This window comes from Albidovulum denitrificans, assembly GCF_002973535.1.
Taxonomy (GTDB): domain Bacteria; phylum Pseudomonadota; class Alphaproteobacteria; order Rhodobacterales; family Rhodobacteraceae; genus Albidovulum; species Albidovulum denitrificans.
Map to the genome: position 1 here is coordinate 54,009 of NZ_PVEP01000005.1, position 54,026 is coordinate 108,034.

Below are 54,026 nucleotides of genomic sequence, written 5' to 3' on the forward strand. Positions count from 1 at the left end.
CTGACGGTCGAGGATACGGGTGAGGGCCGCGTCATCACCCTGACCGGCCAGCCGGAGCTGCGCCCGCAGGTGGTGGCGGTGCCGCGCGATCCGTCCTCGGCCGCGTTTCCGGTCTGTGCGGCGCTGATCGTCGAAGGGTCGGACATCCTCGTCCCCGGCGTCAGCCAGAACCCGACGCGGAACGGGCTTTATACCACGCTGGTGGAGATGGGCGCCGACATCGAATTCCAGAACCCGCGCGAAGAGGGGGGGGAACCGGTCGCCGACCTCCGGGTCCGCGCCTCCACCCTGAACGGTATCGAGGTGCCGGAGGAGCGCGCGGCCAGCATGATCGACGAATATCCGATCCTGTCGGTGGTGGCGGCCTTTGCCGAGGGGACGACCGTCATGCGGGGCGTGAAGGAGCTGCGCGTGAAGGAAAGCGACCGGATCGACGCGATGGCGCGCGGGCTTGAGGCCTGTGGCGTGCGGGTCGAGGAGGAAGAGGATGTGCTGATCGTTCACGGCATGGGGCAGGGCGGTGTGCCGGGCGGTGCGACCTGCGCGACCCATATCGACCACCGGATCGCGATGTCCTTCCTTGTGGCCGGGCTTGCGGCGAAGCGGCCGGTCAGCGTCGATGACGGATCGCCCATCGCGACCTCTTTCCCGGCGTTCGAGGGGCTGATGGCGGGGCTGGGCGCGCAGATCCGGCGCGACAATCGCTGATCCCTACTCTGCTGCAATGCGCGGGGCGGTGCGGGCCATCGCCTCTTCCGGCAATTGCTCTGCCCCCCAGTAGTCCGCGACGGTCGGCCCTTTGCGCGCCGGTTTCAGGATCGCGTCCGTGATCTCGCGAAGCCAGACGCGGCGTCCCATCGCGGTGTACCAGCGCTGCGCGTGGCGCATGTCGCGGTCCGGCTGAAGATAGGCACGCCAGAGCGCCCTGGGCCGCAGTTGCAGCGTGGCCTCGATCAGCTTGACCCAGAGGAAGACGCGCCAGGCCGGGACATGGGGCGTTTCGATCACCTGATGCTTGTAATCCCAGAGCCGGAGATCGGTGCGGATCACCCTGCGGTGGGCGGACTGGCCGTGGAAGGGCGTCCAGCGATGGGGCGTGGCGTAGATCGACATGACCTGATCGGGGTCATAGGCCAGAAGCTGCCGGAGCAGGCGCCAGTAATCGCGGTCGGTCTCCTCCTCGAACCCCACGGCGAAGGTGCAAAGGCCGATCATGCCGTTATCGCGCAGGAGGCGGATTGCCTCGCGGTCCTTGGCGCGGGTGCCGCCCTTTTTGACGGTGGCCAGCGTCGCCTCATCCGTTCCCTCGATCCCGAGAAGGAAGCGCAGGCAGCCGGCCTTCTTGTAAAGCGGCAGAAGGTCGGCGTCGCGGACGATGTCATCGGCGCGGGTGGAGCCGACGATGGTCACCTTGACCTCTTCGGCGATCAGCGCCTCAAGAAACGCCTTCCAGGCGCGCCGGGAGGAGGTGGGGTTTTCATCGGCGAGGTTGATGAGTTCAACGCCCTTCTCGCGCACCAGCCAGGCGATTTCGCGCGCCAGCCTGACCGGATCGCGGTGGCGCCAGCGGGTCCAGAAGCCGCGCTGCCCGCAATAGGTGCAAAGATGCGGGCAGCCGCGCGAGAATTGCACGATCACGGCGCGTTTGCCGCCCCAGTAGCTGTGTCTGGTAAAGTCGATCAGCTCCCACCCGATCCGGTGGGCGTCGAGGTCGCGGATCATCGGCGCGGGCGGGGTGGCATGGGGCAGACCGTCCTTGCGGTAGGCGAGGCCGGGGATGGCTGCAAGGTCGATCCCGGCCTCAAGCGCGCCCATCAGCGCGGTCACGGTTTCCTCCCCCTCGCCGCGCAGGATGACGTCGATGTCGGCGGTGCCGGACAGGATTTGGTGCCAGTGATAGGTCGGGTGGACACCGCCATAGACGATGGTCAGGTCCGGGTGCCAGGCTTTCAGCGCGGTGGCGATCTTCAGGACGGTCGGATGGGCGGAGGTCGACCCGGAATGGCCGATCAGGACCGCGTCGGGACGGTGGCTGAGGACCTCTCTCCGGATCGTGCGGAGGGGCATGGGGCCAAGGTCGGCATTGACCAGCCGGACGTCGTGGCCCGCGTCGATCAGCGGGCCGCCGATGCAGAGCAAGCCGAAGGGCGGCAGATTTTCCCTTGGAACGCGGCTGCCGATGGCGGTATGGGGCGGGTGGAGAAGGACGATACGCATGGGCTTCCTCTTTGTCATTTCGCCTTGCGTAGACGTCGCGATGTGCAGGACCCGCGCAGAAGAGGCGCGGCCCGCGTGCAGGAGGACAGGCCAGTGATCTTCACGGTTGCCATCGACGGCCCGGCGGCGGCGGGGAAGGGGACGATTTCCCGCGCCGTGGCGGCGCATTTCGGGTTTGCGCATCTCGACACCGGGCTGCTTTATCGTGCCGTCGGCGCCAAGGGTGGCGATCCGGTCGCGGCGGCGGAAGGCCTGACCGAAGATGACCTGACCCGCGACGATCTGCGTACGCTGGCCGCCGGGCAGGCGGCATCGAAGGTCGCGGTCATCCCCGAGGTGCGCGCCGCGCTGGTCGTGTTTCAGCGCCAGTTCGCCCGGCGTGCGGGCGGCGCGGTGCTGGACGGGCGCGACATCGGCACGGTGATCTGCCCCGAGGCCGAGGTGAAGCTTTACGTCACCGCCAGCGCCGAGGTCCGCGCCCACCGCCGCTGGCTTGAGGTGGGGGGGGATGAGGGGCAGGTGCTGGCCGAGGTGATCGAACGGGACAAGAGGGATGCCGAGCGGGCGACGGCGCCGTTACGGCCGGCGGCGGATGCGCTCTTGCTTGATACATCAGAGATGACCGTCACGGAGGCGGTGGACCGGGCGATAAAGGCGGTACTCGCCGTGCGGGGATGAAGGGTCGGAGGCGGGTAGCTTTCGAATGCGAGGTGCCTGCACGTCCGGCGGGTGGAGAGTTCCGATGGCAAGGGTGAGGCGGAAAGGTCGCGGCATGGGTCAGATCAACAGGGAAACCCTTATTGGAGTCGGCGCGATTGCCGCTTTTCTCTTCGCCTTCGCGCTGGGTGTTGTGGGGTCGATGCTGTCCTTGTTCTATCCGGGATACTTTGCGCAATACCTCTCTCTGCCAGTGGTGCCAACGCTGGTCTTCCTTGTCGTAGTGCACTGGCTGCCTTTGGCGCTGCTTATTACGACGTTTATAAAGGGCGAGCGGTTCCGCGATGGTGGAGTGTGCTTTACGTTCTCGCATCGCTTCCGCCCCTCTATGTCGGTTGGGATGGCCTGGTCGTACGAAGGGATTTCGGTGACACCCTCCTGTGGCTTCCATACCTTTTGACCGGATTGGTTATGGCGATTGTTGGACTGGCGATTGCCTTTGGGCGCTTGGATGGCAATCCGATGTGAGTTGAGATCGCGACGGCAGGTGTCGGCCGGTGATCGGGGCAAGCTTCACGGTGCTGCCTTCGCCCTTGCAATCATGGGCCACAGGGCCTATACGCCACCCCGTCAAACGGGCCGCGAGAGTCCGGGGCATGCGAGGATGCGCAGGGTCGGGGAATACCGGCCCTTTCGTGTTTTCGGACGCCTCGACGCCTCGTGGGCAGACCAAAGACCGGCGGAGCCAACCGCATGGCCAGAAACATCGTGAAAAGGAAACTGAAAACGCATGTGCGCTAAAGCCACGATGGAGGAATTCGAAGCCCTCCTCAAAGAAAGCTTCGAGATCGACACGCCCGAAGAGGGTTCGGTCGTCAAGGGCAAGGTCATCGCCATCGAGGCGGGCCAGGCCATCATCGACGTCGGCTACAAGATGGAAGGCCGCGTCGACCTCAAGGAATTCGCAAGCCCCGGTGAACAGCCCGATCTGAGCATCGGCGACGAGGTCGAGGTCTATCTCGACCGCGTTGAGAACGTCCGGGGTGAGGCCGTCCTGTCGCGCGAGAAAGCGCGCCGGGAAGAGGCCTGGGATCGTCTCGAACAGGCCTATGCCAAGGAAGAGCGCGTCGATGGCGCCATCTTCGGCCGCGTCAAGGGTGGTTTCACCGTGGATCTGGGCGGCGCGGTCGCGTTCCTGCCCGGCAGCCAGGTCGATGTCCGTCCGGTGCGCGATGCCGGCCCGCTGATGGGCATGAAGCAGCCGTTCCAGATCCTCAAGATGGACCGTCGCCGGGGCAACATCGTCGTGTCCCGCCGCGCGATCCTGGAAGAAAGCCGCGCCGAACAGCGCGCCGAGGTCATCAGCAACCTGTCCGAAGGTCAGGTCGTGGATGGCGTGGTCAAGAACATCACCGAATACGGTGCGTTCGTTGACCTTGGCGGTGTCGACGGCCTGCTGCACGTCACCGACATGGCGTGGCGCCGCGTGAACCACCCGAACGAGATCCTGAACATCGGCGAGACCGTGAAGGTCCAGGTGATCAAGATCAACAAGGAAACCCACCGCATCTCGCTTGGCATGAAGCAGCTTCAGTCCGATCCGTGGGATACGGTCGAGGAGAAGTTCCCGCTGGGTTCGGTCCACAAGGGCCGCGTGACCAACATCACCGACTACGGCGCATTCGTCGAGCTGGAAGCCGGTGTCGAGGGTCTGGTCCACGTCTCCGAAATGTCCTGGACCAAGAAGAACGTCCATCCGGGCAAGATCGTCTCCACCTCGCAGGAAGTGGACGTCATGGTGCTTGAGATCGACACCGCGAAGCGTCGCGTGTCGCTTGGCCTCAAGCAGACGATGCGCAACCCGTGGGAAGTCTTCGCGGAAACCCATCCGGTCGGCTCGCAGATCGAGGGCGAGGTCAAGAACATCACCGAATTCGGTCTGTTCGTCGGTCTCGACAACGACATCGACGGGATGGTTCACCTCTCCGACCTCAGCTGGGACCAGCGCGGCGAGGATGCGATCCAGAACTACCGCAAGGGCGACGTGGTTCAGGCCGCCGTCACCGAAGTCGATGTCGAGAAGGAGCGTATCTCCCTTTCGATCAAGGCGCTTGGCGACGATACGTTCTCGGACGCGGTCGATGGCGTGAAGCGCGGTTCGGTCATCACGGTCACCGTCACGGCGATCGAGGATGGCGGGATCGAGGTCGAGTATAACGGCATGAAATCCTTCATCCGTCGTTCGGACCTGTCGCGTGACCGTGCCGACCAGCGCCCCGAGCGCTTCCAGGTCGGTGACCACGTCGACGTGCGCGTGACCAATGTCGACAGCAAGACCCGCCGTCTGGGCCTGTCGATCAAGGCGCGCGAGATCGCCGAAGAGAAGGAAGCCGTGGAACAGTACGGTTCGTCCGACTCCGGCGCCTCGCTTGGCGACATTCTCGGCGCGGCCCTGAAGGGTTCGTCCGACAAGTAATCGGCTTCGTTACCGAAGCAGGAACGGCCCCGCCCGACCGGCGGGGCCGTTTTGCTTTGCGAATCGGGGGGGTAGGTTCGAAGGCCCCCTGTATCGCGCCGCCCCCTATTGCTGCGATGCAGCAGGGGTAATCGGCCCGAAATCGCCCGCCATTTTCTGTGACGCAGCGGGAAAATGCCGTTATTCCAATGGCTTTCCTGTTTCGTGATCGAATGTTTGCGCCTATAGTCCGGTTTGAAGAACAGAAAACGGCCCGGAAAATCGGTCTGCAAGGGGGGTTAGTCCATGATCAGGTCTGAACTGATCCAGAAGATTTCGGAAGAGAATCCGCACCTCTTCCAGCGTGACGTCGAGCGGATCGTGAATACCATCTTCGATGAGATTATCGAGGCCATGGCGCGCGGTGACCGGGTCGAACTGCGCGGCTTTGGCGCCTTCTCGGTGAAAAAGCGCGATGCGCGCACCGGGCGAAACCCGCGCACCGGGGAATCCGTGCCGGTCGAGGAAAAGCATGTTCCTTTCTTCAAGACCGGAAAGCTCTTGCGCGACCGGCTGAACGGGGGCTAATCCTCCTCCATGCTGCGCTTTCTTCGTATCCTGTTCCTTGCCCTTCTTGGTATCGTGCTTCTGGCCGTCGCCTCGGCGAACCTTGCGCCGGTGACGCTTCATGCGCTGCCAAAGGACATGGCCGCCGTTCTGGGCCTCGATTACCAGATCGAGCTGCCGCTGTTCGTCGTGATCTTCGCGGGTATCCTTGCCGGTCTTGGCATCGGGTTCATCTGGGAATGGTTCCGCGAGGCCAAGCATCGCGCGGCGCTTGCCGATCACAAGCGTGAGGCGGGGCAGTTGCGGCGTGAGGTCAGCAAGCTGCGCACCGAAAGCCGCAAGCCGAACGATGAGGTTCTGGCGCTGCTTGAGGGCGACGGCGCCACGCGCTAAACCGGCGCGATGGACGTCCGGGTCAAGATCTGTGGATTGCGCGAGACGGCGCATGTCGCCGCGGCGGTCGAGGCCGGGGCGCGCTATGTCGGCTTTGTGTTCTTCGCGAAATCGCCCCGGAATGTGACGGTCGGGACAGCCGCCCGGCTTGCGGCCACGGTGCCGCCGGGGGTTGCCAAGGTGGCGCTGGTCGTCGATGCCACGGATGCGGAGCTGGACGCCATCGTCGCGGCCGTGCCGCTCGACATGCTTCAGCTTCATGGGAACGAAAGCCCCGACAGGGTGGCGGGGATCCGGGCGCGCTTTGGGCTGCCGGTGATGAAGGCGGTCGGGATTGCCGGGCCTGAGGATGTGGAAAAGATCGCCCTTTACGGCAAGGTCGCCGATCAGATCCTCGTCGATGCCAAGGCGCCGAAGGGCGCGGCTGTTCCCGGTGGCAACGGGCTTGCCTTCGACTGGACGCTGATCGCGCGGAAATACTGGCCCTGCCCCTGGATGCTGGCCGGTGGGCTGACGCCCGACAATGTCGCCGAGGCCATCCGCCTGACCGGCGCGCGGCAGGTGGATGTGTCCTCGGGGGTTGAGCTTGCGCCGGGCGTGAAGGATGCGGGGCTGATCCGCGCCTTCGTCGCGGCGGCGCAGGCGGCCGCATGATCCGCTTTCGCGAGGCAACGCGCGCCGATGTCGCGGCGGTGGTCGCGCTCTTGTCCGATGACGCGCTGGGCGCGCGGCGTGAGGGGACGGAGCTTGACGCCTATCTGGCGGCCTTCGACAGGATGCAGGACGAGGGTGCGAATAGGCTGATCGTGGGCGAGGTCGGCGGGCGGATCGTCGCCACCTATCAACTGACCTTCATCTCCGGCCTGTCATTGCGCGCCAGCCGCCGGGCGCAGGTAGAATCGGTGCGTGTCGCCTCGGACCGGCGCGGGCAGGGGCTTGGCGCCGCGATGTTCGCCGATGCCGAGGCCCGCGCCCGCGCGGCGGGGTGTCGGCTGATGCAGTTGACGATGAACGCGACCCGCACCGATGCGAGGCGGTTTTACGAACGGCTCGGCTTTACCGCGTCGCATATAGGCTTTAAACGCGATCTGTCCTGAGAGGAGGCGATCATGGCCGACGACCTGTTCAACAGCTTCATGAACGGACCCGACGAACGCGGCCGCTTCGGCGATTTCGGCGGGCGCTTCGTGTCGGAAACGCTGATGCCGCTGATCCTCGACCTTGAGGCGGAATATGAGAAGGCCAAGACGGATGACACCTTCTGGGCCGAGATGGACTGGCTCTGGAAGCATTATGTCGGCCGCCCCTCGCCGCTTTACTTCGCGGAACGGCTGACCGATCACCTTGGCGGCGCCAAGATCTACATGAAGCGGGATGAGCTGAACCATACCGGCGCGCACAAGATCAACAACGTGCTGGGCCAGATCATCCTGGCCCGCCGCATGGGCAAGACCCGGATCATCGCCGAAACCGGCGCCGGCCAGCATGGCGTGGCGACGGCGACGGTCTGCGCCAAGTTCGGGTTGAAGTGCATCGTCTACATGGGCGCGCATGATGTGGAACGGCAGGCGCCGAACGTCTTCCGCATGCGCCTTCTGGGGGCCGAGGTGGTGCCGGTGACGTCGGGGCGCGGCACGCTGAAGGACGCGATGAACGACGCGCTGCGCGACTGGGTCACCAATGTGCGTGACACGTTCTATTGCATCGGGACGGTCGCGGGGCCGCATCCCTATCCGGCGATGGTCCGCGATTTCCAGTCGATCATCGGCAAGGAAGTGCGCTGGCAACTGGCCGAGCAGGAGGGCGAGGGCCGCCTGCCGGATACGGTGATTGCCGCGATCGGCGGCGGGTCGAACGCGATGGGGCTGTTCTTCCCGTTCCTTGATGATCCGTCGGTTCGGATCATCGGCGTGGAGGCCGGCGGCAAGGGCGTGGATGAGAAGATGGAGCATTGCGCCTCTCTCACCGGCGGGCGTCCGGGTGTGCTGCATGGCAACCGGACCTATCTCTTGCAGGACGATGACGGGCAGATCCTTGAAGGGTTCTCGATCTCGGCGGGGCTCGACTATCCCGGTATCGGCCCGGAACATGCCTGGCTGCATGAGACGGGGCGTGCTGAGTATGTCGCGATCACAGACAAGGAGGCGCTTGGGGCGTTCCAGCTGTCCTGTGCGCTGGAAGGCATCATCCCGGCGCTGGAGCCGTCCCATGCGCTGGCCCATGTGATGAAGATCGCGCCGGAATTGCCGCGCGACCATATCATCGTGATGAACATGTGCGGCCGGGGCGACAAGGATATCTTCGCCGTCGCCAAGCATCTGGGCTTCGATATTCGCACCTGACCTCCGCGCGCTGGCGGTGACCGGCCCGATTCGGTGTCTGGCACCGAAAGTTGCCTGCGCATGGAAAAATGCGTGCGGCGCGGGTGTTGGTGCGGCCGTGAAGTGCCGATGTGTAAACAATCTTGGCGAAAGGTCGGGCTGACGGCCCCATTGGTGCCGCAGCGTCGCCAGTAAGTTGCCTCATAAACCCCGGTTTATGGCACTGTTCCTTCGGTTTATGGCGCCCGGAAGCGTTTGGATTTCAGCTTGTTAGGCGACGGGGACCACTCCCCCTGTCCAACCGACCGGACACAAGCAACCGAGGACACGACCATGTTCCATACTGCCAAGGCTTTCGAGACGGGCGCCCCCGCCATCACCGTCACCGCGACACCGGAGCGGCTGGGTGCCATCGTGCATGAGCAGATGCAGGCCATTTCGGCCGAAGGGTTCTCTGACTTCGACGTGAGGTGGAACGGCTTCGCCCTGACGATCGAGGCGCGCAACGACGAGAAGATCCTGCGGCGCGATTTCTCTGCCGCCGGGAGCCTGTCGCTTGAGAGGATCACCGAGTCGGGAATCACGGTGGAGCGCTTCTTCGGCGCCGACGGGATTGAGCCTTTGCGCGAAAATATCTTCGCGAATTCCGACGATCGTTGATGCCAAGGCAACCGGCACGGGCGGAATCGCGGATATTCTTGTTCGCCCGTGTGAATGTTGCGAAAGTGCGGATTGGGGGCGTGTGTGTTGAGTAGACATGAACAGACGCGTTTTCATGCTGTCCTCTGCGGGGTTCATCGCCCTCGGTCAGGACGCCACCGCAGCCCCGGCTGAAGAGCAGGTCGCCCGCGCGATCGCCGGTCAGGGTTTCCGCATTACCAGCCGCAAGCGCACCTTCCTTGGCCGGGTGAGGTTCACCGCCGTCCGGGGCAATGTCGAACGTGAGGTTGTCGTCGATCCGTCCTCGGGTGAGGTCCTGCGCGACTATTCCCGCGCCGAGCGTCGCGCCGTCGGCAAGGATACCAGCCGCGGAAGTTCTTCCGGCGGCGGCGAGCCGGGTGGCGAGAGCGGCGGCGAAAGTGGGGGGGAGAGCGGCGGCGAATCCGGTGGTGAACCGGGCGGCGAGAGCGGCGGTGAGCGTGGTGGGGAACCCGGCGGTGGCGAACCGTCCCGGTCGGAACCGCCCAGATGATGCGCGATCTCGTCCTCATCTCGCTCTTGCTGCTGATCCAGCTTGTCTGCGCCTTCTTCTTCGTCGGCCAGACTTTGATGACCTATCTCGACATCCAGCACAGCCCGATCAGTTGGGAACTGCATGAGGTTCTTGAGGTCGGCGCCGCGCTTGGCCTTGTCTTCGGCGCGGTTCTGGGCGGCATCGTGCTGCGCCGGAGCATGCGGCGCCAGAAGCGCGCGGAGGAGCAGCTTCGCCAGGTTTCGGGCGCGTTCATGGAGTTGATGCAGGCGCGGTTCGCGGATTGGGGGCTGACCTCGGCCGAACGGGACGTTGCGCTTTTCGCGATCAAGGGCCTTAGCACGCAAGAGATCGCCAGCTTGCGCGGCACGGCGGGCGGGACGGTGAAGGCGCAGACCAATGCCATCTATCGCAAGGCGGGCGTGACCGGGCGGTCGCAATTGCTCAGCCTCTTCATCGAGGACCTGATGGATGAGGAGATGCTGCCCGGTCTTGCCGGAGCCGCCACCGATGACCGCGATGTCGATGCGGTGATGCAGGCGGCGGGCTAAAGCATTTCGAGTTTGCACTGACTCAGAATTTGAACTTATTTCGTTCGAATTCTGATGCTTACCTTCTCAACGAAAACCCGAAACGCTTTAATCCGCCGCCGCGTGACGTTTCAGGATGTCGAGGGGGACGATCCGGCCCGCGCGTTCATGCGTGGCGGGCAGATGCACTTTCGGGGCGCAGCCTTCGTCGTGGGCCTGCAGGAAACGGGTGGCGCAAAGACACCAGCGGTCGCCGGGCTTGAGGCCGGGGAAGTGGACCTCGGGCCGGGGCGTGGACAGGTCGTTGCCCACATATTTCGAGAAGGCGAGGAATTCGGCCGTCATCACCGCGCAGACGGTGTGCCTGCCCGCATCCTCGGCGCAGGTGTTGCAGTGGCCGTCGCGGAAAAAGCCGGTCAGGGGATCGGCGGAGCAGGGTTCAAGCGCGCCGCCAAGGACGTTGCGGGGTGGATAGGGTGTGACCATCGTTGCACCTCCTTCGAAGGCCGCGCTATAGCATTTCGGGTTTACACTGAATCAGAATTCGAACTTATTTCGTTCGAATTCTGATACTTACTTTCTCAACGTAAACCCGAAACGCTTTAGCGGAAGCGGTCGATCAGTTTCTGAAGCGGGTTGCGCTCGTCTTCCGGCTCAATGGTCGCGGCAGGCGCGGGTTTTCCGGCAGGCTTCGGGGCGGAGGGACGCGGTGGCGCTGTGCGCAGGCTGACGGCATTCATGAAGCGTGTCGCATCGCCCTGCGCAAGGGCGGGCGCGCCATCGGAGATCCCGCGCAGCAGATCCTCGATCCAGTCGCCATCCGCCTTGGCGAAGTCCGACAGCACATAGGCGGCGACGCGGGCCTTGTCGCCGGGATGGCCGATGCCGATGCGGACGCGGTGATAGGCCTCGCCGATATGCTGGTGGATCGAACGCAGGCCGTTATGCCCCGCGTGACCGCCGCCGGTCTTGACCCGCAACTTGCCGGGCGCAAGGTCAAGTTCGTCGTGGAAGACGGTGACGTCATCAGGCGTCAGCTTGTAAAAGCGCATCGCCTCACCCACCGACTGACCGGAGAGGTTCATGAACGTGTGCGGCTTCAGCAGGACGATTTTCCCGGACCCGAGCCTGCCTTCGCTGACCTCGCCCTGAAAGCGCGCACGCCAGGGCGCAAAGCCGTGATCCGTGGCGATGCGGTCCACGGCCATGAAGCCGATATTGTGGCGGTTCGCCTCATACTTGCGACCCGGATTGCCCAGCCCGACGAAAAGTTTCATTCGGCCCCTCTTCGGTGATGGGCCGAAGCTATAGCATTTCGGCTTTACGCTGAATCAGAATTCGAACGTATCTCGTTCGAATTCTGATACTTGCTTTCTCAACGAAAACCCGAAACGCGTTAAGCCGCGCGGGGCCGGGCCGCGACCGCGACGGTCATTCCAGCGCGGTCTTCGCGATCTTGTCGAGAAGCGCCTGAACCTCTTGCATGGGGCCTTGGGGCATGTTGCGGTAGCCGACCGTCACCGCGCCGTCGCGGTCCATCACGAAGACGCTGTAGGGGCAGAAGCGCAGGTTCATCGGGTCGGCCTCCATCACCTTGCGCGACAGGTTGGCGGAGCAGAAAAGATAGACGTCCGCGCCGTCAAAGATCTTCACGTCGCTGCCGACATCGGCGCCGGTACGGGCCAGCATCTCGCCCACATGGCTGACATGATCGACGACCAGCCCTTCGGAGATGATGGCGTTTTCCACGGCAAAGGTGGCGTCCTCGAAGCTGCCTTCGAACGGATAGGTCGTGACGTCGTTTTCTTCGGCAGTCGCGCTGACCGGCGCCGCCACCATCAGGGCGGCGACCAGCGCGGGAAGGATAGCTGTCTTCATCTTCCTCTCCTTGGCGGTGCCGGGGGTCAGCCCCCGGCGGATTCGAGATAGGCGATGACCGCGTCGATATCGTCCTTCGACTTCAGGCCAGCGAAGCTCATCTTGTTGCGTTTGACGAAGCCCTTGGGGTCTGAGAGGTAAGCGTGAAGGTTCTCATCGCTCCAGACAAGCCCGGCTGCGCCGGCATCGGCCATGGCCTTGGAGTATTTGAAGCCCTCCACGGTACCCGCCGCGCGGCCAAGGATGCCGTTCAGCATCGGCCCCGTCGCGTTCTTCGCGCCCTCGCCGACCTTATGACAGGCGGCGCATTTCTTGAAGACCTTGGCGCCCGCCTCGACCAGAGCCGGGTCGGGGCCGGCCGCTGCGGTGGTCGTCTCTGCCGTCGTTTCCGGCGCCGCAGGCTCTGCCACTGCCGCCTCCACGACCGGATCCGGGTTGGGCAGGGTGCCTGCCGGGCGGCCGTCGGGATCGGTCGGGGTGACGTTCAGGGTGACCGCGCGCTTGGTGACCTTCACCTCGGCGGCGCAGTCGGTCATGCAGGCTTCGCCCGAGAAGGTCGCATATTCGCTTTCAGCCCGGTCGTCGGGATAAAAGCCGTCCGCGTTCGGCATCGTGATGCTGGTGAAGTTCTCCTTCGACAGCACGAAGTCATCCTCAACGATCCCGTTGGAATAGAGCAGGAAGGCGGTGATTGCGTAGGCCTCATCCGGGGTCACGGTTTGGGCCGCGCCAAAGGGCATGGAGCGGTGGATATAATCCCACACGGTCGACAGGTGCGGCCAGTAGGAGCCGATGGTCTTGACCGGGCGGCGATCCTTCAGCGAGCCTTCGCCCCCGGCGAGAACGGGCCAGTTGTCGATGCCCTCGGCGAAGTCGCCGTGGCAGGTGGCGCATTTCTCGGCAAAGACCTCGTCACCCGTTGCAACATCGCCTGACCCTTCGGGAAGGCCGGTGCCGTCCGGCAGGACCGCGACGTCCCAGGCGGCGATTTCCGCAGGCAGCGCGGGGCGGCCGAGGCCGAGTTTTTCGGCGAAGGCAGGCGCGGCCAGGACGGAGAGGCCAAGCGCCGTGCCGAGGAGGAATTTAAGCGACTTCGACATTCTCGACCTCTCCGTTTTCATGCACCCACCAGGTCTGGATACCGTTGTTGTGGTAGACGCTGTTCGTCCCCCGGATCGCGCGGAGCGCGTCCTTCGTGGGCTGGACATAGCCCGTCTCATCCACCGCGCGGGATTGCAGCAGCAGTTCCGAACCGTCCCAGTCGATGTTCAGGCGGAACCGGGTCAGCGCCTTGGACTGCGCCTCGCCCGTCAGTTCCGCTTCCTGCCAGTTCTTGCCGCCGTCAAGCGAGACGTCCACGCGCGTGACCTTGCCGTGGCCGGACCAGGCCAGGCCGGTGATGACCAGCGGCCCCTTCCCGTGATAGATCGGTGCCTGTGGCGAGGGCGAGGTGATGACGGATTTCGCGTCCATCACCCAGGTCCATTTCCGCGCCCGCCCGTCGGGCATCAGGTCGGTGTATTTCGACGTTTCCTCGCGGCTTTCGACGGCCTGATCGTAAACCCCGATCCGGCGCAGCCACTTTACCCACATATTGCCTTCGAACCCCGGCACGACGAGGCGGACGGGGTAACCGTGTTCTTTCCGAAGCGCCTCGCCATTGGCGTAGAAGGCGACAAGGACGTCGTCCATCGCCTTTTCAAGCGGCATGGACCGGCCGTTCGAGGACGCATCGGCGCCCTCGGCATAGACCCATTTGCCTTCGGGCTTCACGCCCGCCTCTTCCAGCAGCAGCCGCAAGGGTACGCCGACATATTCCATGTTGTGGATCATGCCTTGGGTGAACTGGCAGCCCTCAAGCTGCGCGCCGCCCCATTCCATGCCGCCGTTCGCCGCGCATTCGCAGAAAGCGGTGCGGGTTTCGCGGGGAAAGCGGGTGAGGTCTTCGTAGGTGAAGACCAGCGGCGTTTCGACAAGCCCGTCGATCATCAGGCGGTAGTCGGGTTTCGACAGCTCGATCGCGCCGGAATGGTGGCGTTCAAAGGCGCAGCCCTGCGGGGTTATCGTGCCTTCAAGCGCGTGGATCGGCGTGAAGTTGATCGAGGAGACGGGGCTTTCGGTCAGCCATTCGACATTGCGGCGCACGACCTGCGATTCAAAGCGGATCGGCATGCCGTAGGGTGTCGCATCGACCGGATCGCCGAAGGAGGACGCCCAGTCCTGCACCTCGGTGATCAGCGGGTCGGGTGTGCCTTCGGCCCGCGCCGCACCGGCCACGGCAAGGCCCGCGCCTGCGGCCAGCCCGCCGCGCAGGACGGCGCGTCGGCTGGTCCCCTTGTTCTCGGTTCCGCTCATCGAACCCTCCTTCTTCGTGCTGTCGTTCATCTCAGGCCCCCACCACCTGCACCGAGGTGTTGGGATCGACCGTCACGCTGCCCTGTTTCCTGATCCAGCTTTCGACCAGATCCCAGATCGCCGGGCCTTCGGTGCCTTCGTTCACGCTGGCCCAACCGGCGACGGTGTAGCTTTTGGCCGGGTCCACCTTTTCGCCGGACTTGAGCATCGTCATCTCGGTGATGCGTTCGCCCTGCGGCCTGGTGATGTCGATCCGGTAGCCCATGCCGCCGACGCGGACCATGTCGCCGCCCTGCTGGTAATAGGGATCTGGATTGAAGAGGTTGTCGGCGACATCCTCCAGCACGGTATGCAGCATCTCGCCCGTCATCTCGGTCTTGTAGGCGGCGGGGTAGGACATGGCGGTGGCGTTCATCAGGTCTTCGCGGGTGATGTTTTCGCCCGGCAGAAGCGACGGCCCCCAGCGGAAACCGGGGCTGAGGGCGATGTCGGCCTCATGTTCATCAATCAGCGCGTTGCAGATCAGGTCGTCCCAGGTGCCGTTGAAATTGCCGCGGCGGTAAAGAAGGCTGTCGGTGGTGCCAAGCACCTCCTCCAGATCGGCCTTGAAGGGCGCGCGCTCGGTCTCGATCAGGGCTGTGACCTCGGCATCGGGTGCGATCACGTCGGAGAAGATCGGGATCAGCTTGTGGCGGAAGCCCATCATCTGGCCGTTCTGCACGTCCAGATCGACGCGGCTTATGAACTTGCCGTTGGAGCCGGAGGCGATCAGGATCGTCTTGCCGACCAGAACCGGCTCTGGCAGCGCGTCATGGGTGTGGCCGGTCAGGATGACGTCGATCCCTTCGACCTGCGCGGCCATCTTGCGGTCGACGTCGAAGCCGTTATGGGACAGGACGACGACCAGATCGGCCCCGGCGTCGCGGACCTCTTGCACGACCTCGGCCATGCGTTCCTCACGCACGCCGAAGGAGAGGTTGGGGAACATCCATTTCGGATTGGCGATCGGAAGGTAGGGGAAGGCCTGGCCGATCACGGCGACCGTCGCGCCGCCGACTTCGAACATCTTGTAGGGATCGTAGGCGGGTTCGTCCCATTCGGCGTCGAAGATATTGGCGCCAAGGAAGGGGAAGGGCAGGGTTTCCACGATCTCGGTCACGCGGTCGATGCCCAGCGTGAATTCCCAGTGCGAGGTCATCGCATCGGGTTTCAGCGCGTTCATCACGTTGACCATGTCCTGCCCGTTGGTCCGATGCGCGGTGAGCGAGCCCTGCCAGGTATCGCCGCCATCCAGCAGCAGCGCGTCGGGGCGTGCGGCGCGGATGGCGTTGATGACGGTCGCGCAGCGGTCCAGCCCGCCCATGCGGCCATAGGTCTGCGCAAGCGCCACGAAATCCTCATAGGTCAGGGCATAGGCCTCGGGCGTGCCGGTCGCGATATTGAACATCTTCAGGAAATCCGCCCCGGTCACATGCGGCGGCTGGCCCTTGGCCGCGCCGACGCCCAGGTTGATCTCGGGTTCGCGGAACCAGACCGGCTTCAGTTGCGCATGGATGTCGGTGATGTGGATCAGGGTGACGTTGCCGTAATCGTCGAACTCAAGCAGCTTGTCCTGCGTCAGCACCTGTTGGGCGGCCAGACGGGACCAGTTGCCCACGCCCGACGCGCCCCAAAGTGCGGAGGCCGCCACGGTTGCCTGGAGGAAATCCCGCCTCGAAATCATGCTCTTGGTCCTTCTCTTGGGCAAAACGGGACCGGCGCGCCAAGGCACGTCGGGCCGCTCCCCCGCGTCTTCGTGAAAATCGACAAACGAATGGTCCGGGCGGGTGGCCGCCCGGACAGGGTTCAGTTGCGCACCGACGGTCCTTCGACCGACAGGCCGTTGCCGCGCGAGGCAACGTAAAGCTCAAGCGCGATGAATTCGGCCGAACCGGGCTTGAAGGTTTCGGCCCGCGTGTCGCGGATGCAGCCCTTGAAGCGGTTGTGGATGGAGTTCAGCGAAGCCGTTTTCAGCCGGTAGGTCGGAAAGGCGTTGGTCTGCCCCTGGCTGAGGTGATCGGCGCGGATGTGGTTGCCGTAGTTCTGTTCGTGGCAATTCGCGCAAGACAGCTCAAGCTGGCCATAGCGGGTATAGTACATCTCCTTTCCCTGCTCCCAATAGGGGGCGGCGGGGCCGTCGATGGCCACGTTCACCGGCATCCCGCGCGACACGGAGGAGATCAGCGCCGTCATGTTGACCATCGCGGCGTCGTCCCAGCCCCAGGCCTCGGCGCCCATGCGTTCGGTGCGGCACTGGTTGATGTACATCTCAAGCGTGTACATCTCTCCCTTCTCGGTGTTGAACTTCGGCATCACCGGGCGCACACCGGCCATGCTTTCGGGTTCGTTGTGGCAGGAGGCGCAGGATTTCCCCTCGGTCCCGTCCGCTTCGGCCCAGCTGTCGCGTGCTGCCTCGACCCCCAGCATGCCGGGGTTGTCGAAATCGTCCCGCTCCATGTCGCGGGTGTCGTCCTCGCGGAAATGCCAGCCGGAATACTGCTCGCTCAGGCCCTCGATATAGTCCGGGGCCTTGGTCGTGTGGGTGACGATGGTGATGTCGCCGTTGATGACCAGTTCATCTTCGGCCGGGTCCGCCATGGCCGAGAGCCCGACAAGGGCCAAGGCGGTGGCGGCGCAGGTGGTGGCGAGTGTTCTTTTCTTCATGCGTTCTCCTCCCTGAGAGGCGGCGCCCGTCTGGCCGGGCGCCCCCCCGTCCCCTTTGCCGGCCTCAGGCCATTTCGATGGACTTGGCGTCCTCGTAGACGGAGCCGTCGTCGTCGTACCAGGTGAACTTGAATTCCCCCGCCGCATCGACCTTTGCCTCGAACTCGATATAGGGGTTGGTCGAGATCGCCGGGTCGAGCGTCATGTCGATGACGTTCGCGCCGTTGAAGTCGCAGGTGAAGCGGTTGATGATCGAGCGCGGGATGACGTTACCGCTCTTGTCCTTGCGCTGACCCGATTCCATCGGGTGAGAGATCAGCGTCTTGATGGTCACCACATCACCGGCGGAGGCCTTGGAGGGGACTTTGACGCGGGGTTTGACGTTTTCTGCCATTTGCTTCGTTCCTTAGCTCAGCCGCCGCAGCCGCCGATGGTGACTTTGATCGTGGCGGAGGCCTGAACGACGCTGCCGTCGGCCATCTTGGCCAGCGCGACGACGTCCTGGGTCTTGGCCAGGCGGATGCGGGTGGAGACGGATTGCGATCCGGCCGCGGGGCCGAAATTGACGGTGCAGACCGCAGGCGTCGGGTTGCCCGAGGCCAGAAGCATGATCGAGGCCGCGCCGGGGGCGGAAACGGCGATGGGAACGGTGTTTCCGTTTTCCGCAATCTCGGGCGCGGTCAGGGTGATGCCGCCGGTGCCGATCTCTGCCCCGCCGGTGAAGGCGTTGGTCAGATCCTCGACCGTGCCTTCCGCCGCCGCGGCGCCGGGAAGGGCCGCCAGGGCGATGCCGCCCAGTCCCAGGGCCAGCGTATCGCGTCGTGTCAGTTTCATTGAATACTCCTTTGCCGTTCCGGCGCGGAAACCGCGGGCCGGATCATTCCTTCAGGGTCAAGAGGTAGGCGACGACATCCTCGATCTGCTGCGCGCCAAGGATGGGCGTGATGGCGGCCGGGTCGATCGCCTTCCCGGTATAGCCGTCGCCGGGCCGGATGAAGCCGGACGTCTTGTAGAAGGACGGCATGACCGTGCCTTCAAAGGTCATTTTCGCGTTCGAGACGATGCCGCGCAGCTGCGCCTCTTCCCAGCGATCGCCGGCGCCGTCCAGCGTCGGTCCGACATTGCCCTGGAAGGCGACGTCGGGCATGGCCGACACGGTGTGGCAGGCGACGCAATTGCCGAGCGCGCGGCTCGACATGACCTTGGCACCCTCGGCGGCATCCCCCGGCTGGCCGGTCAGGGACTGCGCCACGGCGCCTTCCTGATAGCTGACGTCGCCGGGCGCCGTTTCGGCGAAAGACATCCCTGCGGCGAGGGACATCAGCAGTCCCGCGGCGATTTGGCGCTTCATCGAAGACCTCCCTGTTTTCCTCCGACTCGGAGCCTAACTGAGACAACCTGTCGCACGCAACCGAAAAATTCACGAGCGTGAATATGAGAATGTGTCTTGCCGCTGCGTCAGTTCTGCGGCCCGCCGGTCACGCGGGCGGCGACGTATTTCTGGAAGTTCTCGCCGTTTTCGTATTCGTGATCCTTCACCCAGGTCAGCAGCGCGGCGGTCGTCCCCTTGCCGAAGGCGCCCGGCATCTTGGCGACGGCAGCCTCGGCGACGGTCTGCCCGTCTGGCACGTCCTCGGGCAGGAAGATCATCGTGGGCGTGAACATCACGCCCCATTTCATCGCCATGTCCTTTTCGGGCAGCGTTTCGCCGTCGAGGTCGGTGACCTCCACGTCGCCGAAGAGGTTCATCTGCACCACGAAGTAATTGTCGCGGATCAGCGCGTCGATTTCAGGCTGGGGAAAGACCTCTTCATACATCTTGGTGCAGTAGATGCAGCCGCGCTGTTCGAAGATGATCATCAGGCGCTTGCCCTCTGCATTCGCCTCGGCAAGGTCCTCGCGCATGTCTTTGAACGTGTCGCGCAGCCAGGTGGGTTTGTGCAGCCCGTCATCGCCCAGGGGCGCGACATCGGCGGCATGGACGGGCAGCGCCAGCAAAAGCGCGGTGGCGGCGGCGGTGAAGAAACGGGTCATTCTTTCCTCCCTTGGAAGTTCAGATGAATTTCGTGGTCCAGGGCATGTGGCGGATCATGAAATCCGCGATGGCATTGACCGATCCGGTCGCGATCAGCACCGCGAAGAGGATCAGCATCACGCCCATGATCTTTTCGACGTAGCGCAGGTATTTCCGGTTGCGGTTCATCCAGCCGAGGAACGGCTTGGCGAAGGCGGCGGCCAGGATGAAGGGGGCGGTCATGCCAAGTCCGTAGACGAAAAGAAGTGCTGCCCCCCGGCCAATGGAGTCCATGCTGGAGGCCACCATCAGGATCGCCGCCAGCGCCGGGCCGACGCAGGGTGTCCAGCCGAAGCCGAAGGCAAGGCCCATGACATAGGCGCCGACGAAGGTCGTCGGTTCCACCTTCGCCTCGATTCGTGCCTCGCGGTAGAGGAACGGGATGCGCAGGATGCCAAGGAAGTGCAGGCCGAAGACGAACAGCACCCCCGCCGCGACATAGGACAGCGGGCGCAGCCATTCGCGGAAGACCTGCCCCAGCGCCGTCGCCCCCATTCCCAGCGCCATGAAGATCGTTGTCACCCCCAGCGCGAAGGCGATGGCCGACACGATAAGGCGCTTCTGCGCACCCGGCGCGATGGTCTGGTCCGACCGCAATTCGGACATGGAAATCCCGGCCATGTAGCACAGGTAGAAGGGGACCATGGGCAGGATGCAGGGTGACAGAAAGGACAGGATGCCCGCCAAAAGGGCGCCGCCGAATGATGCGTCCATGAGTCCTCCCCGCCTCGCTTGCCGCGAACATAAAAACACATTAGGATTTTTATATGTAATGGTCGAGGCGTCAACATGCTGCTTTCGCTGCGTCGGATCGGAATGGCACTCGCGCTGGTCGCGGCCACGCCTGCGGCGGCGGAACTGAACCTTGTCATGGTCTGGCGCGAGGGCTGCGTCTATTGCGCCGCCTGGGACAAGGCGATCGCGCCGACCTACCCGAAAACGCCCGAGGGGGCAGCGGCGCCCCTGGTGCGCGTGAACATTCGCGAGACGGCGACGTCGGGCTTTGCCTTTGCCACGCCGGTCGTGCTGACGCCGACCTTCGTCCTGATGGAGGACGGGGCCGAGGCCGGGCGGATCGAGGGCTATCCGGGCGAGGATTTCTTTTGGGGGCTGCTTGATCAGATGATCGGCAAGGTGCAGGGGGACGGCCCCGCGCCGTCAGAATGAAGGCATGGTCAGGCCGGACACGGAAGGGAAAGGGAACGTGCCGCACGAGGGTGACACCACGGATTGGGAAAGCCGGATGGAGGCTTGCCTCGCCTCGGTCGACCCCGAGCGCTTCGCGCCCGAAGCGGACGCGGCGGCCAACTTCCTCAAGGCGCTGGCCCATGACGGCCGCCTGATGATCCTGTGCAACCTTGCCAATGGCGAACGTTCGGTCACCGAGCTTGAAACCCTTCTCCTGTCACGGCAAGCTGCGGTCAGTCAGCAACTGGCACGTTTGCGGATGGAACGGATCGTCAAGACCCGGCGCGAGGGCAAGACGATCTACTATTCGCTCAGCGATCCCCGGATCGCGCGTATGCTGGGGCTTATCTACGACTGTTTCTGCCGGCAAGAGGGCAGCCCCCCGCCGTCCGAAGGTTAGGGCGAGGGGCGCGGGGAGAAGGCGATGTGGGAACTGTCACCCGGTGTCCTCGCGGCACTTGTCGGTCTCGGCGGCGGGATCGTCCTGGGTCTGGCGGCGCGGCTGGGCGAATTCTGCACCCTCGGGGCGCTGGAGGCCGCGACCTATGGCAATGACCAGCGGCGGCTGAGGCTTTGGGGCGTGGTTCTTGGTGTCGCGATCCTTGGCACCTTCATCGCCGAGGCGCTGGGCCTCTCCGCGCCAAGCCAGACCTTCTACCACACCATTGCCTGGAACCCCGTCGCCTCGGTCGTGGGCGGGCTTGTTTTTGGCTATGGCATGGCACTGGCCGGGAACTGCGGCTTTGGCGCGCTGGTGCGGTTCGGCGGGGGCGATCTGCGCTCGCTGGTGATCGTGGTGGTGATCGGCATTTTCGCCTTCGTCACCATGTCGGGCCTTCTCGCACCTTTGCGAACCGCGCTTTTCCCGCAGATCCCGGCGGAGGGGACGCAAGGCATCGCCCATTGGCTGTCCGAACGGACCGGCCTGCCGCCCCTGACCTTCGCCGCCCCCGTCGGTGCGGCGGCGCTGTTCTGGGCGTTGTCCTATGCGCCCCTGCGGCGGCGGCCGAAGCAGATCGGCTGGGGCATCGCGGCGGGGCTGGCGGTTGTCTGGTGCTTTGCCGGGACGACCTGGGTGTCCGACGTCAGTTTCGGAGAGGTCGGCGTCGAGGGGCCATCCTTCACCGCGCCTCTGGGGCGGACGATCATCTTCTTCATGACCTCGACCGCTGGCGGCATCACCTTTTCGGTCGGGATGGTCGCGGGCGTCCTTGCGGGCGCCTTCGCAGGGTCCACCATCCGCGGCCTCTTCCGCTGGGAGGCGTGCGAGGACCCGCGTGAGCTGGGCCGTCAGGTGTCCGGCGCCGCGCTGATGGGGGTCGGCGGCAGCCTCGCGCTGGGCTGTTCGGTGGGGCAGGGCGTCACCGCCATGTCGACGCTGGCGGTGTCGGCGCCGGTCACGCTGGCCGCGATTGCCGTCGGCGGGCTGGTGGGGCTGCGCCAGTTGATCGGCGGCTTCCACCACGGCTGACCGGGTGTCAGCCCATCAGCATCAGGTCGTCCGCGTCAAGGATCAGGGCGAAGTTCCAGAAGCCTGCCAGTTCCGCTTCTTCCCCGGCGCGCCCGGCCTCTGTCAGGCGTTCGACACGAAAGCCGAAGCGTTCGAAGCCGCTTTGATCGAGGGTGGTCAGGATCACCGGAAAGATGCCGCGTTCCAGCGCCGTCGCGGCAAGGCGCCGCGCAAGCGAGGTGACATCGGGCAGCGGCGTCGTCACCCGGATGCCGAGACAGGCCCAGTCTTCGGCATGGGACCAGAGCGCGGGGGAGAGCGCGATCGGGTCCACTGTCACAAGGGTGGCGCCTTGTGTCGCCGCGCCGGGCGCGTCCAGCATCCGGTCCAGATCGACCGGGGCCGCGTCCTGAAGCCGCGCGAGGATGTCCATCGCCAGTTCCGCCGTCATGTCCAGACCTCCGCCGCGATCAGACCGGCGGCGCGGGCGTTCCCCCGTGCGGGCAGGTCTGCTGCTGCAAGGGCCGCGCGAAGCTCTGCCCCCTTGCCGTCGTCCAGAATGGCCGTCACCTCGCGTTCCAGACGCAGCATTTCCCCGGCCCCGACCGCCACGGCCAAGCCGCGGTCGGCCGCCGCCTGCGCCCGGCGGTCCTGATCGTCCATGAAGCCCGCCATCTGCGGGATGAAGATGGCGGGCAGGCCGTGATAAAGGACCTCGTGAAAGCTGTTATAGCCTGCCGCCGTCACGACCAGATCGGCCGCCGCCGCGATGGCCGCAGCATTGCGGGTCTGACAGACGGTGGTGTTCTTCCAGCCGTAAAGCGCGGGCGGCACGACCGAGCCGGGCCAGATCAGGATCAGGTGCAGGCAATCCGGCCGACGCTCCATCAGCGCGGCCAGCATCTGCATCTGCGCCGTGCGATCCGCCGCAACGCCGCCGCCCAGCATGGTCACGACAAGCGTGGAGAAGTCGCGCCCGAGGCCCTTGGCGAGGGCGGCCCGCGTCGCCTCAACCGGGCGTTCAGGCCGGTCGCCGACGATGGGGCCGACCTTGTGGATATGGCTGCCGAAGGTCATGTCGGCGTTCAATTCGCCGAACGCCTCCTCTGGCACGATCACGCGGCGGAAGACGCCTTCGCGGTGCAGCGCCGAGGGCGTGATCTGCCCCGCCTGCCACAGCCCGCGCCGGATCCATGCGGCGTCGAGACCCTTTTCCAGAATGGTGCGGTAGATCGAATCGAAGACGTAGCCGCCGTCGAAGACCAGCCGGTCGCCGGACTGAAGCGCGCGGCGCAGGCGCATGTAATTCACAAGGTCATTGGCGTGGCCGGTGTCATGCGCGGCGCTTTTCGAGACGAGCGGCAGGCAGTCATGCCCCTCGGCCCGGATCATCGGCAGGCAGCTTGGGAAGGCGGCGAAACCGATTTTCGCCCCCTCCATCTCGCGCGCGATCAGGGCGCAGCGCCTCGCGTGGCCAAGGCCGTTGCCATTCGTCGGCAGGAACAGGGTGCGGGGTGGGCGCGGGGCGGTGTCACAGGCAGGCGGCGTCAGCCCGATCAGCCGTTCAAGCGTCTCGATCCGCTGGGTGCCGGTCCAGGGCGCGCCCGTGACCTGCGCGGCGATGGCGGGACGGTTCGGCAGGACGGTCTGGCGCAGATAGTCCGACAGCGCGGGAAGCAGGGGTGGCCCGCGCAGGATCGGCGCGGCGCTCCCGGCGAGCGTGCCTTCCGGGGTGCAATCGACGACGATCCCGCCCGAGGCCATCATCTCTGTCGCCATCACCGCGATCCGGTCGCCTTGCATGTCGGCGGCGAAGATTGCGGCCATGTCGGCCAGCCGGGCCAAGGTTGTGGGGGAAAGTTCGTACATCCCGAAAAGCCGCGCGGGCGTGAAGCGCAGTGTCTTCAGATGGTCCCGCGCCCGGCGCGGCAGGACGAGGTGCAGCCGCAGACCCGGCTGATGCTCCATCGCCATCAGGGCAGGCAGGGTTGAGGGGTCCTCAAGCGCGGCTTCCGGCAGGATGACGAAAAGGTTCGCCTCGCCCCCGGTCGCGGGCCGCGTGGCGCCCAGACCGGCCGCCGGACCGGCAAGATCGGGGGCCAGCGGGTGCGGCTGGGCGTCGGTCAGGTCGATCAGATCCGGCTCCCGCCCCAGCACATAGGCCAGCTTCGACCGGGCGGAGATTTGCGCCTGACGGGTTTCGAACCGCCCGACCAGCGTCGCAGGGATGTCGCCCGGCAGGCCGATCTGCCGAAGCCGGATCAGAACCTCGTCGGCAAGCGTTTCGGCCCCGATCACGATCAGGCGGGTGACCCGTGCTGCGTCCAACGCGCGCAGGTAGGGCGCCGCGTCATAGCGCAGGCTGCGGTCCAGATCCTCGGGCAGCCAGGCATCGTCAAGCGTCACGGCATGGCCGCGCCCGTCAAGCTGCGCCGCGAACAGGACCTTTGCCTCAAAACCGCGCGGGCTGCGGTCACCGGATTCGATCAGGATCATGCCGCCGCCCTCCGTTCCAGCCGGTCGGCGAGGCCCATAAACATGTCGGCGAAGGCGTCGGCGGACTGGCGGGCGATGGCCTCTTGTCCCTTGCGCACCTGCCGGGCGAAGCGGGCCGGGTCGTTCAGATGCGCGGCGATGGCGGCGTCGACCTCATCTGGGCGGACGCCGATCACGCCGCCGTCGAAGCTTGCCGCCGTGTCGGGGTCAGAGAGGGCAAGCTTGCCCGCCGCCAGCGCCTCGGCCAGCACACGGCCGAAGCTTTCGCGCCAGGTGGCGGCGGTGAAATAGACCATGATGTCGATCATCCCGAAATACTGCGCGACCTCGATCCCGCGAAAGGGAAGGAGGGTCCAGTGCGGCCTGACCACACCTTCCGCGATCAGCGCGTCGGCGCCGAGGATCGTGTTGGCGGCGGCATAGGGCGGGAAGCAGAGGTCGAGGACGGCGGGCGCGGGGAATTTCTCGAAACCCGGACGGGAATGGCGGCCGCGCCGGTCCTGCGGGCGGTCTGGCGGGGCGGCCATCTCAAACGCGCAGATGTTGAACCATGTCTCGGGCAGGACCTGCCAGCCGAAGGGCAGCGGATGCGTCCTGCGCCAGCCCTCGACCGTGGTCCGGTTGGCGGCGGAGATCGGCGCGACATATTTGCCAAGTGCCAGCGTCGCCCGGTCGATCCGGGACAGGCAGGCGGCGACGTCAAAGCCCTCAACCCCGCCGGGACGCAGGAAATTTTCATGCGTCACGACGATCATGTCACGGCAGATGATCTTTGCGTTCAGATTGTCCTGAAATTTCAGGAATGACGGATTGTGCAGGATGACAAGGTCCGCAGCGATCACCGGCGCGTTCCAGATCAGGTCGATATTCAGCGCCGAAAGCGTCGCCTCAAGCTGCGGCGCGACGGCGCGGCCGTGGAACATCCCGCTTTCGATGGCGTGAACCGTGACCGGGCCGAAGCGGGCGATCGCTTCCAGCTCTGCCGCTACCGCCGCCGATGTGCCGCCGGAAAAGCGCGGTTCGATCACATAGGCGATGCGGCGGGATGCGTTCATCGGGGTGATCCCGCGCCGCTCAGTAGATGTCCGGGCTGGACTTGCGCCCACCGAAGGGGGCCGCCACTTCCGGCTCGGCCGGAAGGGTGGCGGTCGGCGCGTTGAACCACAGGAAGGGCTGGCGCAGGTTGTTTTCCATGAAGGAGCGCAGCTCTTTCGCCAGTGGGTCGTTCCCGGTCATCAGCTCGGGGTTGCTGCGCAGCAAAGTCTCCAGCGCGGCGCTGTTCTTCGACATCACGTAGCGCTCGATCTCCTGAAGTTGTTCAAGCGAATATTCCGCGCGGGCCATCTGGCCCTGAAGCAGGATGAGCGCGGTGATGATCGTGAGGAGTCTGGGGGCGGGCATCGGGATCACTCTACTCTGGAACGGGTTACCGGGGGCGTGGCGGGGAAGACCATGGTCATGTCAGTTCAGCGCCCCCGTCCGCAATTGCTGAATCAGGCGGTTCTTCAGGATCTGCGCTTGCGAGGGCTGCGGCTGGCGGCGGACCTTCCTGGTGGCGGCGGGGCGCGCGACCGCCTTCGGGGGGGTATTCCCCTTGCCCGCCAGCCAAAGTTCGATCGTCCCGTCAGGGGGGCTGGGCGAATATCCGGTGAAGTCGCGCAGCCGCGCGCCGAGCGCGCCCGCAAGGTCTTCGGCCGCGGCGCGATCCGCCGGGTGGAAGTAGCGGATGTTGGTTTCGCTGATGGTGAAGTCCACGGGCTTTGGCGTGATCGTCTCCACCCCGACTTCGGACAGCGCTACGGCGACCTCTTCGATGTCGGTGTCCGACAGCGTTGCCGGGGCGTGGACCGAAAGGGTGAAATCCGCCGTCGGCGGGGCGACGGGCGGCGGCAGGTCCTGCGGCGCAAGGGGCAGGTCGGTGCTACTGCCCGGCGTGACCGCCTCGGGTACGGCCAGCGCGACGGGAAGGGGGGTGGTCTCGGGGAGGGCGGGCGCGGGGGCGGTCAGGGCGGCGTCAGCGGGCATGGCCGCGCGGGGGATCGCGATGCTGACCGGCAGCGGGGCGGGCAGGCCGGAAAAGGCGATCTCCGCCCCCGTAGCGGTCAGGGCCGGTGCCTTGGCGCGTTCAGGCATGAGGGCGGGGGAAAGCGTCAGGACCGGCGTGGCGCCCGAGGGTTCACCCGCATCCTGGGTCAGGGAGCGTGGCCCCATGGTGGTGGCAGGGTCCACCAGCCCGCCGCCCGCGATGGCGGGCAGGGTGGCCGAGACGGAGGTCACATGCGACAGCTCGGGCAGGCCCGTCGCGGTCGGCGCGTGGTCCTGTCCCGGCAGCGCAGTCCAGACCGCGTCCTGCCCGCCGCCGTCGGTCGTCCCCGCCAGAGTGGGGGCGCCAGCCGTAATCGCCACGTCCGGGGCAGCGGGCGGCAAGGCAGAGCGCGCCGCCCAATAGCCGACGCCGACGCCAAGCGTGATGCCCGCCGCCAATCCGCCCGCCAGAAAGGCCAACCGGCGGGGCCAGCGGGCGGTTTCGGCAACCGGGGCGGCTGCGCTTTCCGTCGGGGCGGGGTCTGCCTTGGGCGCGACGGGCAGGGGAACGGGCGCTGCGATTTCGCTGCGCGCTTTGGCGGGCAAGGGCGCCGGGCGGCCGGTCTTGCGCGGCTCACCCCGCAGGTATTCGGGCCGCTCCCACGGCTTGGGGCCAGAGAGGAACTGTTCCGCGTTGTCGTTATGGGTGGCCAACACTTCTTCGCGCGCTGCCCGCGCCGAGGCGAGGCGCTTGTGGAACGCTCCGGTCTTCAACAGGTCGTCAATGCTTGGCGCATCCGCACCAGCAGCCCGTGACGACGTCACGGACGTCGCACCTTTCGTCATTCCCCCACCTTTGACAGCAGCGCCGGGCGCAGAGGCCCGGGCAACATCGAAGTACCACCCCATTTGGCGGGCAGACCCACCGGGGGAAATATTAACGATGTTGTCGGGGGCATTCAAATCATCCCGGCGCTACTGGCGGGATTCCATACCCTGCTGCGGCAAGCCCCCGCCGATTCCGCCGGATTTCGCGTGCAAGGGGCGGATGTGAACCGCCCCCCGGCGCCCCTTGGGGGCCGCATGAGCGGTGGGGGCGCGCGAATCGCCGCGCCCTCTCCCTCAGGTCCGACCCCGTCGACGGGTGCCTAGACGTAGGCGTAGCGGCGGACGATCCGGTGCAGCTCGGCGTTGCGGTCAAGGCCCCGTTCGGCCAGTTCCTCATCGCTGATCTCATTCAGCTTGCGCAGCGAAGTCATCAGGGGATGCGTCTCGCCCATGCGGACAAGGGCGGTGCCGATGGCGGCGGCCATCTGGCCAAGACGATGGGTGAGGGCCGCAAGAGGGCCGCGGGATTGAAGTGCAAGGACAGACATGTGTCAGCTCCCAGGCTGGATCTGACCTCCCTGCCGCCTATCCTGACCGATGGGCGCGGGTCGAGCAACGCCGCCCACGGCAATGCCGCGTTGCAACGTAAGCAATGCTGACCAATTTTTCGGCGATCAGGCGGGCTGGGCGAGCTTGTCGGCGGCCTTGCGCACCAGATCGGGCATCTCGCAGGCCGGATCGGCGGCCATGGCCAGGAATTGCTCGCGCATCCGGGGTTCCCAGAAATCGCGGATATGCTGGGCCACCTTGTCGGCCTGGTCGGTGCCGGGCTGGCTGGCGAAGAAGGTGGCGATCTGCTTGGCCATGTAGAGGAGTTTGTCAGGCGACATGGGTCTGTTCTCCGCGCTCGATACGCTCGGGATGGGTGAAAATCTCGAAACCGTCACCACGGGCGACGGCGACAAGGGTGATGCCCGCCGCCTCGGCAAGGCGCAGGGCATGGGCGGTGGGGACCGAGATGGCGATCATCACGGGAACGCCCGCCATGGCGCATTTCTGCACCATCTCGATCGACACTCGGCTGGTGATGACGACGGCGCCGGTGCCGCGTTCGATGCCGCCGCGCGCCATCGCGCCCGACAGCTTGTCGAGCGCGTTGTGACGCCCGACATCCTCGCGCGCCAGGACGATGCCCTGACCGGGCAGGAAAAGGCCCGCCGCGTGAACCGCGCGGGTGCGCGCGTTCAGGAGCTGGGCCGAGGTCAGCTCGGTCACCGCCCGGTCGACATCGGCGATGGTCAGCGTGTTGCCCGCACCGACGGTCGGCAGCGGGCGCAGCGCTTCGGCCAGACTTTCGATGCCGCACAGGCCGCAGCCCACCGGACCGGCCATGGCCCGCCGCCGCGCCGCGATGGCCTCGGCCGGGTCGTCGGCCAGCCAAAGCCGCGCCTCGATCCCGTCGGGCTGTTCGACGATCTCAAGCGTTTCGATCCCGCCGGTATCCGCGACGATGCCTTCGCTGAGCGCGAAGCCCACGGCGAAATCCTCAAGGTCCGCCGGGGTCGCCATCATCACCGCCTGGGTGGAGCCGTTCAGCACGATGGCGACGGCGGTCTCTTCGGGCAGCGCGCGCGTTGCCGCGTGCGCGGAGGTCCCGCGCACGACCGTCGTCTTCACCGATGTGACCGGCTTGGCCAAGGGGTCACTCCGCCGCCGGCAGGATGCGCCGGGCGCGCTCGCTCAGCTCGGCATAGTCCTCCTGCCACTCGCTCGGCCCGTTCGACAGCGCGACCTGAACCGCCGTCACCTTGTATTCCGGGCAGTTGGTGGCCCAGTCCGAGAAATCGGTGGTGATGACGTTGGCCTGCGTGTTCGGGTGGTGGAAGGTGGTGTAGACCACGCCCGGGCTGACCCTGTCGGTGATCTTCGCCTTCAGCGTCGTGTCGCCAGAGCGTGAGGCGAGGCGGACGAAGTCGCCATCCTTCACTCCGCGCACCTCGGCGTCGTGGGGGTGGATCTCAAGCACGTCCTGATCGTGCCAGACCACGTTCGCCGTCCGCCGCGTCTGTGCGCCGACGTTATACTGCGACAGGATGCGCCCCGTCGTCAGCAGAAGCGGGAAGCGCGGGCCGGACTTTTCGTCGGTCGCCACATATTCGGTGACGATAAAACGCCCCTTGCCGCGCACGAAGCCGTCGACATGCATCAGCGGCGTGCCGTCCGGCGCGTTGTCGTTGCAGGGCCACTGGACCGAGCCCATGGTCTCGATCTTTTCATAGGTGACGTTGGCGAAGGACGGGGTCGTGGCCGCGACTTCGGCCATGATCTGGCTCGGATGGGTGTAGGTCCATTCCGCGCCCATGGCATTGGCCAGCATCTGCGTGACTTCCCAGTCGGCATAGCCGTTCTTCGGCGCCATGACCTTGCGCACCATGTTGATGCGGCGCTCGGCGTTGGTGAAGGTGCCGTCCTTTTCCAGGAAGGAGGAGCCGGGCAGGAAGACATGGGCGTAGTTCGCCGTCTCGTTCAGGAACAGGTCGTGGACGATGACGCATTCCATCGCCGCAAGGCCGGCCGCGACGTGATGGGTGTCGGGGTCGGATTGCAGGATGTCCTCACCCTGGCAGTAGAGGCCCTTGAAGGACCCGTCCACCGCGGCGTCGAGCATGTTGGTGATGCGCAGGCCCGGCTCGGGGTCGATCTCGACGCCCCACATCTTCTCGAAGATCTCGCGGACATCGCCGTTCTTGACGTGGCGATAGCCCGGAAGCTCATGCGGGAAGGAACCCATGTCGCAGGAGCCTTGCACGTTGTTCTGACCGCGCAGCGGGTTCACGCCCACGCCCCTGCGGCCGATATTGCCGGTCATCATGGCAAGGTTGGCGATGCCGATGACGGTGGTGGAGCCTTGCGAATGCTCCGTCACGCCAAGGCCGTAATAGATCGCGCCATTGCCGCCGGTGGCGAAAAGACGCGCGGCCTTGCGCAGTTCCTCGGCCGGGACGCCGGTCAGGCTTTCGGTCGCCTCGGGGCTGTGGCGCGGATCGCTGATGAACTCTGCATATTCGCGGAACTCATCCCAGTCGCAGCGTTCCTTGATGAAGCTCTCGTTCGCCAGCCCTTCGGTCACGATCACATGGGCCAGCGCCGAAACCACCGCGACGTTCGTCCCCGGCCGCAGCGGCAGGTGATGCGACGCCTTGATATGCGCGGATTTCACAAGGTCGATCCGGCGCGGGTCGATGACGATCAGCTTCGCGCCCTGGCGCAGCCGCTTTTTCATCCGGCTGGCGAAGACGGGGTGGGCGTCGGTCGGGTTGGCGCCGATGACGATCATCACGTCGGTGTCTTCGACCGAGTCGAAATCCTGCGTCCCGGCCGAGGTGCCGAAAGTCTGGCCAAGGCCGTAGCCGGTCGGCGAATGGCAGACGCGGGCGCAGGTGTCGGTGTTGTTGTTCATGAAGACCGCACGGGCGAGCTTCTGGACCAGAAAGGTCTCTTCGTTCGTGCAGCGCGATGAGGTGATGACGCCGATCGAGCGGCGGCCATATTTCTCCTGTAGGCCGCGCAGGCGGGTGGAGGCAAAGGTCAGCGCCTCATCCCAGGATACTTCGCGCCAGGGGTCGTTGATCGTCTCGCGGATCATCGGGTTGAGGATGCGTTCCTTGTGGTTCGCGTAGCCATAGGCAAAGCGGCCCTTCACGCAGGAATGGCCCCGGTTCGCCTTGCCGTGCTTGTAAGGCACCATGCGCACCAGTTTGTCGCCCTGCATTTCGGCCTTGAAGGAACAGCCGACGCCGCAATAGGCGCAGGTGGTGACGACAGAGCGGTCCGGCGTCCCCATCTCGATCACCGATTTTTCCTGAAGCGTCGCGGTCGGGCAGGCCTGCACGCAGGCGCCGCAGGACACGCAGTCCGAGGACAGGAAATCGTCAGACGCGGCGCCCGCCGACACCCGGCTGTCCCAGCCGCGCCCCTCGATGGTCAGCGCGAAGGTGCCCTGCACCTCTTCGCAGGCCCGCACGCAGCGCGAGCAGACGATGCATTTGGACGGGTCGTAGCTGAAATAGGGGTTGCTGTCGTCCTTGGGCAGCCATTGCGGATTGGCCTCGCCCGACGTGTTACGGGCGGCGAAGTGGTTTTCGCCCGCCTCATAGCGCACGTCGCGCAGGCCGACCGCCCCGGCCATGTCCTGCAACTCGCAGTCGCCATTCGCCGAGCAGGTCAGGCAGTCAAGCGGGTGGTCGGAGATGTAAAGCTCCATCACCCCGCGCCGCAGTTTCTTGATCTTGGAGGTCTGGGTATGGACGACCATCCCCTCCGCCACCGGCGTGGTGCAGGAGGCGGGGGTGCCGCGACGGCCCTCGATCTCCACCACGCAGAGGCGGCAGGACCCGAAGGCATCCATGTTGTCTGAGGCGCAGAGCTTGGGGATGCTGATCCCGGCTTCCGCGCTTGCCCGCATCACGCTCGTGCCTTCCGGCACCGTCACTTCGAACCCGTCGACGGTCAGCGTGACGGTCTTGTCCGAGCGCGCCGCAGGCGTACCCATGTCGCGATCGTCGGCCCAGGGGATGATGAAATCCTTCATTCCGCAGCCTCCTTGGCATTGGCGGTGAAATCGTCGGGGAAATGCTTCAGCGCGGACATGACCGGGAAGGGCGTGAACCCCCCCAGCGCGCAGAGAGAGCCGTCCTTCATCGTCTCGCAGAGGTCTTTCAGCAACGGGATGGCCGAGGCATCGCCACGCCCGATCCGGTCGATGGTTTCCACCCCGCGCACCGCGCCGATGCGGCAGGGGGTGCATTTGCCGCAACTTTCGACGGCGCAGAACTCCATCGCGAAGCGCGCCATCTTGCGCATGTCGGCGGTGTCGTCGAAGACCACCAGACCCGCATGGCCGATCAGCCCGCCCCTGGCGTCGAATTCCTCATATCCGAAGGGCGTGTCGAACTGCGGCACGGCGAAATAGGCGCCGAGCGGGCCACCCACCTGAACCGCCTTCACCGGACGGCCCGATGCCGTGCCGCCGCCGATCCCCTCGACGATCTCGCCCAGCGTGGTGCCGAATGCGGTCTCATAAAGCCCGCCATATTTGACGTTCCCGGCGATTTGCAGCGGGATCGTGCCGCGCGACCGGCCAAGGCCGAAATCCTTGTAGAAGGCCGCGCCCTTCGCCATCACCACCGGGACGGAAGCCAGCGAAATCACGTTGTTCACGACCGTCGGCTTGCCGAACAGCCCCTCAAGTGCGGGGAGCGGCGGTTTCGCCCGCACCACGCCGCGCTTGCCTTCCAGCGAATTGAGAAGCGAAGTTTCCTCGCCGCAGACATAGGCGCCCGCGCCGACGCGCACCTCGATGTCGAAGGGCTTGGCGGAGTTCAGGACCGTTGCGCCCAGAACGCCTGCCTCGCGCGCAATCCGGCAGGCTTCGGTCATCACCTCGATGGCGTCGGGATATTCCGAACGCAGGTAGACATAGCCCTTGCTGGCGCCGACGGCGATCCCGGCGATGGTCATGCCTTCGATCAGGCAGAAGGGATCGCCCTCCATCAGCATCCGGTCGGCGAAGGTGCCGCTGTCGCCCTCATCGGCGTTGCAGACGATGTATTTCTGCGCACCCTCGGCCTTGCGGACGGTTTCCCACTTGATCCCGGTCGGAAAGCCCGCGCCGCCGCGCCCGCGCAAGCCGCTGTCGGTGACTTCCTTGACGATGGCCTCGCCGGACATCGCCAGCGCCTTCTTCAGCCCGGCAAGCCCGCCATGCGATTCGTAATCGGACAGCGAGAGCGGATCGGTCAGCCCGACACGGGCGAAGGTCAGGCGGGTCTGGCCCTTGAAGAAGGGCAGGTCTTCGACCGGACCCAGCGCCTTGTCAGAGGACCCGTCAAGGATCGCCGCCACGTCCGACGGCCCGACCGGGCCAAAGCCGGTGCGCCCGGCGTCGGTTTCGACCTCGACCAGCGGTTCAAGCCAGATCATGCCGCGGGTGCCGTTGCGGACCAGCGTCACGTTCAGACCGCGCGCCTTTGCTTCACTCAGGACGGCCTTTGCCACCTCGTCCGCACCAAGGGCGCGGGCAGCGGCATCACGGGGAACATAGACCTTCATGCGCGGATCTCCTCGATGATCTTGTGAAGACGCGCTTCGTCCACGCGGCCCACCACCTTTCCATCGACCATGGCCGAGGGTCCGCAGGCGCAAAGACCCAGACAGTATACAGGTTCAAGCGTCACTTTTCCATCCGCCGTGGTGCCGTGCATCCCGATCCCCAGCGCCTTTTCGGCCGCTTCGGTCAGATGATCGCTGCCCATCGACTGACAGGCTTCGGCCCGGCAGATCTTCACCACATGCGTGCCTGCGGGCTTGCTGCGGAAATCGTGGTAGAAGCTCATCACCCCATGCACTTCCGCCTTGGTCAGGTTCAGCCGGTCGGCGATCCGGGGCAGGGCGGCGGCGGGGACGTGACCCCATTCCTCCTGCAAGGCGTGCAGGATCGGCAAAAGCGGCCCTTCGAGGCCGATCAAGCCGGTGATGATCTCATCCGTGCGCGCGGCAATCGCGGCATCTGTCGTGGCGGCTTTCGTCATCGGGGCCTCACATTGTTGTTCCGTCTGCAATCGGCGCTATTCATTCGCCATTCAATACCAAACTTCCGTTATTTCATAGGCAGAGCCTATCAAACTTGCGTGCGCAAATGCGCCGTCGAAGCGGCCGGAAGCGTCATGCGCTGGACCTTTGGGGCGCTTTGGTTTCTGCTGCGGGAAGGCAAGGAAAGGCAGTCGAATGGCAGATCTCGAGACGCGGATCGCGCAGGGGCGCGGGGATGAACCGGCCGATCTGGTCCTGCGCGGGGGGCGGGTGCTTTGCGTCGTGACCGGCGCGCTGATCGAGGGCGATGTCGCGATCTGTGGCGACACCATTGTCGGCCTTGGCGCGGGGTATGAAGGGCGCGAGGTAATCGACGTCTCCGGCCTGACGCTGGTGCCGGGTTTCATCGACACGCATCTGCATATCGAAAGCTCTCTCGTCACGCCGTTCGAGTTCGACCGCTGCGTCGGCCCCCGTGGCGTGACCACGGCCATCTGCGATCCGCATGAGATCGCCAATGTCATCGGCCTGCCGGGTATTCGCTATTTTCAGGAGGCGTCGGACCACACGCTGATGGACATCCGCGTGCAGTTGTCTTCCTGCGTGCCTTCCACCCATATGGAAACCGCCGGTGCGACGCTGGATGCGGGCGATCTGGCGCAGGTGATGGGCCATCCGTCCGGTATCGGGTTGGCCGAATTCATGAACTATCCCGGCGTGATCCACCGCGACCCCGGCTGCATGGAAAAGCTGCGGCTGTTCGCGGGCGGCCATATCGACGGCCATTGCCCACAACTTTCGGGCCGTGATCTGAACGCCTATATCGCCGCCGGCATCCGCACGGAGCATGAGGCGACGACGGCGGAAGAGGCGGTCGAGAAGCTGCAAAAAGGGATGCGGGTCCTGATCCGCGAAGGCTCTGTCTCGAAGGATCTTGAGGCGCTGGCCCCGGTCCTGAGCGATGTCACCTCGGCCTATATGTGCCTGTGTACCGACGACAGGAATCCTTTGGACATCGGGGAACATGGCCATCTCGACTACATGATCCGCCGCCTGATCGAACGCGGTTGCCGGCCCTTGGCGGTCTACCGCGCGGCCTCGCTGTCCGCTGCCGAGGCGTTCGGGTTGAAGGATCGCGGCCAGATCGCGCCGGGCAAGCGGGCGGACATCGTCGCGGTGGATTCGCTTGCGGGGTGTCATGCGCAACTGGTCCTTTGCGCCGGGCGCCGCCTGACGGACGCCGCCTTCGCCGCCCGCCAGACGATCCCGCCCGTCGGCCGCCAGTCGGTCAAGGCCCCCCGCGTCCGGGCCGAGGACTTCCGCGCCCGCGCCAACCGGGTGGAAACCGACGTCATCGGCATCATCGAAGGCAAGATCATCACCGAACATCTGCGTGAGGAGATTGCGATCGAAGACGGCGACAAACGCCCCGACCCGGCCCGTGACCTGATCCGCATCGCGGTGGTGGAACGGCACGGGAAGAACGGCAACATCGCCACCGGCTTCGTGAAGGGCTTTGGCCTGACAGCCGGTGCCATTGCCTCGACAGTTTGCCACGATCATCACAACATCGCCGTTGTCGGCGCCGATTATGCCGACATGGCGCTGGCCGCGAACCGGCTGTCAGAGATCGAGGGCGGCTTTGTCGTCGCACTGGGCGGCAGGGTGCTGGCCGAACTGGCGCTGCCGGTCGCCGGGTTGATGAGCCTTCGGCCGTTCGAGGAGGTCCGCGAAGCCCTCGTCGCCCTTCGCGCCGCCGCACGGTCGCTTGGCGTCACGCTTGAGGAACCGTTCCTGCAACTCGCCTTCCTTGCCCTGCCGGTCATCCCAGCGCTGAAGATCACCGATCGCGGCATGGTCGATGTGACCAAGTTCGAGATCATCGCATAGGTCCGGCGAAACTTAGCCGATCGTCGAAGTTTTTCTTGAGCGACTCGGCGTGCGGGTATACTTAGTGACATGGCTAAGCATGATCCCGACCTCTCCGCCCTGTTCCACGCGCTTTCTGATCCGACCCGGCGGGCGATCCTGTCGCGGCTGGCCGAAGGGCCGGCGGCGGTCACGGAACTTGCCGAACCGACCGGCCTTCGGCTGCCCACGGTGATGCGGCACCTTTCGGTGCTGGAAGAGGCGGGGCTGATCGCCACGACCAAGGAAGGGCGCGTCCGTTCCTGCGCGATGGTGCCAGAGGCGCTGGCCCCGATGCGAACATGGCTCGATGAACAGCGGGCCATCTGGGAGGCGCGGCTTGACCGGCTGGACGACTATGTCACGAACCTAATGAAGGAACGCGCGAAATGACCCTCGATCTCGATCCCGAAACCGACCTCAGCTTCACCCGCACGCTTGCCGTACCCCGGCAGCTTGTCTGGGAATGCTGGACCGAGCCGAAGCACATCCCGCATTTCTTCATCCCCGCGCCGCACAAGGTGACCTCGGTGGATATCGACCTGCGCGTCGGCGGGCGGTTCAACACCACCTTCGACGTCGAGGGCAACAGCATGGACAACAAGGGTGTCTATCTTGAGGTCGTGCCGGGCGAAAAGCTGGTCTTCACCGACACCTATACCGAAGGCTGGAAACCGGCGGCAGAGCCGTTCATGACGGCGATCCTGATCCTGTCGGACACGGCCGATGGTGGCACGTCCTACACCGCGATCGCGCGGCACCGCTCGCCCGAGGCACGCAAGACGCATGAGGAGATGGGCTTCTTCGACGGCTGGGGGACGGTCGTGACGCAGCTTGAGGGTTATGCGAAGGGCCTGATGCCATGACCGGCCGCTTCGCGACGCTTGCCTTTGAACGGCGGGTGGAGGCGCCTCTGGCGACCTTGTGGCAGGCCTGGACGGCGCCCGCCGCCCGCGCGATCTGGTCCGCGCCCGATCCCTCGGTGACGGTTGAGGTGATCGAGGCCAGGCCGGGCGCGGGCGGGCGCGAGGTGTCGCTGTGCAAGGTCGCGGGCAAGCCCGACCTGCGCTGTGAGGTCGGATGGCTTGCCCTGCAACCTTCGGCGTGCAGCGTGAATTCCGAGCTGGTCATGATCGACGGGCTGGCGCAATCCGCCGCGCTGGTGACGGCAGAGTTCCTTGGCGCGCCGGAAGGCAGCAGCCTGACGGTGACGGTGCAGCTTTCCTCCCTCGCTGCGGATATGGAGGCCGGCTACCGCGAAGGGTTCGCCGCCGGCCTCGACAATCTTGCCGGGGTCGCGGCGCGGACGATGGTTCTGGAACGGGTCATCGCGGCCCCGCGGCAGGTGGTCTGGGACGCCTGGATGAACACGGAAACCCTGCCGCTTTGGTGGGGGCCTGACGGGTTTTCCTGCCGCACCAGCCGGATCGACCTTCGGTCGGGAGGTGAGTGGGTCTTTGACATGATCGCGCCCGATGGCACGGTCTTTCCCAACCATCACCGCTATGGCGCGCTGCGCCCCGGTGAGGGCTTCGCCTATGCGCTTCTCTGGGGGGAGAACGGCCCGAAACATGCCGATGCCTGGGCGGCGTTCGAGGATCAGGACGGGGCGACGAAGGTCACGCTGGGGATGGTATTCAGTACGGCCGCCGAGTTTCAGGAGGCGCGCGGTTTCGGTGCCGAGGAGCTGGGCCAGCAGACGCTGGGCAAGCTCGCGCGCTTTGTCGGGGCCGATTAGGCCGGGCCGCTACAGGTTGGCGGAGCCGTCCTGCGGTGAAAAGCGTGCGGCCAACTGATGCTTGCTGCCGGGATAGGTCAGGCAGGCGAAGGTGATCGGGCGACCCTCGAACTCTGTCCTCCGGGTGATCTCAAGGCAGGGGGTCGCCGGGGCGATCCCCAGAAGGCGCGCGACGGCGGACGGCGCGACGACCGCACGGATCAGGTGTTCGGCGGAACTCCACGGGACTTGCCGCAACAGCCATGTCCCTGCCGGTTCCTCGGCAAAATCCGCCTCTTCGGCCAGAGGGACCGAGGTCAGGTTGATGATGCGGCGTTCGTGGCAGAAGGGGTCGCTGTCGGCGTGGTGGACATAGTCCAGCGCGATGATCCGCTGACCGGCCTCGATGCCCGGAAGCAGGGCCAGATCGTCGGGTCCGGCGGCGCGGATGGTGCGGTTGAGAAGTGTGAAGCTGTAGGCCCCGCCCCTTTCGCGCACCTCTTCGCCGATATTCGCAATCGTCATCACGGCGGACTGGCCGCGCGGTCGGGCGACGAAGGTTCCGCCCTTGCGGCGGCGTTCAAGATAGCCTTCGCGCGTCAGCTGCGTCAGCGCCTTGTTCACCGTCATGCGCGAGACGCCGTAATCCGCCGCCATGTCGGTTTCGAACGGGATACGGTGGCCGGGGGGCCAGGTGCCGCCAAGGATATTGTCGCGCACGTCCGACAGGATGCGTTCATGCAGCGTCGCGGGTCTGGCCTCGGTCATCTTTCCCTTCCGCGCGCGGCGCGGCCCTTTTCACGGATCGTCAGGGCCGGGCTTCGAGAAGGACGAAAGCGGCATTCCTGTCCGGTGTCACCCCGATCCTGTCTTGCGTCACGATCAGGTCGCCCGCCGTCATAGCGGCCCTGACGGCCCCTGTCACGCCGACCGGATCAAGGGCGAGAAGGGCGGTGACGGCGCCCGCCTCTCCGACCTCAACCTCCGAACCCGCCCCGGCCTCGATCCAGCGCATCGCGGGCCGGTAGGCGCCGCGCCGGGTCATCAGGTTCAGATCGCGCGCGATGCCGGGGCCGTTCAGGGTGCAGGAGGTTTTCGCCTCGCCCCGGAACGGCAGCGGGGTCAGGGGCGACAGCGGATGGGCGATGCCGTCGATGGTCAGCACCATCGGCGGCCCGTCCAGTTGCGCGATGATCCGATCGGTGCCGGGGAATTCCGAAAACGGCTGCGCGCCGGTGATTTCGGCGATGCTGATGCGGACCAGAACGCCCCCGGCGTCGCGCAGCGCCCAAAGCTCCCGCGTGGTACCCGCGCCGTTCTTCCACGGCACGGGCGGGCAGTCGGCATGGCGGATCAGGCGCGCCACGTCAGTTGCCAAGGATCGAGGGCAGGCGCAGCCCATGGTCCCGCGCGCAATCGACGGCGATGTCATAGCCCGCATCGGCATGGCGCCAGACGCCCGAGGCCGGATCGTTCCACAACACCCGCTCAAGCCGCTTTGCGGCCTCGGGCGTGCCATCGGCGACGATCACCACGCCCGCATGCTGGGAAAAGCCCATGCCGACCCCGCCGCCGTGATGCAGCGATACCCAGGTCGCGCCGCTTGCGGTGTTCACCAGCGCGTTCAGCAGCGGCCAGTCCGACACGGCGTCCGAGCCGTCCTTCATCGCCTCCGTCTCACGGTTCGGGCTTGCCACCGATCCGCTGTCGAGGTGATCGCGGCCGATGACGACGGGGGCCTTCAACTCCCCCCGCGCGACCATCTCGTTGAACATCAGCCCGGCCCGGTGCCGGTCGCCCAGGCCGATCCAGCAAATCCGCGCGGGTAGCCCCTGAAACGCGATCCGGTCCCGCGCCATGTCCAGCCAGCGGTGAAGATGCGCATTCTCGGGGAAAAGCTTCTTCATCGCTTCGTCGGTCTTGTAGATATCCTCCGGGTCGCCGGAAAGCGCGCACCAGCGGAAGGGGCCGATCCCCTTGCAGAAAAGCGGACGGATATAGGCCGGAACGAAGCCGGGGAAGGCGAAGGCATCTTCCAGCCCCTCATCCTTGGCGACCTGACGGATGTTGTTGCCGTAATCGAGCGTCGGGACGCCCGCGTTCCAGAACTCGACCATCGCCGCGACGTGTTGCTTCATGCTGGCGCGGGCGGCCTTTTCGACGCCCTTGGGGTCGCTTTCCTGCTTGGCGCGCCATTCCGCGACCGTCCAGCCGATCGGCAGGTAGCCATGGATCGGATCGTGGGCCGATGTCTGGTCGGTGACGATGTCGGGGCGCATGCCGCCGTCCTTCATGCGGGCGCAAATTTCCGGGAAGACCTCGGCGGCGTTGCCGATCAGGGCCACCGATTTCGCTTCCCCCGCCTTGGTCCACTGCGCGATCAGCGCCAGCGCCTCGTCCAGCGAATGCGTCTTGGCATCGCAGTAGCGGGTACGGATACGGAAATCGGCGCGCGTCTCGTCGCATTCGACGGCGAGGCAGCAGGCGCCCGCCATCACGGCGGCCAAGGGCTGCGCGCCGCCCATGCCGCCAAGGCCTCCGGTCAGGATCCATTTGCCCTTCAGGTCGCCGCCGTAATGCTGGCGACCCGCCTCGGCGAAGGTTTCATAGGTCCCCTGAACGATGCCCTGCGTGCCGATATAGATCCAGGACCCGGCGGTCATCTGGCCGTACATCATCAGGCCCTTCTTATCCAACTCGTTGAAATGGTCCCAGTTGGCCCAATGCGGCACGAGGTTGGAATTGGCGATCAGCACGCGCGGGGCATCGGCGTGGGTGCGCACCACGGCGACCGGGCGGCCGGACTGCACCACAAGCGTTTCATCCGCTTCAAGCGTCTTCAGCGTGGTGACGATGCGGTCGAAATCCTCCCACGTCCGGGCGGCGCGGCCGATGCCGCCATAGACGACCAACTCATGCGGGTTTTCCGCCACATCGGGGTGGAGGTTGTTCATCAACATCCGCATCGGTGCTTCGGTCAGCCAGCTTTTCGCGGTGATCTCGGTCCCGGTGGGGGGGAAGACGTCGCGGGTGTTGTGACGGGCGTTCGGGGTGTGATCGGTCATCGGGTTACCTTTTTTCGGCAAGGGTTGGGGCAAGGGCCGCAAGGCGCGACAGCATGGCGGCAAGGGCCGGGCGCAGCGCCGCCGCCTTGGCGGGGGAAAGATCGAAGGGCGGGGTCTCGGTCGCCAGATGGCTTGCCTGCGCAAGCTCCATCTGGATCGCATGAAAACCCTCGGCCGGGCGGCCATACCGGCGCGTCGTCCAGCCGCCCTTGAAACGGCCATTCAGCACGTTGGTGCGGCCCGACGCGCGGGCCGCCTCGACCGTCGCGGCCTCGATCCGGGGATCGCAGGTCGCGCCGCCATTGGTGCCGATGTTGAAATCCGGCAGGGTGCCGTCGAAAAGCCAGGGGATGACCGACCGGATCGAATGGCAATCCCACAGGATCGCCACGCCGTGCCGGGCCTTGACGCGGTCCAGTTCCGCCGCAAGCGCGGCGTGGTAGGGGGCGTGATAGGCGGCCAGCCGCGCGGCGGTGTCCTCGGCACCCGGTTCCGCGCCCTCGCGCCAGATCGGCGTGCCGTCGAAGGTGGTCAGCGGCACGAGGTCGGTGGTGGAGGCGCCGGGATACAGGCTTTGGCCCGAGGGATCGCGGTTGGCGTCGATCACATAGCGGTGGAAGTTTGCCCGCACCACCGTCAGGCCGGGGATCAGCCCGGCGTAAAGCCGGTCCACATGCCAGTCGGTGTCGCGCAGGATGCGGCCTTCGTCGTTCAGCCGGTCGCGAATGTCTTGCGGAACATCGGTCCCGACATGGGGCATGCCAAGGACGATCGGGCCATCGCCCCGCGTGACGGTGAAAAGCGCGCTCATGCCGATACCCCCGGCAGAAGGTCGCCGCCCACCGCGTCGATCAGCGCGCCCGAGGCGATCAGGTCGCCCGCCGCCGCCATGTCGCCCGCCATATAGCGATCCTCGGCCATCGGTGCGATCCGGTTGCGGATCGCGGCCTTCGCCGCCAGCAGCTGCGGCGAGGTCTGGTGCGGCGCGCGCAGTTCCACGCCCTGCGCGCCCATCATCGCCTCGACACCCAGAATCCAGAACAGGTTCTGCGTCATCGGCAAAAGCCGCCGCGCGCCGTGGCAGGCCATGGAGACGTGATCCTCCTGATTGGCGGAGGTCGGGGTGGAATCGACTGATGCCGGGTGGGCCATCTGCTTGTTTTCGCTCATCAGGGCGGCGGTGGTGACCTCGGCGATCATCATGCCGGAATTCAGGCCGGGCCGCGTGGTCAGGAAGCCGGGCAACCCATAGCTGAGCGCCGGATCGACCAGCATGGCGACGCGGCGCTGGGCTATGGCGCCGATCTCGGCCACGGCAAGGGCGATCATGTCGGCGGCAAGGGCGACCGGCTCGGCATGGAAGTTGCCGCCCGACACGACCTCGCCCGAGGACAGGACCAAGGGGTTGTCGGTCGCCGCGTTCGCCTCGATCTCAAGCGTGCGGGCGGCCTGGCGCAGCACGTCGAGGCAGGCACCGCCGACTTGCGGCTGGCAGCGCAGGCAATAGGGGTCCTGCACCCGTTCGTCATTGTCCTGATGGGCGGCGCGGATGCCTGAACCGTCCATCAACGCGCGCAGCGCCGCCGCGACCTCGATCTGGCCCGCATGGCCGCGCAGGGTGTGAATCTCTTCTGCGAAGGGCGCGGTGGAGCCCATGGCGGCATCGGTCGATAGCGCGCCGGTGACGATGGCCGAGCGCAGCGCCCGCTTGGCACGGAAGAGGCCCGCCAGCGCCAGCGCGGTCGACACCTGCGTACCGTTGATGAGCGCCAGCCCCTCTTTCGCCTCAAGCACCACCGGGGTCAGCCCGGCGCGGGCAAGGGCCGTGTCCCCCGCCATCCGCTCACCCTTCAGCATGGCCTCGCCATGGCCCATCATCACCGCCGCCATATGGGCAAGCGGCGCAAGATCGCCCGAGGCGCCGACCGATCCCTTTTCCGGGATCACCGGCAGCACGCCCTGGGCCAGCATGCCTTCGATCAACGCGACCAGTGCGGGCCGCACGCCCGAGGCGCCGCGACCCAGCGACAAAAGCTTCAGCGTCAGGATCAGCCGCACGATGCTGCCCTCCAGCGGATCGCCGACGCCGCAGCAATGCGACAGGATCAGGTTGCGCTGAAGCGTCGTCACATCGCCCCGGTCGATGCGGATCGAGGCGAGCTTGCCGAAGCCGGTGTTGACGCCATAGACCGGATCGTTCCCGGCGACGACGCGGGCGATGCAGTCGGCGGCGCGGGCGATCCCGGCATGGGCCGAGGGGTCGAGGGCAATGGCGGCGCCGTTCCAGTAGATGTCCTCAAGATCGGAGAGCGTGGCCTTGCCGGGGGTCAGGGTGCGGGTCATGTCAGACGGTCCGTCCTTTGAAATAGCGGGTGTGGAGCGGGTTGAAGCCCATCGGGTTGACGAGTTCGGCCGGGTCTGCCGCGTTCCAGATGGCAAGGTCGGCCGACAGCCCCGGCGCGATGCGCCCGGTTTCGGCCCCCAGACCCAGCGCCTGCGCCGCCGCGCCCGTGGTGCCGTGCAGGCATTCGCCCACCGTCAGGCCGAACAGCACCGCGCCCATGTTCATCGCCAGCAGCAGCGACATCAGGGGCGAGGTGCCGGGGTTGGCGTCGGTCGCAAGCGCAATCGTGCAGCCATGATCGCGCAGCGCCTGCACCGGCGGCTGTTGCGTTTCGCGCAGCATGTAGAAGGCGCCGGGCAAGAGGACGGCCACGGTCCCGGCCGCCGCCATGGCCTTCGCGTCCGCCTCGGTCATGTATTCCAGGTGATCGGCCGACAGCCCGCCGCGCGCCGCCGTCAGCGCCGCGCCGCCCTGCCACGAAAGCTGTTCGGCGTGCAGCTTGACCGGCAGGCCCAGCGTCGCGGCCTTGTCGAAGACCTGTGCGATTTCCTCTGCCGTGAAGGCCAGATGTTCGCAGAACCCGTCCACGGCATCGGCCAGCCCCTCGGCCTTGGCGGCCTCCATCCCCGGCAGCACGACGCTGTCGATATAGCCGCGCCGGTCGTCCCTGAATTCCGGCGGCAGGGCGTGGGCGGCAAGCCAGGTGGTGCGGATGCGGACCGGGCGCATGGTCTGAAGCCGCCGCGCCGCGCGCAGCATGTTCAGTTCCGCCTCAACCGAAAGGCCATAGCCCGACTTGATCTCTACCGTCGCGACGCCTTCGGCCAGAAGGCTGTCGAGGCGGGGCAGGGCGGTTTCGACAAGCTCATCGACACTCGCCCCCCGCGTCGCCTTCATGGTGGACACGATGCCGCCGCCCGCTGCCGCGATCTCGGCGTAGCTGGCGCCTTCCAGACGCATCTGGAATTCGCGCGCGCGATTGCCGCCGTAGACGAGATGGGTGTGGCAGTCGATCAGCGCGGGCGTCACAAGGCGTCCGCCGCAGTCGGTTAGCGCGCAGCCCTTCGGCTGCGTCACCGTCTTGCCGGTGGCCGCGATTCGGCCATCCCGGATCAGGATCTCGCCCTCGAACGGTTCTGCTTTCGTCGAGTCCCCGGTGAAAATCCGTGCGTTCACAAGCACGTGGCAATTTTCGGACGGTATCGGCATGGCGGTCTCTTCTGCTTGCGTTTTTATAAGTATATACATAAAATCATGCTTGGATAGCCCAAATCTCGGGAAGGGAGCCCTGCCGATGGAGACGATGCTGTTTGCCGAACAGGCGCTTTTGCCAAAGGGCTGGGCGCGGGATGTGCGTCTGGGGCTGGCGGGTGGTGTCATTGCGGCGGTCGAGGCGGGGGCGGCCCGTCAGGCCGGCGATATCGCGGTCGGCGCGGTGATCCCCGGCATCGCGAACCTGCACAGCCACGCCTTTCAGCGCGCGATGGCGGGCCTGACCGAACGGCGCGGGCCGACGGCCGACAGTTTCTGGACCTGGCGCGATCTGATGTATCGCTTCGCCCTGGACCTTGACCCCGATCAGATGCAGGCCGTGGCCGAGATGGCCTATGTGGAGATGCTTGAGGCCGGGTTCACCCGCGTGGGGGAGTTCCACTACCTTCACCACGACCGCGACGGGCGGCCCTATGCGGACCCGGCGGAGATGTCGCTGCGCATCCTCGCCGCGGCCGAGGGGGCCGGGATCGCGCTGACCCATCTGCCGGTCTTCTATGCGCATTCCGACTTTGGCGGTGCCGCGCCGGGCGACGGGCAGCGGCGGTTTATCCATGACCTCGACGCCTTCCTGCGCCTGACCGAACGGCTTTGCGCCGCCATGACGCGGCCCCTTGACCGGCTGGGCATCGCGCCCCATTCGCTGCGTGCCGCGACGGAAGAGGAGGTGCGCGCCCTCGTCGCCGCCCATCCCGGTTGTCCGGTCCATATCCACGTCGCCGAACAGATGCGCGAGGTCGAGGACAGCGTCGCGCATTCCGGCCTTCGCCCGGTCGAGGTGCTGCTGAACCGGATCGGCATCGACGCGCGCTGGTGTCTGATCCACGCGACCCACCTGACGGATGCGGAGCGCCGGGGGATCGCCGCCTCCGGCGCCGTCGCGGGGCTTTGCCCGGTGACAGAGGCCAATCTGGGCGATGGCCTGTTCCCCGCGCGCGATTTCCTGACCGATGGCGGGTGCTTCGGCGTTGGCAGTGACAGCAATGTGGAGATTTCGCTGCGCGAGGAGTTGAAGATCCTCGAATACGGCCAGCGCCTGTTCTCTCGCGGGCGCAATGTGCTGGCCGAGGGGTCAGGTTCCACGGGCGGTGCGTTGCTGCGGGGGGCGCTGTCCGGGGGGGCGCAGGCCCTTGGCGCGCCCGCGCCGGAGCTGGCGGCGGGGGCGTCGGCCGATCTGGTGGTCCTGCGCGACACTGTCGGCCTGCGGGCCGGGGGCGACCGTATCCTCGATCGCTGGATCTTTGGCGCTGACGTCGCGGTCGATCAGGTCTGGGTCGGCGGTGCGCGGGTTGTCAGCGGCGGGCGTCACCGCGACCGCGACCGGATTGCGGGGGCCTATGCGAAGGTGCTGGCAGGGTTGGTGGACGGGTAGGGCGCGCGTTCACGGATTCTTAAGAGAATCACCCTATGGTTGCATTTTGGTCGCGTGGAAGCGATTTTTTCCAGATCGGCAACGATCCGCCCAATCCACCCCCGTATCGTCAATTTCAACCATGGGTTGTCTTAAATTTGGCGCATTTGTGGCGGATTTCTGAACCAAATGCGCCTTTTTTCGGACAATTCTGAGGGGGAAACTGGTCTCAGGTAGCGAGTGTGGCCGTAATTCCGACATCTTTCACCCCAACCGGAGGCCCCGAAACATGACCGATCTCGTCGAAAAAGCCCGCATTGGCCGTACCAACGCCCTGAACCACATCTCGTCCGGGAACCGCAATATCTTCCAGCCGTCCCGTCCCGCCGCCACCCGCCGCGCGCTGCCTTGCGCGTTTGTGTCAAGCCGCGCGCGGCTTGGCGGTCAGGCGACGCTGGTCTGAGCCAGGCGCAAACCGGCGCCAGCCGGAAACCATGAAGGGCGCGGGCCGGGGGCACGCGCCCTTTCCCTTTTGCCGGGGTCAGATCGCGGCCCAGTCGTCGAACACCCAGTCGCGGCTTGGCGGAACCGGCCGCAGGGGGCGCTTTTTCTCTTGCGGATCGGGTGTTTGCGGCGGCGGGCGTGTCATGGCGTTCTCCTTCGCGTCAGGCAAGAGATAGGGGCCATGCACCTCCATGCCATCGGTGTTTCAGGCCGCTGTCGGGGCTGTGAGATGTCGTGTAACGGGCGGGGACGATGCTTTGAAATACGGCCCCGCCCGGTTTCCCTTCGGACCCTTCGAAATGCCTTGCATCAATGGGTCCAGATTACCCCAGTGCGGCGCCGGACGCAGGTCGGGAATACCGCCAGTCCGCACCGCGCCACCCGTCACAAGGTCGCGATAAACGTCGCAATGTCGCGATCCTGCGCCAGAGCGGGTGCCGTTCGTGATAGGCTGCCCCCGTCACGGCACCGTCGCGCCCAAGGGTGCGGGCGTCCCGTGACCGTCATGGAAGGGAGGAAACCCATGTCCGATTATCAGGGCGGTTGCGCCCATGTTCATACCCGCGCGGCCGCGGAACCGATCGACAACCATGTCTGCCACTGCAATGTCTGCAAGGCGGTGACCGGCCAGCAGACCACGCATGTGGCCTTCTTCAACTGGGGTGACCTCAAGGTCGATCACCCCGAGAAACTCGCGCGCCAGCCCTTCAACGCCAACAACCCCGACGGGCCGCTTGAGCTTTGCACCTGCACCGATTGCGGGGCGGCGATCCTGCTGGACGACAAGCAAAAGCGCATCCGCGTCGCGGTGCCGAACATCATGGGCTATGACGACGCGCATTTTCCGCAGGCCAGCTACCACGCCTTCTACGACGACACGAAGGGTTATCCGAAACCCAGCGACGGGCGCCCGGTCTATGAAGGGCTGCGGCCCGAATTCGTCTGGCCGAAAGGCGCCTGACGGGATCAGCCTTGCATCCGGCGTAGGATCATCCATGCGCCGGGTGCAAGGCGGGGCTGTCGAAACGTGGGTGGTCACGATGAGGTGAGGGGCATATCTCCTCGGGCAAACGAAACCATGCCTGAGGGATGAAAAATGCTTGCAGCACAGCGTCGTAACGGCCTGCTCAGCGAATTCGTCCGCGCAGTCTTCAGCATCGGCCGCGTCTTTTCGTCGGCCCTTCCTGGCGAACCGGCCCCGTACTGGACCGATTACCTGCGCGAGACGGATCACAAGAAGGACTGAGATATCGGGTGACATGACCCGTTGAGGGGGCCGCAGCCGCAGGGTTGCGGCCCTTCTGTTTCCGGCGTAGCCACGCCCTGCCATCGGGCTTGATCGCCAAGGGCAATGCGACTATACGCCCCCGGTGGCCCCAAGGGGCCCGAGTCTGAAAATCAAGAAATGCCGTGTGGTCCCATCCGTCGCTGGCGGGGCTTTTCCGGCCAGGAGAGAGCGACATGAAACTGAATGAACTCCGGGACAATCCCGGTGCCGCCAAGAAATCCAAGCGCGTTGCGCGCGGTCCGGGTTCGGGCAAGGGCAAGACCGCGGGCCGCGGTATCAAGGGCCAGAAATCCCGTTCGGGCGTGGCCATCGGCGGTTACGAAGGCGGCCAGATGCCGCTTTACCGGCGCCTGCCGAAGCGCGGCTTCAACAAGCCGAACGCCAAGAAATTCGCCGTCGTGAACCTGGGTCAGCTTCAGGCTTTCGTCGACGCGGGCAAGCTGGACGCCAAGGCCGAGATCACCGAAGACCTGCTGGTCGCGTCCGGCGTCGTGCGCCGCAAGCTTGACGGTGTGCGCGTTCTGGCGAAGGGTGAGATCAAAGCGAAGCTGAAGCTTTCCGTCACCGGCGCTTCCAAGGCGGCGGTCGCTGCGGTGGAAAAAGCGGGCGGCGCGCTGACTGTCACGACTGCGTCGGCGGCTGAATAAGGTGTTGTGGGCGGTGATCGCGCCGCTTACATAGACCCAGAGTTTTCCAACGCCGCCGACCGGAAAACGGTTCGGCGGCGTTGCCCATGAAAGAGACTTGGAATGGCATCTGCTGCAGAGCAAATGGCGGCGAACCTCAGCTGGGGCGCCCTTGGCAAGGCCACCGACCTGCGCCAACGCATCTTCTTCACCCTCGGTCTGCTGATCGTCTATCGCCTTGGCACCTATATCCCGGTGCCTGGCATCGACGCCGACGCGCTGCGCAAGTTCATGGACGATGCCGGTCAGGGCATCACCGGGATGCTTCAGATGTTCACCGGCGGCGCGTTGGGCCGGATGGGGGTCTTCGCGCTGGGCATCATGCCCTATATCTCGGCCTCGATCATCGTTCAGCTTCTCACCGCCATGGTGCCTGCGCTTGAGCAGATGAAGAAAGAGGGCGAGCAGGGGCGCAAGAAGATCAACCAGTACACCCGCTACGCCACTGTGGCGCTCGCGACCTTCCAGGCCTTCGGTCTGGCCAAGTCGATCGAGGCGGGCGATCTGGCGCATGATCCGGGCTTCTTCTTCATCGCCTCGACCGTCATCACGCTGGTCGGCGGCACCATGTTCCTGATGTGGCTGGGCGAGCAGATCACCGCGCGCGGGATCGGGAACGGCACCTCTCTCATCATCTTCGTCGGCATCATCGCCGAGGTTCCGGGCGCGCTGGCGCGGTTTCTGGAGCAGGGCCGGATCGGTAGCATCCATGCCTCTGTCATCATCGGCGTCATGGTGATGATCATCGCCGTCATCGCCTTTGTGGTGTTCATGGAGCGGGCGCTGCGAAAGATCCATATCCAGTATCCGCGCCGACAGGTCGGCATGAAAATCTATGATGGCTCATCCAGCCATCTGCCGATCAAGGTCAACCCGGCGGGCGTCATTCCGGCGATCTTCGCCTCATCCCTGCTGCTTCTGCCGACCACGATCGCCACCTTCTCGGGCAACCAGACCGGGCCGATCATGTCGCGCATCCTGGCCTATTTCGGCCCCGGCCAGCCGCTTTACCTGCTGTTCTTCGCGGCCATGATCGTCTTCTTTTCCTACTTTTACACCGCGAACGTGGCGTTCAAGTCCGACGACGTGGCCGACAACCTGAAGAACCAGGGCGGCTTCATTCCGGGCATTCGCCCCGGCGCGAAGACGGTCGATTACCTCGATTATGTCGTGGCCCGCATCCTTGTCATCGGCTCCGGCTATCTGGCCGCCGTCTGCCTTCTGCCGGAAATCATGCGTTCGCAGCTGGCGATCCCGTTCTATTTCGGCGGCACCTCGGTCTTGATCGTGGTGTCGGTGACGATGGACACGATCAACCAGATCCAGTCGCATCTGCTTGCGCATCAGTATGAGGGGCTGATCGAAAAGTCCCAGCTGCGCGGCAAGAAGCGCGGCGGCGCCCGCAAGGCGCCCGCCCGCCGCTGATCCGGCCACCAGACAGGGGGACAGTCGATGGTCAATCTTATTCTGCTTGGCCCGCCGGGGGCGGGGAAGGGGACGCAGGCGCGTATTCTGGTCGAGGGACGTGGCCTGGTGCAGCTTTCGACCGGCGACATGCTGCGCGCGGCGATGGCGTCCGGTACCGAGATGGGCAAGAAGGTTTCTGCCGTCATGGCGGCGGGGCAGCTTGTCACGGATGAGATCGTGATCGGCCTGATCGAGGAAAAGCTGGCCGGGGGCGGTTCGGGCTTTATCTTCGACGGCTTTCCGCGGACGCTGGCGCAGGCCGATGCGCTGGGCGACCTGCTGGCCCGCATGGGGCAAAGCCTTGATGCCGTGATCGAGATGCGGGTGGACGACGCGGCGCTGGTCGCGCGTATCACCGCGCGGTCGACCTGCGGGACTTGCGGTGAGGTCTATAACGATGTGACCAAGCCGATCCCGGCCGACGGCAAATGTACGGTCTGCGGCGGGACGGAGTTCACGCGCCGCTCCGACGACAATGAGGACAGCCTGAAACAGCGGCTGATGGAATATTACAAGAAGACTTCGCCGCTGATCGGGTATTATTACCACGCGGGCAAGCTGACGGCGGTCGATGGCCTTGGCGAAATCGGTGACGTCGCGAAATCCATTGCCGGGGTGCTGGATCGCTGAGGGGTGTCTTGACCTTGTTGGGGAAACCCACTAGGTCACGGCGTCTCGCAAGAGAATCGTCTTGATTTGCCGATCATTTCCCAAAGCGAATCAGAGCGGACAAGCCGGCCCGAAGGTCTACGACCCCTCGGGCCACAGTTGTGAAAAAAGGTTCCGGCGCTACGGAACCGCAACGAAAGGACAGAACGCGTGGCACGTATTGCTGGCGTCAACATTCCGACGGGGAAACGCGTCCCCATCGCCCTTCAGTACATCCACGGCATCGGGAACGACATCGCCCACAAGATCTGTGAAGCGGTCAACATCGAACCGACCCGCCGGGTGAACGAACTTTCCGACGCCGAAGTGCTCGCCATCCGCGAACACATCGACGCGAACTATACGGTTGAAGGCGACCTTCGCCGTGAAGTGCAGATGAACATCAAGCGCCTGATGGACCTTGGTTGCTACCGTGGCCTGCGCCACCGCCGCAACCTGCCGGTTCGCGGTCAGCGCACCCACACCAACGCCCGCACCCGCAAGGGCCCGGCGAAAGCCATCGCTGGCAAGAAGAAGTAAGGGGAGCGCAGGACAATGGCACGCGATAAGGTTCGCATGAAGCGCAAGGAACGGAAGAACATCGCCGCGGGTGTGGCGCATGTGAATTCCTCCTTCAACAACACCAAGATCCTGATCTCCGACGTTCAGGGCAACGCCATCGCCTGGTCTTCGGCCGGCACGATGGGCTTCAAGGGCTCGCGCAAGTCGACGCCCTATGCCGCCCAGATGGCTGCCGAGGATGTCGCGCGCAAGGCGCAGGAACACGGCGTGAAGACGCTGGAAGTCGAAGTGCAAGGCCCCGGTTCGGGCCGTGAATCGGCGCTGCGCGGCCTTGCTGCCGCGGGCTTCAACATCACGTCGATCCGCGACGTGACGCCGATCGCGCATAACGGTTGCCGGCCGCCGAAGCGCCGCCGCGTCTGATTATATGACCGCAGTCCGGGCCGTGCGCGTTGCGCGGCCCGGACTGCTTTCGCTTTTTTCCTCGGGCGTTCCCGGAAACTGGACATGGGCCGGGAACAGGTATGGAGGCAGATCGCATGATCCACAAGAATTGGGCAGAGCTCATCAAGCCGCAGCAACTTGACGTGAAGCCGGGCAACGACCCGCAGCGTCAGGCCACGCTGATCGCCGAACCGCTTGAGCGCGGCTTTGGTCTGACCCTCGGCAACGCGCTGCGCCGTGTGCTGATGTCCTCGCTTCAGGGTGCGGCCATCACAAGCGTGCAGATCGACAACGTCCTGCACGAGTTTTCCTCGGTCGCCGGTGTGCGCGAGGATGTCACCGACATCGTCCTGAACCTCAAGGGCGTGCGGCTGAAGATGGATGTCGAAGGGCCGAAGCGCCTGTCGATCTCGTCCAAGGGGCCGGGCGTCGTTACCGCTGGCGACATCTCGGAATCCAACGGGATCGAGATCCTGAACAAGGACCACGTCATCTGTCACCTTGACGATGGCGCGGACCTCTTCATGGAACTGACCGTCGAGAACGGCAAGGGCTATGTCGCGGCCGACAAGAACCGCCCCGAGGATGCGCCCATCGGCCTGATCCCGATCGACGCGATCTATTCGCCGGTCAAGCGCGTCAGCTACGAAGTCCAGCCCACCCGTGAGGGGCAGGTCCTCGACTACGACAAGCTGACGATGAAGATCGAGACCGACGGCTCGCTCAGCCCGGAAGACGCGGTGGCCTATGCCGCCCGCATCCTTCAGGACCAGCTTGGCATCTTCGTGAACTTCGAAGAGCCGGAATCGGCCACCAAGGGCGCCGAGGACGAGGGTCTGGAATTCAACCCGCTGCTGCTGAAGAAGGTCGACGAGCTGGAGCTTTCGGTGCGGTCTGCCAACTGCCTGAAGAACGACAACATCGTCTATATCGGCGACCTGATCCAGAAGACCGAAGCCGAGATGCTGCGCACCCCGAACTTCGGCCGCAAGTCGCTGAACGAGATCAAGGAAGTGCTGTCCGGCATGGGCCTGCACCTTGGCATGGATGTCGAGGACTGGCCGCCGGAGAACATCGAGGATCTGGCGAAGCGCTTCGAAGACCAGTTCTGATGCCTTGTAGGATGGGCACTATTGCCCATCCTACGCAAAATGCCCGCGCAGGCGGGGACACCCTGGGCAATTCCGCCCCAACGACGCGGCACGCAACGCACGGGCCGCAACACAAAGCAAAACGCGATAGGAGATCAAAATGCGTCACGCTCGCGGCTACCGCCGTCTGAACCGTACACATGAGCACCGCAAGGCGCTCTGGGCCAACATGGCCGGTTCGCTCATCGAACATGAACAGATCAAGACGACCCTTCCGAAGGCGAAGGAACTGCGTCCGATCGTCGAAAAGCTCATCACGCTGGCCAAGCGCGGTGACCTGCATGCCCGCCGCCAGGCCGCGGCGCAGCTGAAGCAGGACAAGCATGTCGCCAAGCTGATGGATGTGCTGGGCGCGCGCTACAAGGACCGTCAGGGCGGCTATGTCCGCATTCTGAAAGCCGGTTTCCGCTATGGCGACATGGCGCCGATGGCGATCATCGAACTGGTGGACCGCGATCCGGCCGCGAAGGGTGCTGCCGACATCGCGCGGCTTGAGGCCGAAGAGGCCGCCGAGTCCTGATTTGACCTAAGTCAGATACCCGAAATGGAAACCCCGCCAGAATGATGGCGGGGTTTTTCCATATTGCTACCCCGGACAGGGGGCAGGAAGAGAGAAGATATTAACTCGCTTCGGCGCGAAACTGGGCGCGCTCGCGCGTCAGACGTTCGGTCACGCTGTCGATCACAGCGGAAAGCTGGGCGTCGCCGATGGGCGTCGCGCCGAGAAATTCAAGCAAGTCCGTCCGTGCGGCTTCGGGAAGCCGCATGAGCCGGGCAAACAGGCCGGGATTGATGGTACGCAAAGCACAGACCTCTTATCGAAACTTCCGGGTTCAATTTAAAGTTGACGATACCCGGCGCAACTTGTCTAAAAAGCCATGTCCAATCAGATAGGCATAGATCGCAGACTGCATGAGCTCGGCGCAATCGCTCCGCGTGGGTACTTTGTTGGGTTGCATATCCGGTTTACGTCGCCCTTGCTGACGTTTCAGACCTATGACCAGAAGTGGATCGACCACTACACGAACAACGGCTATGTGCTGCGCGACCCCATGACGGCTTGGGGCTTCAGCCAGACCGGGTCGATCCGGTGGAGTGATCCGAAACTTCCCGACCCCTTCGGACTTTTCATCGAATGTGCGGAATACGGCCTTAAATACGGGATGACTGTGTCCTATGGCCCCATCAGTTCCCGCACCATTGCGAGTGCCGCGCGTGAGGATAGAGAATTCACGGACGACGAAATCGCCAAGGCGACCGAGATCGTGCATAACCTGCACGATGTCACCCAGCCCCCTGATGAGTTGACCGTTGCGCAGATCGAAGCGCTGAAATGTATCGCGGGCGGCGACCGGCACGCGGCTGCGGCCGCTAAACTGGGGATATCGGAGAGCGCACTCAAAGCCAGACTGAATTCTGCACGTCAGAGACTGATGGCCCGTACGACTGCCGAAGCTATCCAGAGGGCAAAGGACTACAGATTGCTCTGACGGGCCGCCTCCGCTGGGGAATTACCTACCGACCAACCTGCAGGAGGCTGTAATGCAGACAACGACCCTATCTTTCGAGAATCTCCACAACCATGGGGAGCTTTTCGCGAATATGCTGCGCGCTCGGAGAGAGCTTTTCATCGTCCACAACAAGTGGGACCTGCCCGAAGCGCTGGGCATGGAATATGACCAGTACGACACGCCGGCGAGCCGTTGGGTGGTTGTGCATGACGAATTCGGCCAGGTCCT

63 protein-coding genes (2 of these 63 cut by a window edge) are annotated in these 54,026 nt (G+C 65.3%); 32 read left to right on the plus strand and 31 right to left on the minus strand.

The features are described 5' to 3' along the window. On the plus strand, positions 1-708 hold the 3' portion of the coding sequence (gene aroA / locus LX70_RS12195) for a 3-phosphoshikimate 1-carboxyvinyltransferase (RefSeq protein ID WP_105515309.1). It extends 642 nt beyond the left edge of the window; 708 of the gene's 1,350 nt are visible here — the last part of the coding sequence; its start codon lies off the left edge, out of view; it ends in the stop codon at positions 706-708. Positions 709-711: 3 nt separating this feature from the next. On the opposite strand, the gene bchE is transcribed toward aroA, so the two are convergent. Further along, entirely contained in the window at positions 712-2,217 is a 1,506-nt protein-coding gene (gene bchE / locus LX70_RS12200; RefSeq protein ID WP_105515060.1) for a magnesium-protoporphyrin IX monomethyl ester anaerobic oxidative cyclase, read from the minus strand. A 93-nt stretch (positions 2,218-2,310) separates the two neighbouring features. On the opposite strand from bchE, the gene LX70_RS12205 reads away from it, so the two are divergent. From LX70_RS12205 to LX70_RS12255, 11 genes are all read left to right on the plus strand, one after another. Continuing rightward, a complete protein-coding gene (locus LX70_RS12205; protein ID WP_105515310.1) occupies positions 2,311-2,895 on the plus strand; it encodes a (d)CMP kinase in 585 nt (194 codons plus the stop codon). 94 nt (positions 2,896-2,989) lie between these two features. Beyond that, on the plus strand, positions 2,990-3,334 hold the full coding sequence (locus tag LX70_RS12210; RefSeq protein ID WP_105515061.1) for a hypothetical protein: 345 nt from the start codon (positions 2,990-2,992) through the stop codon (positions 3,332-3,334). A 330-nt stretch (positions 3,335-3,664) separates the two neighbouring features. Next, positions 3,665-5,350, plus strand: coding sequence for a 30S ribosomal protein S1 (gene rpsA, locus LX70_RS12215; RefSeq protein WP_105515062.1), 1,686 nt, complete (start codon positions 3,665-3,667; stop codon positions 5,348-5,350). A 285-nt stretch (positions 5,351-5,635) separates the two neighbouring features. Continuing rightward, positions 5,636-5,917 (plus strand): integration host factor subunit beta, encoded by a 282-nt coding sequence (ihfB, locus tag LX70_RS12220; protein ID WP_105515063.1) that lies wholly within the window; start codon positions 5,636-5,638, stop codon positions 5,915-5,917. A 9-nt stretch (positions 5,918-5,926) separates the two neighbouring features. Continuing rightward, the gene (locus LX70_RS12225) at positions 5,927-6,289 is read left to right on the plus strand and encodes a LapA family protein (protein WP_342747699.1); all 363 of its coding nucleotides are present in this window, start codon (positions 5,927-5,929) and stop codon (positions 6,287-6,289) included. Positions 6,290-6,298: 9 nt separating this feature from the next. Beyond that, positions 6,299-6,943, plus strand: coding sequence for a phosphoribosylanthranilate isomerase (locus tag LX70_RS12230; RefSeq protein WP_105515064.1), 645 nt, complete (start codon positions 6,299-6,301; stop codon positions 6,941-6,943). Further along, positions 6,940-7,386 carry a GNAT family N-acetyltransferase gene (locus tag LX70_RS12235; protein ID WP_105515065.1) on the plus strand — a complete coding sequence of 149 codons (447 nt, stop codon included), beginning with the start codon at positions 6,940-6,942 and terminating at the stop codon, positions 7,384-7,386. The genes LX70_RS12230 and LX70_RS12235 overlap by 4 nt, the downstream gene beginning before the upstream one ends. Positions 7,387-7,398: 12 nt before the next feature. Then, the gene (gene trpB / locus LX70_RS12240; protein ID WP_105515066.1) at positions 7,399-8,631 is read left to right on the plus strand and encodes a tryptophan synthase subunit beta; all 1,233 of its coding nucleotides are present in this window, start codon (positions 7,399-7,401) and stop codon (positions 8,629-8,631) included. A 312-nt stretch (positions 8,632-8,943) separates the two neighbouring features. Then, positions 8,944-9,270 carry a hypothetical protein gene (locus LX70_RS12245; RefSeq protein WP_105515067.1) on the plus strand — a complete coding sequence of 109 codons (327 nt, stop codon included), beginning with the start codon at positions 8,944-8,946 and terminating at the stop codon, positions 9,268-9,270. Positions 9,271-9,367: 97 nt separating this feature from the next. Further along, complete coding sequence (locus LX70_RS12250; protein WP_105515068.1) at positions 9,368-9,802, plus strand: hypothetical protein; 435 nt, start codon at positions 9,368-9,370, stop codon at positions 9,800-9,802. Beyond that, a complete protein-coding gene (locus LX70_RS12255; protein WP_342747700.1) occupies positions 9,799-10,353 on the plus strand; it encodes a helix-turn-helix transcriptional regulator in 555 nt (184 codons plus the stop codon). The genes LX70_RS12250 and LX70_RS12255 overlap by 4 nt, the downstream gene beginning before the upstream one ends. 87 nt (positions 10,354-10,440) lie before the next feature. Here the strand turns inward: LX70_RS12255 and LX70_RS12260 are convergent, their stop codons facing one another. The 12 genes from LX70_RS12260 to LX70_RS12315 all read right to left on the minus strand — a co-directional run bounded on the left by LX70_RS12260 (position 10,441) and on the right by LX70_RS12315 (position 20,056). Then, the gene (locus tag LX70_RS12260; protein ID WP_105515069.1) at positions 10,441-10,818 is read right to left on the minus strand and encodes a DUF2237 family protein; all 378 of its coding nucleotides are present in this window, start codon (positions 10,816-10,818) and stop codon (positions 10,441-10,443) included. 116 nt (positions 10,819-10,934) lie between these two features. Then, the gene (gene pth, locus LX70_RS12265) at positions 10,935-11,609 is read right to left on the minus strand and encodes an aminoacyl-tRNA hydrolase (RefSeq protein ID WP_105515070.1); all 675 of its coding nucleotides are present in this window, start codon (positions 11,607-11,609) and stop codon (positions 10,935-10,937) included. A gap of 154 nt (positions 11,610-11,763) precedes the next feature. Beyond that, positions 11,764-12,210: a DUF302 domain-containing protein gene (locus LX70_RS12270; protein ID WP_105515071.1), complete on the minus strand. Its 447-nt coding sequence runs from the start codon at positions 12,208-12,210 to the stop codon at positions 11,764-11,766. Between the two features lie 26 nt (positions 12,211-12,236). Continuing rightward, on the minus strand, positions 12,237-13,310 hold the full coding sequence (locus LX70_RS12275) for a c-type cytochrome (RefSeq protein WP_105515072.1): 1,074 nt from the start codon (positions 13,308-13,310) through the stop codon (positions 12,237-12,239). Next, the gene (gene soxC / locus LX70_RS12280; RefSeq protein ID WP_105515313.1) at positions 13,294-14,565 is read right to left on the minus strand and encodes a sulfite dehydrogenase; all 1,272 of its coding nucleotides are present in this window, start codon (positions 14,563-14,565) and stop codon (positions 13,294-13,296) included. The genes LX70_RS12275 and soxC overlap by 17 nt, the downstream gene beginning before the upstream one ends. Before the next feature lie 31 nt (positions 14,566-14,596). Next, entirely contained in the window at positions 14,597-16,288 is a 1,692-nt protein-coding gene (soxB, locus tag LX70_RS12285; RefSeq protein WP_105515073.1) for a thiosulfohydrolase SoxB, read from the minus strand. Between the two features lie 122 nt (positions 16,289-16,410). Then, the gene (soxA, locus tag LX70_RS12290; RefSeq protein ID WP_105515074.1) at positions 16,411-17,268 is read right to left on the minus strand and encodes a sulfur oxidation c-type cytochrome SoxA; all 858 of its coding nucleotides are present in this window, start codon (positions 17,266-17,268) and stop codon (positions 16,411-16,413) included. 64 nt (positions 17,269-17,332) lie between these two features. Further along, complete coding sequence (soxZ, locus tag LX70_RS12295) at positions 17,333-17,662, minus strand: thiosulfate oxidation carrier complex protein SoxZ (protein ID WP_105515075.1); 330 nt, start codon at positions 17,660-17,662, stop codon at positions 17,333-17,335. 17 nt (positions 17,663-17,679) lie between these two features. Next, the gene (soxY, locus tag LX70_RS12300; protein ID WP_105515076.1) at positions 17,680-18,102 is read right to left on the minus strand and encodes a thiosulfate oxidation carrier protein SoxY; all 423 of its coding nucleotides are present in this window, start codon (positions 18,100-18,102) and stop codon (positions 17,680-17,682) included. A 43-nt stretch (positions 18,103-18,145) separates the two neighbouring features. Further along, a complete protein-coding gene (soxX, locus tag LX70_RS12305; RefSeq protein WP_105515077.1) occupies positions 18,146-18,619 on the minus strand; it encodes a sulfur oxidation c-type cytochrome SoxX in 474 nt (157 codons plus the stop codon). A gap of 107 nt (positions 18,620-18,726) precedes the next feature. After that, positions 18,727-19,302, minus strand: coding sequence for a thioredoxin family protein (locus tag LX70_RS12310; RefSeq protein WP_105515078.1), 576 nt, complete (start codon positions 19,300-19,302; stop codon positions 18,727-18,729). 19 nt (positions 19,303-19,321) lie between these two features. Then, complete coding sequence (locus LX70_RS12315) at positions 19,322-20,056, minus strand: cytochrome c biogenesis CcdA family protein (RefSeq protein WP_105515079.1); 735 nt, start codon at positions 20,054-20,056, stop codon at positions 19,322-19,324. Between the two features lie 75 nt (positions 20,057-20,131). Between LX70_RS12315 and LX70_RS12320 the strand changes: the two genes are divergently transcribed. From LX70_RS12320 to LX70_RS12330, 3 genes are all read left to right on the plus strand, one after another. After that, the gene (locus tag LX70_RS12320) at positions 20,132-20,509 is read left to right on the plus strand and encodes a thioredoxin domain-containing protein (RefSeq protein ID WP_105515080.1); all 378 of its coding nucleotides are present in this window, start codon (positions 20,132-20,134) and stop codon (positions 20,507-20,509) included. A gap of 76 nt (positions 20,510-20,585) precedes the next feature. Further along, positions 20,586-20,930, plus strand: a complete 345-nt coding sequence (locus LX70_RS12325; protein WP_211301719.1) for an ArsR/SmtB family transcription factor — start codon at positions 20,586-20,588, stop codon at positions 20,928-20,930. A 24-nt stretch (positions 20,931-20,954) separates the two neighbouring features. Beyond that, positions 20,955-22,001, plus strand: a complete 1,047-nt coding sequence (locus LX70_RS12330) for a YeeE/YedE family protein (protein WP_105515082.1) — start codon at positions 20,955-20,957, stop codon at positions 21,999-22,001. 7 nt (positions 22,002-22,008) lie between these two features. On the opposite strand, the gene LX70_RS12335 is transcribed toward LX70_RS12330, so the two are convergent. From LX70_RS12335 to LX70_RS12380, 11 genes are all read right to left on the minus strand, one after another. After that, a complete protein-coding gene (locus LX70_RS12335; protein ID WP_105515083.1) occupies positions 22,009-22,431 on the minus strand; it encodes a hypothetical protein in 423 nt (140 codons plus the stop codon). Beyond that, complete coding sequence (locus tag LX70_RS12340) at positions 22,428-24,476, minus strand: glycosyltransferase (protein ID WP_105515084.1); 2,049 nt, start codon at positions 24,474-24,476, stop codon at positions 22,428-22,430. The genes LX70_RS12335 and LX70_RS12340 overlap by 4 nt, the downstream gene beginning before the upstream one ends. Continuing rightward, a complete protein-coding gene (locus tag LX70_RS12345; RefSeq protein WP_105515085.1) occupies positions 24,473-25,531 on the minus strand; it encodes a glycosyltransferase family protein in 1,059 nt (352 codons plus the stop codon). The genes LX70_RS12340 and LX70_RS12345 overlap by 4 nt, the downstream gene beginning before the upstream one ends. 19 nt (positions 25,532-25,550) lie before the next feature. Next, positions 25,551-25,877, minus strand: coding sequence for a hypothetical protein (locus LX70_RS12350; protein ID WP_146111595.1), 327 nt, complete (start codon positions 25,875-25,877; stop codon positions 25,551-25,553). Between the two features lie 60 nt (positions 25,878-25,937). After that, on the minus strand, positions 25,938-27,347 hold the full coding sequence (locus tag LX70_RS12355) for a hypothetical protein (RefSeq protein WP_170076185.1): 1,410 nt from the start codon (positions 27,345-27,347) through the stop codon (positions 25,938-25,940). Positions 27,348-27,649: 302 nt separating this feature from the next. Continuing rightward, positions 27,650-27,877 (minus strand): hypothetical protein, encoded by a 228-nt coding sequence (locus tag LX70_RS20465; RefSeq protein ID WP_146111596.1) that lies wholly within the window; start codon positions 27,875-27,877, stop codon positions 27,650-27,652. 126 nt (positions 27,878-28,003) lie between these two features. Further along, positions 28,004-28,219 (minus strand): formate dehydrogenase subunit delta, encoded by a 216-nt coding sequence (locus tag LX70_RS12360; protein ID WP_105515088.1) that lies wholly within the window; start codon positions 28,217-28,219, stop codon positions 28,004-28,006. Continuing rightward, positions 28,209-29,027, minus strand: coding sequence for a formate dehydrogenase accessory sulfurtransferase FdhD (gene fdhD, locus LX70_RS12365; RefSeq protein WP_105515089.1), 819 nt, complete (start codon positions 29,025-29,027; stop codon positions 28,209-28,211). The genes LX70_RS12360 and fdhD overlap by 11 nt, the downstream gene beginning before the upstream one ends. Positions 29,028-29,031: 4 nt before the next feature. Further along, complete coding sequence (gene fdhF, locus LX70_RS12370) at positions 29,032-31,920, minus strand: formate dehydrogenase subunit alpha (protein ID WP_105515090.1); 2,889 nt, start codon at positions 31,918-31,920, stop codon at positions 29,032-29,034. Further along, entirely contained in the window at positions 31,917-33,440 is a 1,524-nt protein-coding gene (locus LX70_RS12375; protein ID WP_105515091.1) for a formate dehydrogenase beta subunit, read from the minus strand. The genes fdhF and LX70_RS12375 overlap by 4 nt, the downstream gene beginning before the upstream one ends. Further along, entirely contained in the window at positions 33,437-33,919 is a 483-nt protein-coding gene (locus tag LX70_RS12380) for a formate dehydrogenase subunit gamma (RefSeq protein WP_105515092.1), read from the minus strand. Before LX70_RS12380 ends, LX70_RS12375 begins: the two co-directional genes overlap by 4 nt. 196 nt (positions 33,920-34,115) lie before the next feature. Between LX70_RS12380 and ade the strand changes: the two genes are divergently transcribed. The 4 genes from ade (at position 34,116) to LX70_RS12400 (ending at position 37,566) form a co-directional block, all read left to right on the plus strand. Beyond that, positions 34,116-35,810: an adenine deaminase gene (gene ade, locus LX70_RS12385; RefSeq protein ID WP_105515093.1), complete on the plus strand. Its 1,695-nt coding sequence runs from the start codon at positions 34,116-34,118 to the stop codon at positions 35,808-35,810. Between the two features lie 69 nt (positions 35,811-35,879). Beyond that, on the plus strand, positions 35,880-36,221 hold the full coding sequence (locus LX70_RS12390; protein ID WP_105515094.1) for an ArsR/SmtB family transcription factor: 342 nt from the start codon (positions 35,880-35,882) through the stop codon (positions 36,219-36,221). Further along, the gene (locus LX70_RS12395; RefSeq protein WP_105515095.1) at positions 36,218-36,694 is read left to right on the plus strand and encodes an SRPBCC family protein; all 477 of its coding nucleotides are present in this window, start codon (positions 36,218-36,220) and stop codon (positions 36,692-36,694) included. Before LX70_RS12390 ends, LX70_RS12395 begins: the two co-directional genes overlap by 4 nt. Beyond that, on the plus strand, positions 36,691-37,566 hold the full coding sequence (locus tag LX70_RS12400) for an SRPBCC domain-containing protein (RefSeq protein WP_105515096.1): 876 nt from the start codon (positions 36,691-36,693) through the stop codon (positions 37,564-37,566). The genes LX70_RS12395 and LX70_RS12400 overlap by 4 nt, the downstream gene beginning before the upstream one ends. Before the next feature lie 9 nt (positions 37,567-37,575). On the opposite strand, the gene hutC is transcribed toward LX70_RS12400, so the two are convergent. Genes hutC through hutI form a run of 6 tightly spaced genes read right to left on the minus strand, consistent with a single transcriptional unit; the run spans position 37,576 to position 44,163 of the window. Further along, a complete protein-coding gene (gene hutC, locus LX70_RS12405) occupies positions 37,576-38,313 on the minus strand; it encodes a histidine utilization transcriptional repressor HutC (protein WP_105515097.1) in 738 nt (245 codons plus the stop codon). Between the two features lie 40 nt (positions 38,314-38,353). Beyond that, positions 38,354-38,911 carry a HutD/Ves family protein gene (locus LX70_RS12410; RefSeq protein ID WP_170076186.1) on the minus strand — a complete coding sequence of 186 codons (558 nt, stop codon included), beginning with the start codon at positions 38,909-38,911 and terminating at the stop codon, positions 38,354-38,356. A gap of 1 nt (position 38,912) precedes the next feature. Beyond that, complete coding sequence (gene hutU / locus LX70_RS12415; protein ID WP_105515099.1) at positions 38,913-40,610, minus strand: urocanate hydratase; 1,698 nt, start codon at positions 40,608-40,610, stop codon at positions 38,913-38,915. A gap of 4 nt (positions 40,611-40,614) precedes the next feature. Beyond that, a complete protein-coding gene (hutG, locus tag LX70_RS12420; protein WP_105515100.1) occupies positions 40,615-41,421 on the minus strand; it encodes an N-formylglutamate deformylase in 807 nt (268 codons plus the stop codon). Further along, entirely contained in the window at positions 41,418-42,953 is a 1,536-nt protein-coding gene (gene hutH, locus LX70_RS12425; RefSeq protein ID WP_105515101.1) for a histidine ammonia-lyase, read from the minus strand. The genes hutG and hutH overlap by 4 nt, the downstream gene beginning before the upstream one ends. Position 42,954: 1 nt before the next feature. After that, entirely contained in the window at positions 42,955-44,163 is a 1,209-nt protein-coding gene (hutI, locus tag LX70_RS12430; RefSeq protein WP_105515102.1) for an imidazolonepropionase, read from the minus strand. Between the two features lie 85 nt (positions 44,164-44,248). Between hutI and LX70_RS12435 the strand changes: the two genes are divergently transcribed. From LX70_RS12435 to rplQ, 11 genes are all read left to right on the plus strand, one after another. Next, positions 44,249-45,598 (plus strand): formimidoylglutamate deiminase, encoded by a 1,350-nt coding sequence (locus LX70_RS12435; RefSeq protein ID WP_105515103.1) that lies wholly within the window; start codon positions 44,249-44,251, stop codon positions 45,596-45,598. A gap of 268 nt (positions 45,599-45,866) precedes the next feature. Beyond that, entirely contained in the window at positions 45,867-46,040 is a 174-nt protein-coding gene (locus LX70_RS20765) for a hypothetical protein (RefSeq protein WP_170076187.1), read from the plus strand. Between the two features lie 564 nt (positions 46,041-46,604). Then, positions 46,605-47,042, plus strand: coding sequence for a GFA family protein (locus LX70_RS12440; protein ID WP_105515104.1), 438 nt, complete (start codon positions 46,605-46,607; stop codon positions 47,040-47,042). Positions 47,043-47,177: 135 nt separating this feature from the next. Then, the gene (locus LX70_RS20770) at positions 47,178-47,327 is read left to right on the plus strand and encodes a hypothetical protein (RefSeq protein ID WP_170076188.1); all 150 of its coding nucleotides are present in this window, start codon (positions 47,178-47,180) and stop codon (positions 47,325-47,327) included. Positions 47,328-47,542: 215 nt separating this feature from the next. Further along, entirely contained in the window at positions 47,543-48,016 is a 474-nt protein-coding gene (gene rplO / locus LX70_RS12445; protein WP_105515105.1) for a 50S ribosomal protein L15, read from the plus strand. A gap of 102 nt (positions 48,017-48,118) precedes the next feature. After that, positions 48,119-49,480, plus strand: coding sequence for a preprotein translocase subunit SecY (gene secY / locus LX70_RS12450; protein ID WP_105515106.1), 1,362 nt, complete (start codon positions 48,119-48,121; stop codon positions 49,478-49,480). A 27-nt stretch (positions 49,481-49,507) separates the two neighbouring features. Further along, positions 49,508-50,152: an adenylate kinase gene (locus tag LX70_RS12455; RefSeq protein WP_105515107.1), complete on the plus strand. Its 645-nt coding sequence runs from the start codon at positions 49,508-49,510 to the stop codon at positions 50,150-50,152. 189 nt (positions 50,153-50,341) lie between these two features. Further along, positions 50,342-50,710: a 30S ribosomal protein S13 gene (gene rpsM / locus LX70_RS12460; protein ID WP_105515108.1), complete on the plus strand. Its 369-nt coding sequence runs from the start codon at positions 50,342-50,344 to the stop codon at positions 50,708-50,710. Between the two features lie 15 nt (positions 50,711-50,725). Then, a complete protein-coding gene (gene rpsK, locus LX70_RS12465) occupies positions 50,726-51,115 on the plus strand; it encodes a 30S ribosomal protein S11 (RefSeq protein ID WP_105515109.1) in 390 nt (129 codons plus the stop codon). A gap of 116 nt (positions 51,116-51,231) precedes the next feature. Next, entirely contained in the window at positions 51,232-52,248 is a 1,017-nt protein-coding gene (locus tag LX70_RS12470) for a DNA-directed RNA polymerase subunit alpha (RefSeq protein WP_105515314.1), read from the plus strand. Between the two features lie 139 nt (positions 52,249-52,387). Next, entirely contained in the window at positions 52,388-52,807 is a 420-nt protein-coding gene (gene rplQ, locus LX70_RS12475) for a 50S ribosomal protein L17 (RefSeq protein ID WP_105515110.1), read from the plus strand. Between the two features lie 100 nt (positions 52,808-52,907). On the opposite strand, the gene LX70_RS20470 is transcribed toward rplQ, so the two are convergent. After that, a complete protein-coding gene (locus LX70_RS20470; RefSeq protein ID WP_146111597.1) occupies positions 52,908-53,090 on the minus strand; it encodes a hypothetical protein in 183 nt (60 codons plus the stop codon). Between the two features lie 75 nt (positions 53,091-53,165). On the opposite strand from LX70_RS20470, the gene LX70_RS12480 reads away from it, so the two are divergent. Further along, positions 53,166-53,777, plus strand: coding sequence for a helix-turn-helix transcriptional regulator (locus LX70_RS12480; protein WP_105515111.1), 612 nt, complete (start codon positions 53,166-53,168; stop codon positions 53,775-53,777). Between the two features lie 52 nt (positions 53,778-53,829). After that, on the plus strand, positions 53,830-54,026 hold the 5' portion of the coding sequence (locus tag LX70_RS12485; protein ID WP_105515112.1) for an acyl-homoserine-lactone synthase. 394 nt of this gene lie beyond the right edge of the window; 197 of the gene's 591 nt are visible here — the first part of the coding sequence; the start codon lies at positions 53,830-53,832; the stop codon falls past the right edge of the window.

Excerpts from the sequence above, each read along its gene's own strand:
- LX70_RS12440 (WP_105515104.1), top strand. The coding sequence starts at position 46,605 with ATGTCCGATTATCAGGGCGGTTGCGCCCATGTTCATACCCGCGCGGCC.
- soxC (WP_105515313.1), bottom strand. The coding sequence starts at position 14,565 with ATGAGCGGAACCGAGAACAAGGGGACCAGCCGACGCGCCGTCCTGCGC.
- LX70_RS12270 (WP_105515071.1), bottom strand. The coding sequence starts at position 12,210 with ATGAAGACAGCTATCCTTCCCGCGCTGGTCGCCGCCCTGATGGTGGCG.
- soxZ (WP_105515075.1), bottom strand. The coding sequence starts at position 17,662 with ATGGCAGAAAACGTCAAACCCCGCGTCAAAGTCCCCTCCAAGGCCTCC.
- LX70_RS12325 (WP_211301719.1), top strand. The coding sequence starts at position 20,586 with ATGGAGGCTTGCCTCGCCTCGGTCGACCCCGAGCGCTTCGCGCCCGAA.
- trpB (WP_105515066.1), top strand. The coding sequence starts at position 7,399 with ATGGCCGACGACCTGTTCAACAGCTTCATGAACGGACCCGACGAACGC.
- rpsK (WP_105515109.1), top strand. The coding sequence starts at position 50,726 with ATGGCACGCGATAAGGTTCGCATGAAGCGCAAGGAACGGAAGAACATC.
- soxB (WP_105515073.1), bottom strand. The coding sequence starts at position 16,288 with ATGATTTCGAGGCGGGATTTCCTCCAGGCAACCGTGGCGGCCTCCGCA.
- LX70_RS20765 (WP_170076187.1), top strand. The coding sequence starts at position 45,867 with ATGACCGATCTCGTCGAAAAAGCCCGCATTGGCCGTACCAACGCCCTG.
- hutH (WP_105515101.1), bottom strand. The coding sequence starts at position 42,953 with ATGACCCGCACCCTGACCCCCGGCAAGGCCACGCTCTCCGATCTTGAG.
- LX70_RS20770 (WP_170076188.1), top strand. The coding sequence starts at position 47,178 with ATGCTTGCAGCACAGCGTCGTAACGGCCTGCTCAGCGAATTCGTCCGC.
- hutI (WP_105515102.1), bottom strand. The coding sequence starts at position 44,163 with ATGCCGATACCGTCCGAAAATTGCCACGTGCTTGTGAACGCACGGATT.
- LX70_RS12480 (WP_105515111.1), top strand. The coding sequence starts at position 53,166 with ATGTCCAATCAGATAGGCATAGATCGCAGACTGCATGAGCTCGGCGCA.
- LX70_RS12330 (WP_105515082.1), top strand. The coding sequence starts at position 20,955 with ATGTGGGAACTGTCACCCGGTGTCCTCGCGGCACTTGTCGGTCTCGGC.
- fdhF (WP_105515090.1), bottom strand. The coding sequence starts at position 31,920 with ATGAAGGATTTCATCATCCCCTGGGCCGACGATCGCGACATGGGTACG.
- LX70_RS12315 (WP_105515079.1), bottom strand. The coding sequence starts at position 20,056 with ATGGACGCATCATTCGGCGGCGCCCTTTTGGCGGGCATCCTGTCCTTT.
- LX70_RS12350 (WP_146111595.1), bottom strand. The coding sequence starts at position 25,877 with ATGCCCGCCCCCAGACTCCTCACGATCATCACCGCGCTCATCCTGCTT.
- LX70_RS20465 (WP_146111596.1), bottom strand. The coding sequence starts at position 27,877 with ATGTCTGTCCTTGCACTTCAATCCCGCGGCCCTCTTGCGGCCCTCACC.
- LX70_RS12470 (WP_105515314.1), top strand. The coding sequence starts at position 51,232 with ATGATCCACAAGAATTGGGCAGAGCTCATCAAGCCGCAGCAACTTGAC.
- soxX (WP_105515077.1), bottom strand. The coding sequence starts at position 18,619 with ATGAAGCGCCAAATCGCCGCGGGACTGCTGATGTCCCTCGCCGCAGGG.
- LX70_RS12345 (WP_105515085.1), bottom strand. The coding sequence starts at position 25,531 with ATGAACGCATCCCGCCGCATCGCCTATGTGATCGAACCGCGCTTTTCC.
- LX70_RS12275 (WP_105515072.1), bottom strand. The coding sequence starts at position 13,310 with ATGTCGAAGTCGCTTAAATTCCTCCTCGGCACGGCGCTTGGCCTCTCC.
- LX70_RS12400 (WP_105515096.1), top strand. The coding sequence starts at position 36,691 with ATGACCGGCCGCTTCGCGACGCTTGCCTTTGAACGGCGGGTGGAGGCG.
- LX70_RS12235 (WP_105515065.1), top strand. The coding sequence starts at position 6,940 with ATGATCCGCTTTCGCGAGGCAACGCGCGCCGATGTCGCGGCGGTGGTC.
- LX70_RS12310 (WP_105515078.1), bottom strand. The coding sequence starts at position 19,302 with ATGACCCGTTTCTTCACCGCCGCCGCCACCGCGCTTTTGCTGGCGCTG.
- LX70_RS12380 (WP_105515092.1), bottom strand. The coding sequence starts at position 33,919 with ATGACGAAAGCCGCCACGACAGATGCCGCGATTGCCGCGCGCACGGAT.
- LX70_RS12335 (WP_105515083.1), bottom strand. The coding sequence starts at position 22,431 with ATGACGGCGGAACTGGCGATGGACATCCTCGCGCGGCTTCAGGACGCG.
- LX70_RS12245 (WP_105515067.1), top strand. The coding sequence starts at position 8,944 with ATGTTCCATACTGCCAAGGCTTTCGAGACGGGCGCCCCCGCCATCACC.
- LX70_RS12390 (WP_105515094.1), top strand. The coding sequence starts at position 35,880 with ATGGCTAAGCATGATCCCGACCTCTCCGCCCTGTTCCACGCGCTTTCT.
- LX70_RS12435 (WP_105515103.1), top strand. The coding sequence starts at position 44,249 with ATGGAGACGATGCTGTTTGCCGAACAGGCGCTTTTGCCAAAGGGCTGG.
- LX70_RS12230 (WP_105515064.1), top strand. The coding sequence starts at position 6,299 with ATGGACGTCCGGGTCAAGATCTGTGGATTGCGCGAGACGGCGCATGTC.
- LX70_RS12260 (WP_105515069.1), bottom strand. The coding sequence starts at position 10,818 with ATGGTCACACCCTATCCACCCCGCAACGTCCTTGGCGGCGCGCTTGAA.
- LX70_RS12340 (WP_105515084.1), bottom strand. The coding sequence starts at position 24,476 with ATGATCCTGATCGAATCCGGTGACCGCAGCCCGCGCGGTTTTGAGGCA.
- LX70_RS12225 (WP_342747699.1), top strand. The coding sequence starts at position 5,927 with ATGCTGCGCTTTCTTCGTATCCTGTTCCTTGCCCTTCTTGGTATCGTG.
- soxA (WP_105515074.1), bottom strand. The coding sequence starts at position 17,268 with ATGAAGAAAAGAACACTCGCCACCACCTGCGCCGCCACCGCCTTGGCC.
- hutU (WP_105515099.1), bottom strand. The coding sequence starts at position 40,610 with ATGACCGATCACACCCCGAACGCCCGTCACAACACCCGCGACGTCTTC.
- ade (WP_105515093.1), top strand. The coding sequence starts at position 34,116 with ATGGCAGATCTCGAGACGCGGATCGCGCAGGGGCGCGGGGATGAACCG.
- LX70_RS12395 (WP_105515095.1), top strand. The coding sequence starts at position 36,218 with ATGACCCTCGATCTCGATCCCGAAACCGACCTCAGCTTCACCCGCACG.
- LX70_RS12255 (WP_342747700.1), top strand. The coding sequence starts at position 9,799 with ATGATGCGCGATCTCGTCCTCATCTCGCTCTTGCTGCTGATCCAGCTT.
- LX70_RS12360 (WP_105515088.1), bottom strand. The coding sequence starts at position 28,219 with ATGTCGCCTGACAAACTCCTCTACATGGCCAAGCAGATCGCCACCTTC.
- rplO (WP_105515105.1), top strand. The coding sequence starts at position 47,543 with ATGAAACTGAATGAACTCCGGGACAATCCCGGTGCCGCCAAGAAATCC.
- ihfB (WP_105515063.1), top strand. The coding sequence starts at position 5,636 with ATGATCAGGTCTGAACTGATCCAGAAGATTTCGGAAGAGAATCCGCAC.
- pth (WP_105515070.1), bottom strand. The coding sequence starts at position 11,609 with ATGAAACTTTTCGTCGGGCTGGGCAATCCGGGTCGCAAGTATGAGGCG.
- secY (WP_105515106.1), top strand. The coding sequence starts at position 48,119 with ATGGCATCTGCTGCAGAGCAAATGGCGGCGAACCTCAGCTGGGGCGCC.
- soxY (WP_105515076.1), bottom strand. The coding sequence starts at position 18,102 with ATGAAACTGACACGACGCGATACGCTGGCCCTGGGACTGGGCGGCATC.
- LX70_RS12210 (WP_105515061.1), top strand. The coding sequence starts at position 2,990 with ATGGGTCAGATCAACAGGGAAACCCTTATTGGAGTCGGCGCGATTGCC.
- hutC (WP_105515097.1), bottom strand. The coding sequence starts at position 38,313 with ATGACCGAGGCCAGACCCGCGACGCTGCATGAACGCATCCTGTCGGAC.
- rplQ (WP_105515110.1), top strand. The coding sequence starts at position 52,388 with ATGCGTCACGCTCGCGGCTACCGCCGTCTGAACCGTACACATGAGCAC.
- hutG (WP_105515100.1), bottom strand. The coding sequence starts at position 41,421 with ATGAGCGCGCTTTTCACCGTCACGCGGGGCGATGGCCCGATCGTCCTT.
- LX70_RS12375 (WP_105515091.1), bottom strand. The coding sequence starts at position 33,440 with ATGAAGGTCTATGTTCCCCGTGATGCCGCTGCCCGCGCCCTTGGTGCG.
- LX70_RS12320 (WP_105515080.1), top strand. The coding sequence starts at position 20,132 with ATGCTGCTTTCGCTGCGTCGGATCGGAATGGCACTCGCGCTGGTCGCG.
- LX70_RS12355 (WP_170076185.1), bottom strand. The coding sequence starts at position 27,347 with ATGACGAAAGGTGCGACGTCCGTGACGTCGTCACGGGCTGCTGGTGCG.
- rpsA (WP_105515062.1), top strand. The coding sequence starts at position 3,665 with ATGTGCGCTAAAGCCACGATGGAGGAATTCGAAGCCCTCCTCAAAGAA.
- LX70_RS12455 (WP_105515107.1), top strand. The coding sequence starts at position 49,508 with ATGGTCAATCTTATTCTGCTTGGCCCGCCGGGGGCGGGGAAGGGGACG.
- bchE (WP_105515060.1), bottom strand. The coding sequence starts at position 2,217 with ATGCGTATCGTCCTTCTCCACCCGCCCCATACCGCCATCGGCAGCCGC.
- LX70_RS12250 (WP_105515068.1), top strand. The coding sequence starts at position 9,368 with ATGAACAGACGCGTTTTCATGCTGTCCTCTGCGGGGTTCATCGCCCTC.